This is a genomic window from Corallococcus sicarius, from assembly GCF_003611735.1.
GTDB classification, from domain to species: domain Bacteria; phylum Myxococcota; class Myxococcia; order Myxococcales; family Myxococcaceae; genus Corallococcus; species Corallococcus sicarius.
Window position 1 is genome coordinate 1 of the sequence record NZ_RAWG01000037.1, and the last position, 46,616, is coordinate 46,616.

The following is a 46,616-nucleotide window of genomic DNA, read 5'->3' on the forward strand; positions in this document are numbered from 1 at the left end:
GGGGGAAGCTTGCCGGGGACGAGGCGGGTCCTCACTCCTCTAGACACAAGGAGGCGTGAAGATGGCGGACAAGAGGCTCTGGATCCTGGTGGCCAACGCGAGTCGCGCCCGGCTCTTTGCCACGGATGCGGCGAAGGCGGAGAAGTGGGACCTCATCGAACAGTTCCAACATGACGAGAGCCGGACCAAGTCGACTGAGCTCTACAATCAGCCGGACAACCCGAATGCGGGCACGCTGCACGGCCCCGTGACGGAGAACGACCCCAACGCCCGCAAGGAGCTGGAGCACGAGCGCTTCGCCCGGGAGCTGTGCGCCCACCTGGACAAGGGCGTGGACACGCACGCCTTCGACCAACTGGTCATCGCCGCGCCGCCACAGTTCCTGGGCATGCTGCGCGGCCAGCTGAGCACGCGCGTGAAGCAGCGGGTGCGTCTGGACCTGGACGCGGACTACTCGAACCTGCCGGCGCGGGAGCTGCCTGACCGGGTGCCCCTGCTATAGGCAGACGGCGGACCGAGGGGTATGTCGCCTGGGTTCTGGTATAGGACCTGGGTTACCTCCCTTCTCGCCCGACGTGCCATGCCTTCTCCCTTCTTGCGGTCCCTGACGCTGCGTGGCCGGCTGCTGCTCTACATGACGCTGGTGTCGTGCGTGCCGCTGCTGGCCCTCACCGGGTTGCAGGACTCGCTGATGCGCCGTCAGACGGAGGCGCAGATCGACTCCTCGCTGCGCATGGAGGCCGAGGGGTTCAAGGACCTGCTCGAGTCCACGCTGGCGGAGCGCGAGGCGAGCGCGAACAGCTGGGCGGAGGACCCGGTGCTGCGGGGCGCGCTGCGCACGAAGGACCTGGCCGCCAGCGACGCGATGCTGGCGCTGCTGCAGCGGCGCTACCTCACGCTCAACGGCATCGTGCTCTTCACCGACGACGGCGTGGCGATCTCCGCGAGCACGCCCGCGCTGCGCGATGCGTACGCGGGAAGCGCAGCCCAGGTGCGCGCGTCAGCGTGGTTCCGCGAGGCCCAGGCCGGCCGCACCACGGCGGAGGGCGTGGACGTGGAGGACCCCATCTTCAGCGTGCACGTGCTGCCGCTGGCGGTGCCGGTGCTGGACGAGGGCGGCAAGCGCCTGGGCGTGCTGCTGGCCGCGTTCGACTGGGGACAGCTGGAGGAATTGGTGAAGCCCGCGCTCACCCGGGCCCAGCAGCGCGGCCACGCCAGCTTCTCCCTGGAGCTGCTGGGCGCGGATGGCAAGACGCTGTTCGACACGCGCAAGGGCGCGCACGACGACACCGGCCGGGTCGCGGTGGCGGCGGTGAACGGCACCGACGTGCGCGACGTGGGCGACGGGTGGAAGGTGCTGGCCCAGGTGGATCCCGCGGAGGCGTACGCGCCCCTGAACCAGATGCGCCGGCTGGTGCTGGGGCTCGCGGCCCTCTTCGTGGCGGCGGTGGGGCTGGGGTCGTGGGTGCTCGCGCGCGGCATCACCCGCCCCCTGCGCGCGCTGAGCGAGGTGGTCCGCCGCGTCGTGAAGGAGGGCGACCTCACCCAGGTGATGCAGGTGCAGGTGGGCCGGGACGAGGTGGGCGAGCTGACGGAGGCCTTCGCGCAGATGATGAAGAACCTGCACGAGACGGCCACCAGCCTGCACCAGGGCACGCGCGTGCTCAGTGAGACGGTGGCGGAGCTCAACCTCGCCTCCGAGGTGCAGGAGCGCAACGTGGCCCGGCAGGCCGCGGCGCTCCAGGAGACGCAGGTCACCGCGCAGGAGATCAAACAGACGTCGCTCCTGGCCGCGGAGAAGGCGGACACGGTGATGAGCGTGGCCGCCCGGGCCGAAGAGGTGGGCCGCGCGGGCGAGGGCGCCATCCGCGACAGCCTGGACGGCTTCCAGGGCCTGCATGAACAGTCCGGTGAGATGGCCATGCGCATCGTGCAGCTCAACGAGCGCACGCAGCAGATTGGCGGCATCACCCAGACGGTGAAGGACCTGGCGGACCAGTCCAACATGCTCGCGCTCAACGCGGCCATCGAAGCGGTGCGCTCCGGCGAGCACGGCAAGGGCTTCAGCGTGGTGGCGCGGGAGATCCGCAACCTGGCGGACCAGTCCATCCAGGCCACGGAGAAGGTGCGCGACGTCCTGGGGGACCTGGGCCACGCCATCATCTCCACCGCGAAGATGACCGAGCAGAGCCACGCGAGCGTCGCCGAAGGGTTGGATCAGGTGCGCACGAGCGGTGAGCACCTGCGGGAGCTGGCCACCATCGTCCAGGACAACGCCGCGGCGGCGCGGCAGATCGCCGGCGCGGTGAGCCAGCAGAACGCGGGCATCGCCCAGATTTTCAGCGCGGTGACGGACCTGTCCTCGATGATGACCGAGACGCAGGCCAGCCTGAAGTCCACCACCGGCGCCGCGCGGCGGCTGCAGGAAGTGGCGGGCCGGATGGAAGGCGTCGCGCGGGCGTACCGCATCTAGTCCCTGTCCGCTGCCGTTGAGGAGAGTCCGCCATGGCCGCTGTCCCCGCCGTGAAGGCCCTGCTGTTGGACCTGGGCAATGTGTTGGTGTTCCACGACAACGCGCGGCTCTTCGCGCGGCTCGCGGCCCGGGCGGGGCTTGCCCCCGAGGAGGCCTCCCGGCGGCTCACCGGCGCCGGGTGGACCGCGGCGAACCGCGGGCTGCTGGACGCGGAGGGCATCCGCCGGGACGTGTGCGGCGCGCTGGGCGTGGACCTGCCGATGGAGGAGTTCGCGCCCCTGTGGAGCAGCCACTTCACGGTGCACGACGCCGTGCTGCCGCGCGTGGAGGGGCTCGTCGGCCGGGTGAAGCTGGTGCTGGTGTCCAACACCAACGCGCTGCACGTGGCGTACTTGAAGCCCCTGCTGCCGCTGCTCCAGCGCTTCGACGCGCTGGTGCTCAGCTGCGAGGTGGGCGCGGTGAAGCCGGAGCCGGCCATCTACCGGCTCGCGCTGGAGCAGGCGGGCTGCGCGCCGGACGAGGCCGCCTTCTTCGACGACCTGCCCGAGTTCGTGGACGCGGCGCGCGCCCTGGGCCTGCGCGGGTTCGTCTTCACGGACGCGCCCGCGTTCGACGCGCGGCTGAAGTCGCTAGGGCTTTGAGGCCTGGCGGTAGCGGGCCAGGGGCGGCTCGCCCGCGGCGGCCTCGGTCCACTTGAGCATCGCGGGCAGCCCGAGCACCGCGTCGCGGTACGCGGTGAGTTCCGGGCGGAACGGGACGCCGTAGGTGACGAAGCGCGTGATGACCGGCGCGTAGAACGCGTCCGCGATGCTGAAGGCGCCGAAGAGGAACGGGCCCTCCTTGCCATAGCGCTCGCGGCAGCCGGCCCACAGCGCCTGGATGCGCGCGACGTCCGCGTGCACGCCCGGCGCGTCCACGCCCGGCACCGTCTTGCGCGCGGAGATGTCCATGGGCAGGTGGGTGCGCAGCGCCTGGAAGCCCGAGTGCATCTCCGACGTCACCGAGCGCGCCATCGCGCGCGTCGCGCTGTCCCGGGGCCACAGCCGCGCGTCGGGGAAGGTCTCCGCCAGGTACTCGCAGATGGACAGCGAGTCCCACACCACCGTGTCACCGTGCTTGAGCACCGGCACCCGGCCGCTGGGCGAGTGCATGGCGATGAGGGCCGCCGTCTCCGGCGTATCCAGCGGAACGAGCACCTCGCGGAACGACTGGCCGGTGTGGGCCAGGGCCAGGTAGGGGCGCAGCGACCACGAGGAGAAGTTCTTCGAACCAACGACCAGGGTGATGTCGGACATATGGCGCGGCACCTTACCGCCGCGCGCCCGTCCGTCAGGCCTCAACCGCCCGCGGGGACCCGCCGACGGCCCAGGAGTGAACGCACGCGCGACATGAGCGCGCCCTCCGCCCGGGGCTCCACCGGCGCGTCGATGCGGAACACCGCCACCGGCAGCCGGATGTTCTTCAGCTCGTTGCGGCCCAGCCGCACCGGGGGCGCCTGGAGGCAGCCTGCCACCTGCGCGGCCAGTGTCTCGCTGACGTACACGGTGCCCGGACGCGCCAGCGACTCGATGCGGGCCGCCAGGTTGACGCCCTCGCCGAACACGTCGCCGTCGCGGTGCACCACGAAGCCCAGGTGCGCGCCGGCACGGACGGACATCCTCCGGTCCAGGGGCGCCACGCGGTTGCGCGCATCCACGGCGGCGCGCCACTCCAGCGCGAACGACACCGCGGGCAGCCCCGCCTGGAACTCCAGCAGGAACCCGCCCTCCTCCAGCTGCTTCACCTCGCGCCCACCATGGCGCGGCAGCAGCTCCCGCACGAGCCTGCCATGCTCCTCGTGCAGGTCTTGTTGTAGTGACTCATCCCGCCAGCGTTGACCTGCGGGGGCCTCCATGTCCGTGAACATGATGGCCGACATCGTCCGGGGCTCCGGGGCCTCCACCACCATCGTGCATCCTCCCTCCCCCCGGTGCAGACGAGCGCGATGCTACTGCACGACGGGCCCTGGCTCCCAACCGGCGCGGGAACCTGCCCGGACGGAAGACGCCCCGGGGGACGCAACCGTGCGAAGTCAGAGGCGGACACCCTGTCCGCACCCCCAACATAGTGAGGCCCTGACGCAATGCACCAAGCACCCGGGAGGTCCTGGGCCGTCGTTGTCGGGCATCCGACGCGTCGCGGTGGGAGACGTCTGCTGGAAGTCAGGAGCCCCAGCGATCCGCGCAGGACGCGGAATCGCTGAGGCTCGATACCGACTTACTGGACGGCGCGGAGCGCCGGCTGCTGCGAGTCCTCTCCGGAGGCGTCGCTCAGCTCCGTCAGGAGCCGATCCCCCTCGGTCTCGTCGATGGGGACGAAGCGGCCGAGGTCAGGGCGGTAGGCGTGGACCTGGGCCGCCCCGATGTCGAACCACCAGCCGTGCAGCCGCAGCGTTCCCGCCGCGAGCCGGTCCCGCACGATGGGGTAGGTCTTCAGGTGCTCCAGCTGCTCGAGGACGTTGAGCTGGGAGAGGCGATCCGCGTCGGGCAGCCCCGCGCCCACCTGGGTGTTCTCCCGCAGCGCCTTGAGCGAGGGCGTTCCGTGCGCGAGCCACTGCTCGAGGTTCGGTGCGCCGTCCACGACGCCGCCGGCCAGGATGGCCTTCATCGCGCCGCAGCTCGAGTGTCCGCAGACCACGACGTCCTCGATGGGCAGGAAGCCCAGGGAGAACTCGATGGCCGCCGCCTCCGAGCGATCCGCCGTGGACTGCCCGTTGCGCACGGCGGGCGGAACGAGGTTGCCCACGTTGCGCACGGTGAAGAGGTCACCGGGGTCCGTGGAGACGAGCAGGTTCGGCACCACGCGGCTGTCCGAGCAGCTGATGAAGAGGCAATCAGGAGACTGCCCCTTGGCGAGCCTCGCGAAGGTCGCCCGGTACGAGGGCAGGGTGTGACGCTGGAAATCGAGCAGGCCTCTGATGAGCTTCTTCACTGTGCACCTCCGGAAGCGAGAGTCGAAACGTGATGAACAGGGGACGAAGGGGCGAGAGCCGCGGCAGGCTCCGCGGCGGGGGCCGCGCGCGCTTCACGCCGCTTCCAGACGTCCTCGAGCGGCTCCATGACCACGGTGCCGCCCGTCTTGCGGTGCGTGTCCGCCCAGCTCTCCAGCGCCTCGAAGCCGGAGTGGTCGAGCGTGTTCACCGCCACGTCCACCTCCACCTTGGAGCCGGAGGGAATCTGCGCGAGCGCCGTCGACAGCTTGGGCACCCCGACGAACGTCAGCGCGCCGCTGATGCAGACCTGGTGAACGTCATTGGAGACCTGACGCTCCACGCGCACCTGGCCGAGCTGCCACAGGAGCCGGAGGATGGCCGCGCCGAGTCCGAGCCCGATGCCCGCGAGCAGGTTGATGCCCACGACGCCGGCCACGGTGATGAGGTAGACGGGCAGCTCGCCCCGGTGCCGCAGCTCCCGGATGTGGGCGAGGTTCACGAGCTTCAGGCCCACGTGCACGAGCAGACCGGCGAGCACCGTCAGGGGCACGTAGGACGCGAGCCCTCCCAGCAGGGTGATGAAGGCGAGCATCCACACCGCGTGGAGCACCGCCGACCAGCGCGTCTTCGCGCCGGCGTTGATGTTCGCCGCGCTGCGCACGATGACGCCGGTGATGGGCAGACCGCCGACCAGACCGGAGAGGGTGTTCGCCACGCCCTGCGCGAGCAGCTCGCGATCCAGGTTCGCCCGCGCGCCCGTGTGGAGCTTGTCCGTCGCCACCGCGCTCAAGAGCGATTCGGCGCTCGCCACGAGGGCGAGGGACAGCACCGCCACGGCGAAGGCGCCCCACGCCGCCCCTTCAGGAAGCGAAGGCAGCTTGATGGCCGACAGCGCATCCGCCGCCAGCTGCACGCGTGCCACGTCCGCGTTCAACAGCGCCGCGATCGCGGTTCCGCCCACGACCGCCACCAGCGGCCCCGGGACCTTCTTCAACCGCCCGTTCGGCAGGAACTGCCACGCGATGAGGATTCCCAGCGTGAGCAGACCCAGCAGCGTGGCCGGACCATGAAGGTCCATCACCTGCCCGGGCAGCTCCCGCAGGTTGTTCCAGGCATTGCTCTGCGGAGAGCCGCCCAGAACGATGTGGACCTGCCCCAGCACGATGAGGATGCCGATGCCCGCGAGCATGCCGTGGATCACGGCCGGCGAGATGGCAAGCGCCGAACGCGCCACCTTCAGCGCGCCGAGCGCCACCTGCACGAGCCCCGCCACGGCCACCGCCGCGCACGTCACGGCGAAGCCCAGCTCCTGGATGAAGCCAAAGACCATCACCGCGAGGCCCGCCGCGGGGCCGCTCACGAGAAGCGGCACGCCACCCATCAGGCCCACCACGATGCCGCCCACGACGCCCGCGATGAGTCCCGCCATGATGGGCGCTCCGGAGGCGAGCGCGATGCCCATGCACAGGGGCAGGGCCACCAGGAACACCACCAGCGAAGCCGGCAGATCCGAGGCGAGGATCTCCTTGAACGAGGGCTTCGCCTCCGCAGCTTTTCCAACCGAATTCATTGCTTGAGCTCCCCTGTCACCTGCCGAGCCCGTACAGGGGCTCAACGTGACAGCAGGGGCTAGGCAATCGTCGTGCCAGCCGATCCGGGGCCTTTCCGGGCGAGGGCGTGACGCATTCGGACCAAGGGATGAAAGAAACTTGAAGCCCGCGGCTCAGCCGATGAAAGACTTTTTAAGTCCTTCACTCAGAGGGTGGGTTCTCCTCCAGGCGGCGGAGAAAGGTCGGATAGGACAGGCCCAGTGCGCGGGCCGCCTCCATGCGCCTGCCGCCGAGCTGCTCGAGCACGTGCCGGACATAGAGCCGATCCACTTCATCGAGCGGCCGAGGTGGGCCTGACACGGAGAAGGCGTTGGGGTCGCTCGGGGCCGGCGTGCCGCCCCCCTTGGCGAGGGACGGCAGCTCGAGCGAGGGCCCGAGTTCGAGCACGAGCGCCCGCTCGAGCACGTTGCGCAGCTCCCGCACATTGCCGGGGAAGGGATAGCTCAGCAGGCGCTCCTCCGCGGCGGCGGAGAAGGGGACCGGGCGCCGACCGAGCTCCGAGCAGAGCTCCAGCACGAGCGTCCGTGCGAGTGGCAGCACATCCTCTCGACGCTCGCGCAAGGGGGGCACTTCCACCCGGAACACGCTGAGCCGGAAGAGGAGGTCCTCGCGAAAGCGCCCGGCGGTGACCTCCGCTTCGAGGTCCTTGTTGGTGGCCGCCACGATGCGGGCGGTGCTCGTGAGCTCCGTCGTGCCACCGAGTCGTCGGAAGGCCCCCTTGTCGAGGAACGTGAGCAGCTTGGCCTGGAGCGCGAGCGGCAGCTCCCCCACCTCGTCGAGAAAGAGGAGCCCATCGCTCGCGAGCTCCACGAGCCCGCGCCTCGCCGTCTTCGCATCCGTGAAGGCGCCGCGCTCGTGTCCGAAGAGCTCGCTCTCCATCATCGTGTCCGGGAGCGCGGCGCAGTTGATCTGCACGAAGGCGCCCTGCTTCTGGCGCAGGGCGTGGAGGTGGCGGGCGAGCACCGCCTTGCCGGTCCCCGTCTCCCCGAGCAGCAGGACGGGACTGCGCGGAGTGGTGGCGATCCGCTCCAGCATCTCCAGGGTTCGCTGCATCGTCGGCGAGCGGGACTCCGCCATCCGATGCCGTCCTTCGAGGACGCTCTCGGCCTGGCGCAGCCGCTCCTGGAGCTGGAGGTCGCTTGCCGCGCGGCGTGCGCGCATCACCAGGTCGTCAATCTCGACCGGCTTGCTCAGGTAGTCGCGAGCCCCCGCCCGGATGGCCTCGACAGCGCTCTCGATGTCGCCGTGCGCGGTCACCATCAGCACGACGGTGGCCGGAAGCTGGGCCCGCAGCTCGGGGAGGAAGACGAGCCCATCTCCGTCCGGCAGCCGTCGATCCAGCACGACCAGGTCAGGCGCCTCGGCAGCGAGCGCGGCGCGGGTCTCATGCAGTGAGCGAGCAACCCGGACGCGAAAACCTTCCTGGCTCAGCATGGATGCCGCGAGCGAGGAGAAGGTCCTGTCGTCATCGACGAGCAGCAGGGAGGTGCTCATGACGCCATCTTCTCGAGCGGAAGGCGGACCGTGAAGCGGCTGCCTCCAGGCACGCGGGTGTAGGAAACACTTCCTCCATCATGCGCACGGATGGCCGTGCGCACCATCGGCAGCCCGAGCCCGATGCCCTTCGACCGCCCCACCGCGAAGGGCTCCCAGAGCCGCGGCTCGAAGGCCGGGGGCACTCCGCCCGCGTTGTCCTCCACGACGAGCACCACCTCTCCGGCTTCGCGAAGGAGCCGGACCTCGACGCGAGGCGTGGTCTGCTGACCTATATCATGGGCCACGGCACCGGCTTCGACGGCGTTGCGCATGAGGTTGTCGACCGCGGAGACCAGCAGCGTCGGGTCCCCCTTCACGAAGAGCCCCTCCTGCAGCGTGGTCTCGATGGCGACATCCGCTGCTTCCGGCAGGAGCCTCACGGCTTGAAGCGCGTCCTGGACGAGCAGGTGCATCTCACAGCTGCGCCGCTGCGTGGACTGCGGGGAAGCAAAGCTCAGCAAGGAGCGGGCAAGGTGGCCGAGCCGGTCCGCCTGGGAACGCAGCGCCTGGACGGGCAGGGTCGTCTCCCCTCCCTTCGCGCGAATCATGCTGAGCGCGGCCTGCATGCTGTTGAGCGCGTTCTTCACCTCGTGGGCGATGAGCGAGGAGGCCGTGCCGAGCGCCGCCATCGTCTCCTGGTGCCGCAAGCGCTCTTCGGCGGCCACCAGCGAACGGTAGGAGCGACGCAGGAGCACCGTGAAGAGGAGGAGCACGCCGCCGAGCAGCGCGGAGTGAAAGCCGAGCTGGCCGAGGTAGCGGCGCTTGAGCATCTCGCGATCCCGCGCCTCGTCATCGAGCACGGCGAGCAGCATGTCGGTTCCGGGAACGAGCGCCGCCGCGCCGAGCAGCCGCGTGCCTCCGAGCGAGACAGCCCCGGGAGCGTCCACCAGCGGGCGGAGGTGGGTGGCGAGCTCCGGCTGGCGCAAGAGGGGCGGGGGCGCTGCCGGCAGGAGGAGCCGACCGCGCTCGCCGAGCAGGGCGACCATGGACTCGTCCGTCCCGCGAGGGGTCGTCGGGAGCAGCTCGTTCGCCGTCGCGAGCTCGCCCACGAGCAGGCCCACGACGCGCTCGTCGCGCACGATGGGGACCGCGACCGCGACGAGCCCTCCGCCTTCCTCGTCCAGCAGTCCGACCGAAGCGACCCGCTGTTCCACGATCCGCCGGAACCACCTGCGCGAGGCGAGCGGTGTGCGCCCGAGCGGCATGTCCGCCGGGTCGCTCCACATGCGCTCGCCGCCCGCTGACACCAGCGCGACTCCCGCCGAGAAGAGGGACGTGTGGCCGAAGGCGTTCTCGAGGAGCGCGACCTCGTTTCCCGTGGCTCCATCCTCGGGTCTGAGCGACGGGTGCTCCGCGAGCCGTTGCAGCTCCGAGCGCAGCAGTCCGAGATGGGCGCCCAGGGCCTGGGCCTGGAGGCCCGCGCGGTCCGACAGGTGGGCGAGGAGTTCGCCCTCCGCCGTCTTCACGTCCTCCTGGTAGGCCAGGAAGGGGCTCACGAAGGCGGCGCCCCAGAGGAGTATCAGCCCGACCACGGCGGACCGGCCTGCTTTTCGCTGCGTGCGAAGGAGCTCGCCCGGTGGGGGCACGAGAGAGGGCAGGGAGGGATGGGCCGCGGGCGACGACATGCGCCTATCATCAACACATTTCGACCCGCGCGGCTCCTCCCCAGCGCCTCCGCTTCAGCGTGCTGGGGCAGCGGGCGCGACCGGACGCTTCAGCTCGTTGACCACGCGCGTGGCGCCGTACACGTGCTCCAGCGCGGCGAGGATGCCGTCGCCGTGCACCGCCACCGCGCGGTTGGACTCGGGCACGTAGGCGAAGCGGCCGCCCAGCGACGGCAGGTTGCCGTCGAAGATGAGGCCCACCACGTGCCCGTCGCGGTTCACCACCGGCGAGCCGGAGTTGCCGCCGATGATGTCGTGGGTCGTCGCCATGTCGAGCGGCGTCTCCTCCGGCACCTTCCCCTTCGCCTTCACCCACGGGTCGGGCAGCTTGAAGGGCTCCTTGCCGGTGTCGCGCCCGTACGCGCCGCCGAACGTGGTCAGCGCGGGCACGGGCTTGCCGTTGTCATCCCAGCCCTTCACCTGCCCGTAGTTGAGGCGGAGCGTGAAGGTGGCATCCGGCGCGCCCGCCGTGCCGTTCACCGCGAGGTACGCCTTCGCGAGCCGCTCGCCGTTGCGCTTGAGCACCGCCTCCACCGTGTCCTCGTACTGCTTGCGCGACGCGCGCGTCTGGGCGTCCACCTTGCGCGCCAGGAGGATCATCGGATCCTTGGAGGCCTCCACCGCGGCCTTGCCTCCCTCCAGCAGCGCCTTGCGCACGTTCACGTCGCCCAGCTTCGTGCCACGCACCAGCGAGCGCGCGAGGTCCGCCGGTGCCTCCTTGCCCAGCACCAGTTTCACGAACGCGTCATCCGCGCCCAGCGTCTCGCGCAGCTTGTTGAAGCCGAACGTCATCCCCAGCGTCTCCAGCTCCGGGGGGATGGGCGCCTCGCGCAGGAGCTGCTGGCGCAGGCCGGGGAGCTGACCGTCGGTGTACTCGCGCAGGCGCTCCGCGTTGGGCTTGGGCAGCTCCTCCGCCGCGCGCACCAGCTGCTGCGCGTGGGTGAACAGCTCCGAGCGGAACGCGTCCCCCGCGCCCTTCATCCGGTAGTCGTTCAGGGTCCGGCGCCACGTGTCCAGCGCGCGGGACGTCTCCTCCCACATGCCCTGGGTGGAGGCCTTCGCCTGGGGGTTCGCGTCGATGCGCTTCTTGAGCTCCGCCTCCTCCTGGCGCTTGCGCGCGAGCAGCGCGGGGTCCGCCAGCGCCTCCTGCCGGCCCTTGAGCGACTTGAGGCCGTTCTCCACGCTGCGCAGGCGCGCGCGCGCCATCCGGTAGCGGTCCGGCGAGCCGCTGGCGTACTCGCGCAGCATCCCGCGCATCTCCGCCAGCGACAGCAGGGTCTGGGGCAGCGCCACGTCGCGCTGGAACTCCAGCTCCGCGACGGTGCTCTTGCGCTCGGTGCCGCCGGGGTGGCCGGAGACGAACACGAGGTCACCCTCCTTCACGCCCTCCTTCGCCCACGGCAGGTAGTCCGGGCTCTTGGCCGGGGCGTCGCCCTGCCACACGCGCATGAAGGCCACGTCGTAGCCGTAGCGCGGGAAGTTGAAGTTGTCCGCGTCCCCGCCGAAGGCGGCCATGGAGAACTCGGGGGCGAAGACGAGGCGCACGTCCTGGAAGCGGCGGTACTTGTAGAGCTGGTACTTGCCGCCGTTGTAGAGCGTCACCACGTCGCATCTCACGTCGGTGCCGGTGGCGCACGCGGCCTCCACGGCGGCCGTCTCCTTCTTGAGCGCGGTGTTGAAGGCGGCGCCGGTGAGGCCCTTCGTCGCGGTGTTCATCCGCGCGGTGACGTCCGTCATCTCCACCAGCTGGTTGGCTTCAATCTTGGGACAGCGCCGCTCCTCCTTCGCGGACTTCGCCAGGAAGCCCTTGGCGAGCAGGTCGTCCTTCGCGGTGGTCAGGTCCTCGATGCAGCCGCGCACGCAGTGGTGGTTCGTCATCACCAGGCCGTCCGGCGACACGAAGCTGGCCGAGCAGCCGCCCGCGAGCCGCACCGAGCCCAGGCGCACCTTGTCCAGCCAGGCCTGGTCGGGCGCGAAGCCGTAGGCCTTCTTCACCGCGTCGGCGGGAAAGGCGTCATAGGTCCACATGCCCTCCTCCGCGGCGGCGGGGAGGGACAACAGCAGGCCGAGCGCGAGCAGTCTGCGGTGCACGGGGAGTCTTCCTTGGGCAAGAGGGAAAAGGCGTCCGGTTCTGTCAATGCGGACGGGCGCGCGTCAACCAGGCAGGCCGCCGGGTATTCCGAGCCGGTGCGCGGGGGGTCGGGTATGCTGGGTCGCAATGTCCGCGAAGCACCACGTGTACCTCGTCCCCGGTTTTTTCGGCTTCACCAACCTGGGCGAGCTCCTCTACTTCGGCCACACGTACGAGTTCCTGAAGAACGACCTGGCCCGCCGGGGGTTGAACGCGGAGGTGGTGACGGTCGTCTCGCACCCCACGGCGTCCATCCGTCAGCGCACCGCGGACCTGCTCAAGGCCGTGAACGAGACGGCGTCCGGCGACGACGGCCCCATCCACCTGGTGGGCCACTCCACGGGCGGGCTGGACGCCCGGCTGTTCGTCAGCCCCGGGGCGCAGCTGACGGAGGGGCTGGAGTTGGAGCCCTTCGCGCGCCGGGTGCGCACGGTGGTGACGCTGTCCGCGCCGCACGCGGGCACGCCGCTGGCCACGTTCTTCCTGGGGCTGTTCGGCCAGCAGCTCCTGAAGCTGTTGTCGCTGTTCACCATGTACGTGCTGCGCTTCGGCCGGCTGCCCCTGAGCGTGGTGTTCCGCTTCGGGCACCTGATGGCGCGCGCGGACAACCAGTTGGGGTGGAAGGCCACGCTGCTGGATCAGATCTTCGACCAGCTCCTGGGGGACTTCTCCAGCGAGCGGCGCGACGCGGTGGCGAAGTTCCTGGGGGACGTGGGGCGCGACACGTCGCTGATTCCGCAGCTCACGCCGGAAGGCATCGACCTGTTCAATGCCTCCACGCATGACCGGCCCGGCGTGCGGTACGGCTCCGTGGTGACGCAGTCCCGGCCGCCGTCCTTCCGCACGCGGCTGGCGGCGGGCATGGATCCGTACGCGCAGCTCACGCACACCATCTACGCGTTCGTGTACGGGCAGACGCAGCGAATGCCGCTGACGCAACTGCCCCTGCACACGCCCGCGCAGACGGCGGCGCTGGTGCAGGCCTACGGCGCGATGCCGGGCCCCACGGCGTGTGACGGCATCGTGCCCACGCGCTCGCAGGTGTACGGGCGCGTGCTGGCGGCGGTGCGCGCGGACCACCTGGATGCCATTGGCCACTTCGACCAGCCGGCGCACCAGCCCCCGCACGTGGACTGGCTCATCTCCGGCTCGGGCTTCCGCCGGCCCCAGTTCGAGGCCATGTGGAAGGCCGTGGGCGACTTCCTGGTGGAGGAAGAGCCGCAGCGCTAGCCGCGCTTGAACACCGCCAGGAAGCGCGCCTCCGCGACGCGCTGGCCGTCCGCGCCCAACAACTGCACGGGGATCCACGCCTCCGCCTTGTCGCCCTTCGCTTGCAGCGACGAGGCGAGCCCCGCCAGCACGTCCTCCGGGGGTTCGCACACCGCGCTCACCGCGCTCTTCGCCTTCGCGTGGAACGCCACCTCCATGCGGTTGACGAGCATCTTGTACTGACTCGGCGGGAAGCGGCGGAAGAGCATCACGCCCATCGTCAGCTCCATCACCGTCACCTGGGCGCCCAGGTACACGCTGCCCACGTGGTTCTTCGTCTTGCGGTTGAGCGGCACCGTCGCCCTCACGCGCGCGTCCGTCACCTCGTCCACCCGGTAGCCCATCGCCGCCGCCAGCGGGACGATGTTCTTCACCGCGAGCGTCGTCAGCGCGTTCGCCGCGCCCGGTGACACCTGCCGCACCTTCTCCACCATTTCCAACGCGAACATCCGGTCCTCCACCCTTCCCGACGAACGACTCCCACGCGCATCCTAGCCACCCGCCGCTTCCGGCATAGAGTCCGCCGCCCTATGGACACCCGCGTGGACGTGGTCGTCATCGGCGCGGGCCTCGCGGGCCTCACCGCCGCCCGGGACATCTCCCGCACCGGCGCCACCGTGGCCGTGCTGGAGGCGCGCGACCGCGTGGGCGGCCGCACCCTCACCCGCGACGTGGGCGGCGGGCTCGTGGACCTGGGCGGCCAGTGGGTGGGCCCCCGCCAGCGCCACATCCTGCGGCTCGCGGATGGCCTGGGCCTTGCCCGCTTCGCCCAGCACCACCAGGGCACCAAGGTGCTGGAGGTGCGCGGCGAGCGTCGCACCTACCAGGGCAAGGTGCCGTCCCTGCCCCTCCTGTCACTCCTGGACCTGCAACGCACGGTGTGGAAGCTGGAGGGCCTGGCCAGACGCGTCCCCCGGGAGCGCCCCTCCGCCGCGCCCCGCGCTGCTGAATGGGACGCCCTCACCGTGGAGCAATGGAAGCAGCGCCATGTGCCCACGTGGGGCGCTCGCGCCGCGTTGGACATCGCCACCCGCGCGGTGTTCGCCGCGGAGCCTTCAGAGCTGTCGTTCCTGCACTTCCTCTCCTACGTGCACTCCAACGGCGGCCTCATGCCCCTCACCGAAATCGAGGGCGGCGCCCAGGCGGAGCGCTTCGTGGACGGCGCGCAATCCCTCTCACAGCGGCTCGCGGAGAAGCTTCCTCCGGGCCGCGTCATCCTCTCCGCCCCCGTGCGCGCCGTCCTCCAGGATGCTCGCGGCGTCAGCGTCACCACCGAGGACGGCCGGACCTTTCGCGCGCGCTACGCCGTGGTGGCCACACCGCCCGCGCTCGCCGAGCGCATCGACTTCGGCGCGGACCTCCCCACCGCCCGCCGCCGCGTCCACGCGGACCTGCCCATGGGCAGCGTCATCAAGGTCGTGGCCACCTACGCCACCCCCTTCTGGCGCGAAGCCGGGCTGTCCGGTGAGGCCGTCAGCGACGTGGGCCCCGTGCGGCTGTGCTTCGACGACTGCGGCTCCGGCGGACACCACCCCGCGCTCGTGGGCTTCTTCCTGGGCGACACCGCGCGCACGTGGACCGGCCGCCCTGCCCAAGACATCCACCGGGCCGCGCTGGAGGGCTTCGCGCGCTTCTTCGGCGCCCAGGCGCTCACGCCGCTCGCGGTGGCGGAGCTGGACTGGAAGGCGGAGGCGTTCAGCACCGGCTGCTACGTGGGCCTGCCCCGCCCCGGCACCCTCACCGCCGTGGGCGACGCCCTGCGGGCCCCGTTCGGCCGGGTACACTGGGCAGGCACGGAGACGGCCATCGAGGGCTGTGGCTACCTGGATGGCGCCGTGGAGTCCGGCGAGCGCGCCGCCACGGAACTGGCCGCCCGCCTGACTGCTCCCAGCTCCACCTGAGAGCACATGCCGTCTGGTCGCCTGGTCATCAAGCCGGCCGTGCGACCAGGCGGGGCCCACACCGCCGTGGCGTCCCAGGGAGGCCGTCCCCACCCTTCCGGAAGCGCCGCGACGCCTTGCCGCGCGCAACCCACATAACGAGGGATACGGACCATGTACTCCACCAGCCACGTGAACCTTCCTCAGGATGCGCGCGAAGAGCTCATCGACATGCTCAACACAGTGCTCGCCAACGCCGTCGACCTGCACTGGCAGGTGAAGCAGGCGCACTGGAACATCCGCGGCACGCACTTCTACAGCCGGCACCTGCTCTTCGACGAGGTGGCCAAGCACGCGCGCAAGCACGCGGACGCCTACGCCGAGCGCGCGGGCGCGCTGGGGGGCTACGCCCAGGGCACCATCCGCCTGGCCAGCAACAACAGCCAGCTGCCCGAGTACGACCTGCAGGCCGTGGACGGCGAGTCGCACATCCGCGCGCTGGTCGAGCGCGTCGGCCGCTACGCCGCCAGCGTCCGCGACGGCATCACCAAGTCGGACGAGGTGAACGACCCGGTCACCGCGGACATCCTCACCCAGACGCTCGGGGAGACGGAGGAGGACCTCTGGTTCCTGGAGAGCCACCTCAACGGCGATGCCCGCGTGGGCGTCACCGTCCCGCCCCGGGGCAGCCCCCGCCGCGGCCGCGTCGCCGAGGACATCACCCAGGCCACCACCTGACGCCTGTCAGACTCCCGCGCAGGTTCTCCTGCGCGGGCAGGTCCCCATCCGTATAGAACGCGTCCCCGGATTCCAGGAGGGCGCGTCCCATGGCGGCACAGGCTCAGGACAACCGGTTGGATGGCAAGGTGTGCCTCATCACCGGGGCCACCGGCGGCATTGGCCAGGAGACGGCGAAGGCGCTGGCCCGACAGGGGGCCACGCTGGTGCTGTCCGGCCGTGACGCGGCGCGTACAGCCGCCACCGTCGCCGCCGTGCGCGAAGCCGTTCCCCAGGCCCGCGTGGAGTCGCTGCTCGCGGACCTGTCGTCGCTTGCGTCCGTGCGAGCGCTGGCCGAGGCGTTCCGCGCCCGCCATCCGCGCCTGGACGTGCTCGTCAACAACGCGGGCCTCATCATCGACCGGCGGCAGGTGACGGTGGATGGTTACGAGGCCACGTTCGCCACGAACCACCTGTCCCACTTCCTCCTCACGCACCTGCTGCGCGACCTGCTGGTGGCAAGCCCCCAGGGGCGCATCATCAACGTGTCGTCGGAAGGGCACCGCTTCGCGAACCCCCGCTTCCTGGAGGATCCGCAGACGGAAAGCCAGCGCTACGACGGCATCCGCGTCTATGGCAACGCCAAGCTCTCCAACATCCTGTTCGCCAAGGGCCTCGCGAAGCGCCTCCAGGGCACGCGCGTCACCGCGAACGCGCTGCACCCGGGGCTGGTGCGCACGGGCTTCGGCCACAACAGCCAGGGCTTCTTCCGCTACGTTGTGCAGCTGGGCGCGCCGTTCATGATCTCCGCGGAGAAGGGCGCGCGCACGTCGGTGTACCTGGCGTCCTCGCCCGAGGTCGCGGACGTCAGCGGGGAGTACTTCAACAAATGCCGCAAGGCGAAGCCTTCATCCGCCGCAAGGGACGAAGCGCTCGCGGAGCGGCTCTGGCAGGTGAGCGAACAGCTCACGGGAGTGAAGACATGATCGACCTGTACACGTTCAAGACGCCCAACGGCCGCAAGATCTCCGTCGCCCTGGAAGAGCTGGGCATCCCCTACAACGTCAAGGTGGTGGACATCACCAAGGGCGACCAGTTCAAGCCCGAGTTCCTGGCCATCAACCCCAACAACAAGATTCCGGCCATCGTGGACCACGCGGCGCCGGGGGGCCGTCCGCTGGCGCTCTTCGAGTCTGGCGCCATCCTGCTGTACCTCGCGGAGAAGACGGGCGCGCTGATGCCCTCGGACCCGCGCGGCAAGGCGGAGGTGACGCAGTGGCTGATGTTCCAGATGGGCGGCGTGGGCCCCATGCTGGGCCAGCTCACCCACTTCCGGAACTACGCCCCCACGAAGGTTCCCTACGGCATCGAACGCTTCCTCTCGGAGTCCAAGCGCATCCTGGGCGTCCTCGACCGGCAACTGGCTTCGCGCGACTACCTGGCCACCACGTACTCCATCGCGGACATCGCCACGTACCCCTGGCTGAAGGGCGCGCGCGACATGCACCCCGACCTCTTCGAGGGCCTGCACAGCCTCCCCCAGTACCTGCACCGCGTGGGCAGCCGTCCCGCCGTGCAGCGGGGCATGCAGGTCCCCTGACGTCCGCGTGCCGCGAAGGCCATGGCCCCGCTCGAACAGCTCGTCTTCGACAACACCTACGCCCGCCTGCCGCCCGGGTTCGCCGCCCGGGTGGCCCCCGCGCCCTTCCCGGACGCGCACGTGGTGAGCGTGAACCCGGCGGCGCTGCGGCTGCTGGGCCTGGACGCGGACGCGGCGACGCGCCCGGAGTTCGCGCAGGTGTTCGGCGGGGCGCGGTTGCTGCCCGGCATGGAGCCCCTGGCCATGGTGTACGCGGGGCACCAGTTCGGCGGGTACGTGCCACGCCTGGGAGACGGCCGCGCGCTGCTCCTGGGCGAGGTGCGCGCCCCCGACGGCGCGAAGTGGGACCTGCACCTGAAGGGAGGTGGCCCCACGCCCTTCTCTCGTGGAGGCGACGGGCGCGCGGTGCTGCGCTCCACCCTGCGCGAGTACCTGGCCGGAGAGGCCCTGCACGCCCTGGGCATCCCGAGCACGCGGGCGCTGTGCGTGCTGGGCAGCCGCACGCCGGTGTACCGCGAGGACGTGGAGACCGGGGCGATGCTGGTGCGGCTGGCGCCGTCGCACGTGCGCTTCGGCACCTTCGAGTTCTTCCACCACACCGGGCAGCCCGGCCACGTGGCCACGCTCGCGGACCACGTCCTCACGCACCACTTCCCGCACCTGTTGGAGCCGGGGCCGGAGGGGCGCCATGCGCGCTTCTTCGCGGAGGTGGTGGAGCGCACCGCGCGGCTCGTGGCGGGGTGGCAGGCGGTGGGCTTCGCGCACGGCGTGATGAACACCGACAACATGTCCATCCTGGGGCTCACGCTGGACTACGGGCCCTACGGCTTCCTGGACGACTTCGACCCCGGCTTCATCTGCAACCACTCCGACCCCCAGGGCCGCTACGCGTTCAACCAGCAACCGCGCATCGCGCTGTGGAACCTGGCCTGTCTGGGCGAAGCGCTGCTGACGCTCATCACCGAGGACGAAGCGCGCGCCGCGCTGGGCGCCTTCCAGCCCTCGTTCGCCGCGCACTTCCTCGCGCGCATGCGCGAGAAGCTGGGGCTCACGGAGGCCCGTGACGGGGATCGCGCGCTCGTGGAGGACCTGTTCGCGGTGATGGCGCGCTCGCACGTGGATTACACGCGCTTCTTCCGCGCGCTGAACCGGTTCGACTCGCAGCCTGACGCTCGCAACGCGCCGCTGCGCGACCACTTCCTGCCGCCGGAGGACTTCGATGCGTGGGCCGCGCGCTACCGGGCGCGGCTGGCCTCCGAAGGCAGCGAGGACGCTGTCCGCTCCGCGCGCATGGACCGCGTCAATCCGAAGTACGTCCTGCGCAACTGGGTGGCGCAGCAGACCATCGCCCGTGCGCAGGAGGGAGACTTCGCGGAGGTGGACCGGGTGCTCGCGCTCGTGTCCGCGCCCTTCGACGAACACCCGGGCTCGGAGGCCTACGCGGCAGCCCCTCCGTCCTGGGGACGACACCTCGTGGTGAGCTGCAGCTCCTGACGCGCGCTGGCACCGGATGCCCAGCAGGCAGGCGGGCGCATCCTGGGCGGAAGCCGGGCAGCGGGGTGCCTAGCTTGGAGGGCATGATTGAACCTCCTGTCCCTCCCCGCCTCGTGTTCCGCGCCCTCGGTCCGGGCCTTGTCGGTGCCACCGCGCTTACGCTGGTGCACGAGGGCGCACGCCGCGTCTTGAAGCACCCGCCGCGCATGGATGTGTTGGGCATGCGCGCCCTGGCGAAGGGCGTCCGCTTCTTCGGCTTCGAGCCCGCGAAGGGCCGGCAGCTGCACCGACAGACCCTGGCGGGCGACATCCTGTCCAATGGCCTCTTCTTCTCGCTCGTCGCCGTGGGCCGGCCGAAGCGGCCCTACCTGCGCGGCGCGGTGCTGGGGTTGCTTGCCGGCCTGGGCGCGGTGGTGCTGCCGCCGCACCTGGGGCTGGGAAAGGCGCCGTCGCGCGCACGCCCGTCCACCGCCTGGCTCACCGTGGCCTGGTACACGCTGGGGGGACTCGCCGCAGCGCGGGCGACGAAGCGGCTGCTCGCGCGGCGTGAAGCGGCGCTGCCCCTGGGCCGCGCGCCGCAGGGTTGACGAGTGAATCCCGCCCTGCCCTGGCACTTGCCGTCGGGCACGGGCGACGCAAGCCTTGAAGGCCCATGGCCACCGACTTCACCCGTCTGCCGCTGCGCGGCTTCCAGGATGCGTTGCATGTCGTCGTCGAGTCGCCTCGCGGTTCGACGGTGAAGCTCAAATACGAGCCGAAGCTCCAGGCCTTCACGCTGTCGCGTCCGCTGACGCGCGGCTTCCGCTACCCGTTTGACTGGGGCTTCATCCCCAGCACCCAGGGCCCGGACGGAGATCCGCTGGACGCGCTGGTGTTCTGGGACGTGCCCACGTGGCCCGGCGTCGTGCTGCCCTGCCGGCCGCTGGGCGTGCTGATGGTGGACCAGAAGAAGCGCGATGCTCAGAAAGGCGAGCGCGAGCGCAACGACCGCATCCTGCTCGTCCCGGTGAACGCCGCGCGCGCGGACGGCCTGACCTCCTACCAGAACCTGTCCCAGCGCGAGCGGGAGGAGCTGGAGCACTTCTTCCTCGCGGTGGTGCACTTCGCGGACAAGGACGCGCACATCCTCGGGTGGGAAGGCCCGGAGGCAGCCGAGCGCCTGGTGCAGCAGTACGCCCTGAAGGAGGACTGACGCGCCATGCCCCCTCCGACCCCCATCCGCGGCCTGGGCCCCGACAGCGAGCTGGGCGACGCCGCCCGCCGCATCCTCGCCGGACGCCTGGCCGACGCGCGCCACCCGGAGGACCAGCTTGGAGCCGAGCTGGACGAGGACGGCGTGCACGACATGCGCGTGGCCACCCGCCGCCTGCGCGCCGCGCTCCAGGTGTTCCAGGCCACCGGGAAGCTCGCCCGCGTGGAGGCGGACGTGAAGCGCCTCCAGGACGCGCTGGGCGCCGTGCGCGACCTGCACGTCCAGGACGCATGGATGGGCACCGCCGCGAAGGGGAAGAAGGACGCGGTGAAGGCCCTGGCCGGCCTGCGCAAGACGCACCTGTCCAGCCTGGGCGAGAAGGAGAAGACGCTGCGCGCGGAGCTGGAGCGCTGGACGGAGCGCACCGTGCCGCGCCTGTTGAAGCGCCTGGACACGCTGGAGGACCGCCACCGCTTCGCCGGCAAGCAGGTGCGAGGCCACCTGCGCCAGCGCCTGCGCCGCGTGGAGAAGCGCCTGGAGCGCTACGCGGACGCTCCCGACGCCACGTCCGCGCACGCCCTGCGCAAGGACTTGAAGAAGCTGCGCTACGAGCTGGAGATCTTCCAGCCCGCCTTCCGCCGCACCGTGGGCGCGCTGCTGGAGGTGCTCGTGCCCCTCCAGGACGGACTGGGCGAATTGCACGACGCGGACGTGCGGCTGGAGCTGTTCGAGCGCGCCGCCGCCGAGGCCCCGCCCGTGCAGCGCAAGGCCGCGCACAAGCTGCTGCCCCGCATCCGCGAGGAGCGCGCGGCGCGCTCCGCTGAAATCGCCCGCGAGGTGCAGCGCTGGCACGCGGAGGCCATCCCCAAGCGGCTGCGCAAGGCATTGACCTGACGCGCCGGGCCCGCCCGCTCCTTCAGTGGTGAGGGGAAGGACTGGAGCCGGAGGAGCTCTCGCGACGCGACCGCTCCTCCTGCTGACGCCGGGACTCCTCCGTGTTGGCGTTCGCGAGGGCGCGGATGAGGGCTCCGCCCGCCGCCGTCGCGCCACCGGACACCGCCGCCCCCGTGCCCTCCGCCGGCTTCGGCTCACACACGCAGCCGGCGGAGTTCATGATGATGACCACCGCGCCCAGCTTCATGTCGATCTGCTCGCAGAGCTGCCGGCACTCCGTCGCGCGCTCCATGGGCAGCGCGAACGCCGTGGCCCGCGTCGTCGTGCAGGCCGCGAGGGGGAACATCAGGGACAGGGACAAGGCCACCACCAGCGCTGCTCGGTTGGTTCTCATGGGGGCGGGCTCGTAGCACGCGCCTTTTCCGGACAGTCGGCCTCCTGCACCCCTGGTGTGGGCCCATGGGCGTCCCTATCTCCTCCCCACATCCTCAAGGGATGTGATCCCGGCGGCGTGCAGGTCGGAGGGCAGACAACCCTCCCTTCAGGGCACCCGGAAGAAGGTTCGGATCAGGGCTCTGTAAAAACTGCCGGTTTCCGCCCTAAGCATCGAAGCCTTTTCGCGCAACTCACCAGAATCATTGAGGTTGGCCGTCCGCTGGCATTGGCACCTGCATTGCTAAAGGTCTCCCCGTCGCAGCAAACGCGCGGAACACATCCCGCCCTCTTCCCCGAGAGACCCCCCATGCAGGCTTCCAACTCCTTCTCTTCTGCTGACTCGCTCTCCACGTACCTCTCGGAGATCAACCAGTACCCGCTGCTGAGCCCGCAGGAGGAGCAGGCGCTCTCCCGCAGCTTCCGCGCCGGCGACCTGTCCGCGGGCCACCACCTGGTGACGAGCAACCTGCGCTTCGTGGTGAAGGTGGCGTACGAGTACCGCTCCTACGGCCTGAAGATGTCCGACCTCATCCAGGAGGCGAACATCGGCCTGATGAAGGCCGTGCAGAAGTTCGACCCGGAGAAGGGCATCCGCCTCATCTCCTACGCGGTGTGGTGGATCCGCGCGTACATCCAGAACTACGTGCTGCGCAACTGGAGCCTGGTGAAGCTGGGCACGACGCAGGCGCAGCGCCGGCTGTTCTTCAGCCTGGCCCGCACCCGCCGCGAGCTGGAGAAGCTGGGCGCCGGCGACGGCCACATCGTCAACGCGGAGGAGATCGCCCGCAAGCTGAACGTGAAGCCCACCGAAGTGCGCGAGATGGAGCAGCGCATGGGCGGCAGGGATTTGTCCCTGGACGCGCCGGTCGGTGAGGACGGCGACGCCACGCACCTGGACTTCGTCGAGTCCGACGTCGCCTCCCACGGTGACGAGGTCGCGGACCGGCAGCAGGCGGGCATCACCCGCACGCTGGTGCAGCGCGCCCTGACGCGGCTGGACCCGCGCGAGCGCTTCATCATCGAGCAGCGCGTGATGAGCGACTCGGAGATGACCCTGAGCGAGCTGGGCGAGCACTTCGGCTTCTCCCGCGAGCGCGCCCGTCAGCTGGAGATCCGCGCCAAGGACAAGCTGAAGGCGGAGCTGGCGAACCTGATGGCCGAGGCCGGCCTGGACCAGGCGGAGCTCGCGGCGTAACGCGCGAGGCGTAGCACCTGCGACACGGCACGGCCCCGGACCCTCGCGTGGGAAGCGCGAAGGCACGGGGCCGTGGCATGTCCGGGCCCTGATTACCGCGCCTGGGGCTGCGGGGCCGCGCCGGGCGAGGACTCGCCGCTCTCCGGGGCGGCGGGCGCCGCGGGCTGGGCCTGAGACTGGGCCTCGATGCGCAGCGCCTGCGGCTCACCGCTGTTCGCGTCCGTGCGGTAGGAGGCTCGCACCTGCGCGCCCTCCTGGATGTCCGCCGCGCTCGCGTTGCGGCCGTCCACCTGCACCTGCGTGGAGGGGCTGATCTTCAGCCGCAGCTGCGGCTCACCGCGCTGGCTGAGCAGCACCTCCTGGTCGCTCGCACTCAGCACCTGCCCGGAGATCTGCTGCTCCGGCGCGGCCTGCGGCGACGCGACGGCCAGCGGCTGCTGCGGGGTACCGGCCGGCGGCTGGACGGGGGCGTTCTGGCCCACGACCTCGCGCTGCGGGGTGGTCAGGTTCTGCTGGACGCGGCGCTGGGCCTCCAGCGCGCTGGCCTGCGCCTGCTGGGCGACCGACTGGGCCTGCTGGGTGCTCGCCTGGGCCTGCTGCTGGGTGGCCTGCGCCTCCTGGGCCTCCTTCTGGGCCCGGGCCTGGGCCTCCTGGAGTTCCTGCTGCTTCCGCTGGAGGTCCTCCTGGGCGTTGGCGGCCTCGCGCTGCTGGGTGGACGCCTCCTTCTGGGCATCCCGAGCGCTGTCGAAGGCCTTCTCCGAGCGCTCCTGGGCCTGTTCCACTTCCTGGTTCGCCGAGACCCGGGTCGAGGTGGTGGAGGTCTCCTGGCGGGACTTGTCACCGTCCTGGCAGGCGGTGCCCACCACCAGTGCCGCGACTCCCGCTGTCAGCCATCCTGCGCGCGATTTCATGGGTTCTCCTGTCGAAGGGAAGACGCAGCAAAGATGGCGAGCGCCCGTGGGGAACCAAGCCAGGGAGACGTGAGCGGCTGGTGAGCGGCCTTCCGTACGGCAGGCCCTCACTTTGGGGCTACCGCGTCCGGAGGAATGGCGATAAGGGGCGCCCCCCCATGCGCGCCTGCGGACTCGACTTCGGAACCAGCAACACGGCCCTGGCCCTGCCGGATGGCACCGTGCTGCCCCTGCAGCCCCACACGCCGGAGCCGCGGCTGTTCCGCTCCGTGCTCTTCTTCGCGGAGGACGAAAAGGAGATCTTCGCGGGTGCGGATGCCATCAACAAATACCTGGAGGACAACAACGGGCGGTTCATCCAGTCCGTGAAGTCCTTCCTGCACAGCTCGTCCTTCCGGGCGACGCAGGTGAAGGGGCGCACGTTCACCATCGAGGACCTGGTCGCCATCCTGCTGCGCCGCGTGCGCGAGTCGGCCGGGGCGCACCTGGGCGAGCCGCCGGACGCGGTGGTGCTGGGCCGGCCCGCGGTGTTCACCCCGGATCCGGATGCGGACGCACTGGCGGAGAAGCGGCTGCGCAAGGCGGCGGAGCTGGCGGGCTTCACGCACGTGCAGTTCCTCATCGAGCCCATCGCGGCGGCGCTCGCGTACGAGGCGCGGCTGACGCGGGACGAGCTGGTGCTGGTGGCGGACTTCGGCGCCGGTACGACGGACCTGACGCTGATGAAGCTGGGGCCGTCACGCCGGGGGAACCTGGACCGCAGGCCGGACGTGGTGGGGTCCACGGGCGTGCGCATCGGAGGTGACCGGTTCGACGCGGAGATCATGCGGCACAAGCTGCTGCCGCGCTTCGGGGCGGGGTCCACCTACAAGGTGAAGGGCTTCAGCCACAAGCGGCTGCCCATTCCGCAGCACGTGCTGGCGAAGCTCTTGAACTGGCACGAGATGTCGTTCATCCGGGAGAAGTCCACGCAGGAGCTGCTGGAGGTGATGCTCGACACGAGCGACCGTCCGGCGGAGATTCAAGCGCTCTACGACCTGGTGATGGACAACCTGGGCTACCGGCTGTTCCGGTCCATTGAAGCGGCGAAGGTGCGCCTGTCGAGCCAGGACGTGGCGACCATCGACTTCGAGGAGGGGCGCATCCAACTGCACGAGCCCATCACGCGCGCGGAGTTCGACACGGCGAGCCGCACGTTGCTGGATGAACTGTCGCAGTGCACCGAGGGGCTGTTGGCGAAGCACCCGGAGGCCAGGGACATTGATGCCGTGTTCCTCACGGGTGGTTCTTCGCAGATTCCCGCCGTACGGGAGCTGTACGTGAAGCGCTTCGGTGAGGAGCGCGTGCGCACCGCGGATGCCTTCACCTCCGTGGCGGAGGGTCTGGGACGCGCGTCCGCGTGGCTTGCGGGGTGAGGCATGGGTGGGCCGACAGCTCGGCGCTGGCTCGCGGCGGGCGCAGCGCTGACACTGTCGAATCAGAGGGCTCGCACGATGCCCCCAAGCACAGAGCAACTGCTGGCCATTGCCCGTCGATATTGGCCTGCCTCGATGACAGCAGCGCTGGACAAAGCCAATCCCGAGTTCGTGCGCCGGTCCAAGCGCTGGGACGAGGCACTCCAGTACATCCCGCAGTGGCATGGGTTTCTTGCGGAGCTGGACTCATTGCTTCCAGGCTTCACCGTGGGAGATGGCACCGTGCCGTCAGAAGCATCCTTCCGCTGCGTCGCCTATCCCGCGAAGGGCGTTCCCATGCCGCCCATTCCCTGGGCCGTCGTGGGCTGCATGAGCATCCTGGCGCCCGTCTTCACCGTGTACGGCATCTCGTTCGAGTACGAGGGGCGCAAGCGGCGTGCAGCCCGGCTGCACCTGGACCCATTGCCTGAAGCCATGAGCGGGACGGCGCGACTCATTGCCCGGGAACTGGGAGCCCGCTTCGACGTCCAAGAGCTTCCCCAGGAAGTGGCGGCGGTCCCTGTACCGGTCACCGTGCAGTGGACGCAGCCGCCCCAGACCACCCTGTTCGATGCGCTCTTCGACAGCGAGCCCACCAGCGTCCCTTGAAGGGACACCGGGCCTCAGGGCCCCACGTCCACCGTGCGGATGGCCCAGTCCACGCCGCCTCGGCCGTCACGGGCCACCACCCAGAGGGTGATTCGCTCGGGGGCCTTGGACGTCTGGTAGGTCGTCGTCGGGTCGCCGGGCTTGCCGTCCACCGGCTCCAGCGAACGGAACGAGTTCACCTCGCCCTCCCCCGTCGCGAACCAGCTGTAGAAGACCTGCTCCGTATTCGTGCCGTCCGCCGTCGTGAAGGTCTCCGCGCTGCCCTCCGCGAGCACCGGCTTGAACGTCACCTCCGTGTCCAGCGGCAGCGGCCCCACCAGCGGCGCGTCGTTCCACAGCACGTCCTGCATCACCGGGTTCAGGTTGGGCGTCTGCGTGGAGCGCAACGTGATGCGCCTCACGCCCCGCTCCACCCCCTCCGGCGTCCCGCTGCCGTCCGTGGCCTCATACCCGACGAACAGCTGCAGCCCCGCCTCCAGCGCCGCTTGCACCGCCGGGTCGTTCAAGTCGAACCCGCCGCCCGTGCTGCCCGTCGCCACCTGGAACGACTCGATGAGCAACGCCTGCACCGCCGGGTCACTCAGGGACAGCACCCCGTCCGGCAGCGCCACGCCGCTCGGCCCCGGACAGCCCGTGTCCCCATAGGGGTTCACGTCCGGACGGCACAGCGCGTACGTCACCGTCACCGGCCGCGCGTCCGGCGTCACCGTCAGCGCGTTGAACGTCACCGGCGGCGGCAACGTGGACGCGTTGGGGTCCAACGCCAGCTCCGCGGGCTCCGCCTTGATGGCCAGCACGCGCACGCGGCGGATCTCACTCTGCAACTCGAAGTCGGGGCCACACGCGCTCAACACCAGCAGGGCGGCGGTCAGCAGGACGGGGGTGCGCATGGCGTCAGAAGCTCCCCTTGGCGCCGAGGATGGGCAGGATGGGCAGGCCCTTGAAGAACTCGCGCTGAGAGTAATTGTAGTTGTAGGCCACGCCTTCGACAGACTGGTTGTTGTAGGCGTTCGTCAGGTCCAGGTAGACGTTCAGGTTCCACGTGTCGAAGATGAAGTTCTTGTCCACGCGGATGTCCAGCTGGTTGAACGACGGCAGCCGCTGCGAATTGATGAGGCCGTAGTACGGGATGAACACGTCCGTCGCATCGTCGCGCTTCGCCCCCTGCACCGGCGTCGTCGGGTTGCCGGACGCGAAGCGGAACCGCGCGCCCACCTCCCAGCCCTTCGGCAGCTTGTAGCTGGCGATGGTCGTCAGCACGTGCGTCTGGTCGTTGTCGAACAGGCGCCAGCGCGCGTCCGGCGCGTCCTGACGCTCGCTGCGGCTGAGCGTGTACGACACCCAGCCGAACAGCCGGTCCGTCAGCGCCCTGCGCACCAACAATTCGAAGCCGTAGATGCGCCCCACGCCGCCGTTCTTCAGCACCTCCGGCACCGACTCGCCGTCGCGCTCGATGCGCGCGTTGGAGCGCACGATGAGGTCGCTGAGGTCGTTGTAGAAGACCTCGGTGCCCACGAACCACTCGGGCCGCGCCTGCCACTCCGCGCCCACGCTGTACTGGAGCGACCGCTTCGCCCCCAGGTCCGGGTTGCCGAACCCCGGGGACGGCTCATCCTGCACCGGCGGGCTGTGGTAGACGCCCGCGCCGCCCTTCAACGTCAGCGTCTCCGTGAGCGAGTAGCGCACCGCCAGCCGAGGGTTCACCGTGCGCTTCACCTCCTGCTGCTCGGTGAAGATGTAGCTCTCCGTGCGGAGACCCGGCACCACCAGCAGGTCCTTCACCGGCCGCCACCGCACCTCCGCCCAGGCGGACGGGTAGTACTGCGTGAAGGCCCCGTCGATGTTGATGAGGTCCTCGGCGACGAGCGGCGTGGGCGGCTCGCCCTCGCGCGGCGGCTGCTGGATGCTCGCGCGCACCTTCGCCAGGTTCGCCACCACGTCCAGGCCGCCCGCCACCGACACCGCGTCGTTGAACGCGTACTCAATCGTCGGCCGCAGGAAGAGGTCCGTGGACGCGATGCGCAGGCCGCGCTCGCCAATGGCGAAGTCCAACAGCGTGTTGCCGATGAGCGCGTGCGTGTCCAACGTCAGCTTGTCCGCGCGGTACTGGTGGCGCAGGCGCAGCTGGTTGAAGCCCGTCGTCACGTCCAGGCCGCCGTTGACGGACGGGTCGTTGTCCGCGGGCTGGTCCAACAGCAGCGCCAGCCGGTCGCGCGACGTGATGCCCTGCAGTGTGAAGGTGTGGCGCTTGTTCGGCTTCCACACCAGCTTCGCCTGCGCGTCGTAGTAGCGCGGCGCCACCTGGAGGCTGTCATCGTCGATGGGCGCCGCCCGGAGCACCACGTCGATGTACGAGCGCCGGCCGCCAATCGCGAAGCTCAGCGTGTCCGTGATGGGGCCCTCCACCACCGCGTTGGACTCCACCAGGTTGATGCCCACCGTGGCGTGCAGGCGGTCCGTGCGCGGCTCACGGCTGCGCACGTTGATGACGCCGCCGGTGATGTCGCCGTAGTACGCGGAGAAGTTGCCGGGCAGGTAGTCCACCGCCTCCAGCAGCTCCGAGTTGTACACGGAGGTGAGCCCGCCAAAGTGATACAGGATGGGGATGCGCAGGCCGTCCAGGAAGACGCCGGACTCCTGCGGACTGGTGCCACGGATGACCAGCGCGCCGCCGTTGAACGCGGGCCGCGCCACGCCCGGCAGGTTCTGCACCACCTTGAGCGTGTCACCCTGCGTGCCCGGGATGCGCTGCACCTCCGCCACCTGGATGGTGGTGCGCGTCACCTCCTTGCGCTCGCGGTCGCTGCGAACCACCGTCTCGTAGGCGCTGAAGATGCGCCGCTGCACATAGTACGTGGCCTGCGTCTCCTGCCCCTCCGCGATGGTCTCCTGCGTGCGGAAGCGGTCGTAACTGCCCATCACCACCACGACGGGGTGCGTGCCCACCGGGACGCCCCGGAAGGAGAAGCGGCCCTCGCCGTCCGTCACGGTGGAGCGGTCCAGCTCCGTCAGCACCACCTCCGCGCCCACGAGCGGCTTGCGCGTGCCGCGCTCCAGCGCCTTGCCGCTGAAGTTCACCGGGCCCTGCGGCTCGGCGACGCCGCCGTCGGTGGTGGCTTCGGGGGGCGCTTCCGGCGCGCGGAAGACGAACTGGTAGGCGTACTGGATGCGCACCGGCGCGGGGACGTTGTCCACCTCCGCGGGCTCGAACTGGAACTGCTTCACGGCGGCCACCGCGGCCTCGTCGAAGCCATTGCCGGCGGGCTGGGTGACCTCGACATTCGTGACGGCGCCCGTCTCCGAGATGTCGATGAACATCACCACCGTGCCCTCGATCTGCTGGGCGGCGGCGTCCGGCGGGTAGGCCGCTTCGACCTGGCGCAGGAGGGCGGGCGGCTTCGTCAGCACGCCCGTGGGGGTGCCGGCATCGCCAGCGGGTAGACCTGCGTCCGGGGCTTGAGCGGCAGCCCCGGTCGCAAGCAGTAGACAGACGACGCAAGCGAGCGTTTTCATGAAGGGTGCGCGGGTCTCCCGCGCAACCTCCTAGCGCCCTCCGAGTCCCGGCGCGAGCACGATTTCAATGCGCCGGTTCTGGCTCTTGTGCTCCGGGGTGTCGTTGGCGACGATGGGCTGATACTGCCCGTAGCCCGCCGCCGACAGCGACGTCGGATCCACGCCGGAATCCTGCAGCGAGCGCACCACCGCCATCGCGCGCGCCAGGCTCAGCTCCCAGTTGGTGGGGAACTGCCCGCCACCGGTGGGCACGTCGTCGGTGTGGCCCTCCACCCGGATGATGCGGCCGCGCACCGTCTTGAGCGCGTCCGCGATCTTCACGAGCGCCTCCTGGCCTTCCTTGCCCACGCGCGCGGAGCCGGACGCGAAGAGGATCTTGTCCTTCAGCTGCACGGTCATCCGGCCCTTCATCTCCGACAGCTCGATCTTCCCGTCGGAGATCTCCTGCTTGAGGCTCTGGGCCAGGCTCTCGTACTCGGCGCTCTTCTTCTCCAGCTCCTCCTTCGCCTGCGCGAGCTTCTTGGAGTTGCGCGCCAGCTCGTCGTTGAGCGCGGTCAGCTGCGCGTTCTTCTCCTCCAGGGCGCGGCGCTCCGCGGCGGCGCCGGTGAGGCGGCTCTCGGACGCGTTGAGGCGCGTCTCCAGCGCGGCCTTCTCCTGGTTCAGCGCCGCCTGCTGCTCCTCCAGCGCCTGGATCTTCGCCTCGGCGGCCGCACGGGCCGCCTTCTCGTCCGTGAGGTTCTTCGTCAGCCCTTCCGCCTCCAGGGCCTTCTCGTTGAACTTGCCCTGCGAGACGCAACCCGTGGACAGGGCAACCAGGGCAGCCAGAACCAGACGTGTCCGCATATGTACGCTTCCTCCTGACAAGATGTTGGCGGGTCCGAGCCTACCGCTCCCGCGCCATCATCCTAGGGGAAACGCGCATCTGTTTTGAGGCCCAACTTCCCAGCTGGGAGTGCTAGCGGGGGAAGATGGGGTGGGTGTTCAGCCAGGAGCTGAAGAGGGCATCCGCGAAAGGCTTGCCGGGGATGTGGACACCGCCGGTGGCGCCGCCGGAGACGTGGAGGCCCGAGTCCGGCAGGTAGGTGAGGACGAGGTCGTCCCCCTTGCGCACGTCCTGGAGCGACGAGAGGAGCTTCTCCAGTGACTGGTTGAGGGCGTCCTCGCGCATGGCCGGGTTCTGGCGCAGGCCTTCCCGGAAGCTGCCCACGAGCTGATCCCTGCTGATGGTGCGCAGGAAGCGGAAGTGCAGTCGTTTCAGGCTGTTGGACGACACGGCCTGCTGGAAGCAGGTGGGCTCCTCCTCCATGTAGAGGCTCCACACGTAGACATTGAAGAAGAGCTTCTTCTTCAGCTCCATGTGGGTGAGCGCGAGTGTGCGCCCCTCCACCTGGAGGGAATCCGGCATGTTGACCCCGCCCGCCTGTCCCGCGTGGGCGACACCGCCCACCAGCAGGAGCATCCCCAGCGCGAACCCTCGCGCCCCCTTTTTCCATGCCGTCCCCATCATCGCCTTCCCCTTCACCCTCTTCCGAGCCGCTGATCCCAACGGTGTGCACTGTCCTGGAAACGGCCACCGGGCGCGATCATTGGTTTGTGCACCATCTGACGGCAATCCGCGCTCTCTGGCAAGGCTGTTGGAGGTTCAAATGACTCCCCTGCTGGGGGAGCCGGGGCGGTGTGGCACGGAGCGTCAGAAAACGCGAGAGATGCGCTCACCCCGTTCGAGAGAACGGAACCGCACTCCGGGACGATTCGTCCGCGAGATGAGCGGACCGGAATCGGGGCTTCCAGCGTGGCAGGCCTGTGGATCGAGTTCCCTACCACGTCAGGGGTATGTCCTGGCTGATCTCCGTCATTGACACTGGCAGCCACCAACAAGCCGACGCGCTGCGGAGTCATGGTTGCAGCCCTCGGTTCGCGAGGCAGCAAGGAGAGCGTATGCCGAAGAAGAGTGGCGATGTGCACACCGTCCCGAATCCCGATGGAAGTGGATGGGTGAACAAGCAGAACGGAGAGACGGTCAGCAAGCACCGCACCAAGGAAGCCGCCGTCGACAAGGGGGCTGACATCGCCAAGTCCCAGCAGGGCGAGCATGCCATTCACAAGAAGAATGGTCAGATCGGGGAGAAGAACAGCTACGGCAACGATCCTCACCCGCCGAAGGACAAGCGCTAGTCCCCTGTCGGATGCAGGTGGCGCGAGCAGTGGAAATGAGCGCTACCTGCACCAGGAGTCTGCTCAGGGAGTCGAGCCCGAAGAGGACTCATCCAAGGTCCTGCCATCAGCCCGGAAGGTCACCTGGAACTCCAAGCCGGTCCCGGATCTCGACGTCAGCCGATAGGCCCTGTCCGGTGCATCCAGCCGCTCGATGCCCACGTAGGCGTCATAGGCAATGAATCTGGCGATGCGCCAGACTTCCGAAATGAAGTCAGGACTGTCGGGCCCCACGACAAGGATGGAGCCGTTCTCAATCCTCCGGCTCCAGCCTTCCCGGAGGACGTGCTCAAGCTCGGCGCAGACTCCCTGAACGGAGCCACCGTCCGAATCCCGAACCGTGCGCTTCACCGTCGCGGTGCGTGCCACCACGAAGCCACGCAGGCCCACGGACGGGTCCAGTTCGTACAGCGTGAGCTCACCCGCGAGGACCCTCTTCGTCCAGGAGGGGTCCAGCTCCATGTCGGCGCAATACTTCGCCGTCCCATTCATCCCCGCGCGCCATTCGCGGATGTCGAACAGCACGTTCTGCGTGACGAGGGGCGAGAGCCACCACTCCTCGGTGCCGTGGAACTCCACCCAGACGGTCTCCAGGGTGTGGAGGACCAGCTCCAACTGGAGGAGCTCCTTCTCCCGGTTCATCCGCACACCGGTGACTTCAGCGTCATGGACGGACACACCCAAGAACCCCATCGCATCCCCCATGCCTACGCGGCGGCAGCTGCAATGAGCAGGTCGATGTCCACCGGCTTGCGCAGGTAGGAGCGGGCCGCCAGCACTTCGCGGCGGCTGTCGAGCTGCGGGTCGGCGCTCATCACCACCACCGGGATGTGGGCGAAGCGCGCGTCGGCGCGCTGCTCGGCGCGGAACTGGAGGCCGTCCTTCACCGGCATCATCAGGTCCAGGAGGATGACGTCGGGGTAGGTCTTCATCGCCTCCAGCGCGGCGAGCGCCTGCGCCCCGTGCTCCGCGCACACCACCGTGTGGCCTTCCTCCTCGAGCACCTCGCGGATGGACTCACGGATGTAGAAGTCGTCTTCCACCACCAGGATGCAACGCTTCATGCCCGGCCCTCCAGCGCAGTGGCCTTGAGATGCGGCTGGGCATCCGAGGCGTCACGGGGCAGCACTACCACGAAGCTCGCGCCCCCTTGCGGCCCCTCCTCCACCGAAATCCTTCCGCCGTGTCCCACGACGATCTGCTTGGAGATGAAGAGCCCCAGGCCCAACCCTCCGGTGTTGCGTGAAGCAATGCCGCGATCAAAGCGGTCGAAGATGGTCTCGCGTTGCGCCTCGGGCACTCCGGGCCCGCGGTCGCACACCTCCAGGCGGACGAAGTCACCCTCCTCCGCCAGACGCACCTCGAGCGCGCTGCCCGGCGCGTACTTGAGCGCGTTGCAGACGAGGTTCGTCAGCACCTGCTCCAGCCGCTGCCCATCCCAGACCCCCACGAGCACGAACGGAACGTCCAGCCGCACCCGACAGCCCGCGTGCGCAATCTGTCCGGAGAGGCGCTCCACGATGTCCGAGGTGAGCTGGACGAAGTCCACCTCCTGGAAGGAGAGGTCGAGCGTGCCCGTCCGGATGCGCGCCACGTCGAGCAGGTCGTCGACGAGGCTGGTCAGCCGGTCCACCTGGATCAATGACACGCGCAGCGTCTTCGCCAGCCGCTCCGGGCTCGGGGCGCGGTTCTCCTCGGGCTTCACGCCCCGCTCCGCCAGCTGCAATTGCATCCGCAGGGACGTGATGGGGGTCTTCAGCTCGTGCGAGGCGATGGAGAGGAACTCGTCGCGCGAACCCAGCAGCATCTTCAACTCCTGCTCCGCCTGCTTGAGCCGCGAGATGTCCCGGAGCGTGAGGATGGTCCGCGACGGCTGCTGCCCGACGGCCGGCACGACGTCGGAGTCCATCACGAGGTGGAGGCGCCCGGCGGGCGAATGCCCCACCGCCTCCAGGTCGCGCACCGGCACGTCCAACGCGCGCTCCAGGTCGAGCGGGCTTCCGGCGTCATCGGTGAGGCGGAACGCCTGACCGTGCTCCGTGGCGTCGAGGGTGGAGGGGAACTGGCCGTCCGCGAGCTGATGCGCGGCGTGGTTCGCGAAGGTGAACTGGCGCGAGTCCGGGTCGACGAGCAGCGTGGGCGTCGGCAGGCGGTTGAGCACCGCCTCCAGCCACCGCTGCTGCTGCGACAGGTGCTTCGCGTGCTCCTCCTGCTCCGCCGCCCGCAGCCGCATGGCCGCCATGGTGAGCTGCGCCTGCACGCGGGCCATCAGCTCCCGGGCCGCGAACGGCTTCGTCAGGTAGTCGTCCGCGCCCAGCTCCAGCCCGCTCGCCGTGGCCTCTTCCCCCGCGCGCGCGGACAGCAGGATGACCGGCAGCGTGCGCAGGGACTCGTCCGCGCGCAGCCGCTGCAGCAGCTCGATGCCGTCCATCACCGGCATCATCACGTCCGACAGCACCAGGTCTGGCCGCGACTCCCGCGCCGACCGGAGCGCCTCCGCCCCATTGGGCACCGCCGTCACCCGGTAGCGCCGCTCGAGGAGCCGGCGGACGTAGTCGCGCATGTCGGCGTTGTCGTCGGCGAGCAGGATTCGCGGACGCGTCCCCTGCTCCGTCTCCGCCGCGGACGGCACAGGCACGGGCGCGGGCGACGCGCTGCTTCCGGGGTCCTCCTGCACGGGCCCGGGCGACACCAGCCAGCGGAGCGCCTCCTCGACGAACGCCTCCACACGGACCGGATGGGCCACGAGGCGCGGCGCTCCGCCAGGAACCGGCGCCTCCATCCAGTAGGCCTTTCCGAGCGGAACGCGGACGAAGAAGGTGGAGCCCTCGTCGACGACGCTGCGCACCTCCACCGAACCGCCGTGCAGCTTCGCGAGGTCGTGCACGAGCGCCAGGCCAATGCCGCTGCCCTCGTGGGTGCGCCCCTTCGCCTCCTGCACGCGGTGGAAGCGCTGGAACACGCGGCCGAGCTCTTCCTCCGGGATGCCGATGCCGGTGTCCCGCACCGACAGCACCGCGAAGCCGTCCTCGCGCTTCAGCGTGACGCGGATCTCCCCGGCGTGCGTGAACTTGAACGCGTTCGACACGAGGTTGAGGACGATCTTCTCCCACATCTCGCGGTCGACGAGCACCGGCTCCCCGAGCGGCTCCGCGTCCACCACGAGCCGCATGCCCGCGCGCTCCACGGCGGAGCGGAAGGCGCTCGCGACATCGCGGGTGAGCGCGGACAGGTCGGTGGGCTCCACCGTGGCCTGCGCGCGGCCGGCCTCGATGCGGGAGAAGTCGAGCAGCGCGTTCACCAGCTTGAGCAGCCGCAGCGCATTGCGGTGCACGACCTCCAGCTCGCCGCGCGCCGCTTGCGACAGCTCTCCGCGCAGGCCCGACAGCAGGTCCTCCACCGGCCCGAGCATCAGCGTGAGCGGCGTGCGGAACTCGTGGCTCACGTTGCTGAAGAAGGCCGTCTTCGCCTGGTCGATCTCCGAGAGCGCCTCGGCCCGGCGCCGCTCCGCTTCATACGCGCGCGCGTTGCCGAGCGCCGCGCTCACCGCCGCGCCCAGCATCTCCACGAAGGCCCGGTAGGAGTCGTCGAGCGGGAGCCGCTGGCTCGCTCCGATGACGAGGAACCCGAGCGGCGCGTCCACGCCCGCCGCGCGGACCGGCAGCACGAACGACGCTCCCAGGGGCTCCGGGTACGGGCCCGCGGACACCTGCCCGAAGCGGGCCGCCAGGTCCATCACGGGCTCCGCGCGTCCGCTGCGCACCGCGCGCGCGAGCGGCCAGGTCCCGGCTTCCGCGTCGGCCGTGAGGGGGAGGCAGCGGGGCGCGAGCGGCCCTCCCGCCGGGGTCCCGCACGTCCCCCGCAGCCGCGCCTCGGTCCCGCCGGGCGTCGTCACGTAGAGCAGCGCGAACGGCAAGTCGAAGTTGTACTGCTCCAGCGTCGCGAGGAGCAGGTCGCAGGCCTCGTCGAACACGAGCGTCTGCCCCGCGCGGTCGGCGATGTCTCGCAGCGCCCGCGTCCGCCGTTGGGAGAGCATCGTGGCGGTGGTCTCCGTCACGGGGTGGAAGAGCCCCACCACCTTGCCGGACTCATTGCGGATGGGGCTCAGGGAGAAGGTGAAGAACGTCTCCTCCGGGTAGCCGTTGCGCTCGAGGAACATCCGTTGGTTCTCGAGGTAGGACGTCTCGCCCGCGAGTGCGCGCTCGAAGGGCTCGCCGATGACGGGCCAGGCGGACGCCCAGGTGATGCGGTAGCTCTCCCCCATCGCGCGGGGGTGCACGGCGCCACACACCACGCGGTAGCCGGCGTTGTAGATCTGGTTGTGGCCGTCCCCCCAGATGATGTTGATGGGGAAGTTGGACGCGAGGCAGAGGCTGACGGTGGTGCGCAGGCTCTGCGGCCAGGATTCGATGGGGCCCAGCGGGGAGCCGGACCAGTCCAGCGACGCGATGAGCGTCGCCATCTCGCCCCCGCCCGCAAGCCATTCGAGCCTTCCCGGAAGCGTCCCCATCGCGGAGATATACGTACCCGGGTGCAGGTGAACAAGGCAGCCGAAGACGTCATGCGGACTTGAAGCGTCGAGCAGGAAACGGTCCCACTGGACCTGCATCCAGGGGGGCGAGCAGGCAGGCGGCGCAAGGCCCTTCCTCAAGCCGGTATCAGGGTCGCGCGATACCCAAGCGATCCGCGGCCTCATTCAGAACGGCGGAGAGACTCCTCGCCGCGGACTGAAGGTCCCGTGCGAATGCCTCCAGGTCGTCGATCCGGGCGCTACGGTTCCGATATTCGATGCGTACACCAGCACCCTCCCTGACGAGTCCGACTTCGTAGGGCTCGACTACGACATCCATCAACACCCGCGACTCATGTCGCAGCCGCTCCAGCCCTTCCTCAGCGTCGGAGCGCCTGATCAAACCAGGCCAGATTGAGAGGTACGCGTTCGGGCGCAAGGCCTTCCTTCGCATGCTCCGCCGGACTCGACTCCCCACACATCCATCTGGCCTCCACGTAGGCCTGATGACTCGCTCGTCTTGAACGCTTCTCGTCGGAGGCCACCCGTCTCAGAGCGGACAACGCTTCGGCGCGCGACTCCGGCGACTCCCGACCCATCCGCGCGACGGCGGAGACTGCTGCATCCAGGACCTCTTCGTCTTGCTCCGTCGCAAGGAGCCCAAGCAACCCGCGAAGAGCAGGAACGTAACCCCAGTGAATGGCCACGGAAAAGACGGCCTGGCGGCGTACGTCAGGATCTGGATGAGCGAACAAGGTGCTCGCCTTCTCCAGCAGTTCTCCCGCAGGCGCATCACCTGTCCTGCCACCCAGGGAGAACAAGGCGGAGAGGATGACGTCGGAATCGCCCGATTCCAACATCCGTACCCACTCCTGATCAGTCACGCTCCACCTCCCGAAGAGCATCAACACGGGGGCTGAGCAGCCAAAGCCTGGCCGAGTGAGGGACCTCAACGAGGATCCCCTCCCGCGCCAACTCCCGCAGGCAAAGCTCAAGCTCGCCCTCATCCTGCGCCGAGAAGGTCCTCCCACCGTAGTGGACTGTGGCGATTCCGATGGCCTCACAGAACTGACTCAACCTCCAAGCATCCACGGCCGAAGGACTTCGGAGCAGACCTACATGCGCATCGACGACACGTCCCGTCCTCTCACCAATGAACTGGACGCCTGCACCATGACGACCGTAACGCCAGCCCTCATCACCGACCACAAGGCGTCCGCGTTTCGGCACATCCGTCAGGAACTCCCAGTCTTGGACGTGTCGAAGGTTTGATCTCAAGGACGCAACGAGACTCGCCTGAAGGTCGGAGTATTGCCGAATGATTTCCTGCGCGTTCATGTGAGTCACTCCTACAGCCTATTCATACGCTCAAGTGCAGCGGCGTAGAACCCGACTGCCTCTCGGACAAGCTCGGCCAAGGTGGTCCCGTCCTTCCGGAAGTACGCTTCCCCCAGACGCCCTCCTGACAACACAACCGTGTATACGGAATCACCGGGACGGGCACCGTCGACCTTGATGACGACGCTGATGCCATCTCGCCCGATTGCCTCAAGCGCCGCCAGCAGCGGCGACAATCGGCTCCACTGCGAAACCGTTGCAGCAGACGGCTGAGCACTCTCCGGTAGAGACCGGACCAACGACTCATCATCCACGACCCACCTCCTTACCTGCCGCGTGCCGTGATGTCGCGGCTCGCAGTTGCAGTGCGTTCACCCCGTCCGTGGTTCCTGTCAACTCCCTATCGTCCCATCTTCGCTCCTACCGTGTTCGCGGAGCCCGGCCGTCGTAGGCTCCCTGCCCATGAGCGCTTCCGCCCCGTCCCAGGTCCACTTCCGCACCTGCAACCTCTGTGAAGCGATGTGCGGCGTTCGCATTGAAGTGGCGGACGGGCGCATCACGTCCATCAAGGGCGACGACGCGGATCCGTTCAGCCGGGGCCACATCTGCCCCAAGGCCGTGGCCCTTCGCGACCTCCATGAGGACCCGGACCGCCTGCGCCACCCCATGAAGCGCACCGCCTCCGGCTGGGAGCGCGTGTCGTGGGAGGACGCCTTCGACGACATCACCCGGCGCCTCCATGCGCTCCAGCAGGAGCACGGCCCCCACTCCGTGGGCGCCTTCCTGGGCAATCCCAACGTCCACAACATGGGCGCGATGATGTTCGGCGCGGGGCTGCTTCGCACGCTGCGCTCGCGCAACCTGTTCTCCGCCACCTCCGTCGACCAGCTCCCCCATCAGCTCGTGGCCCACCTCATGTTCGGCCACCAGCTCCTCATCCCCATCCCGGACATCGACCGCACCCGGTACATGCTCATCCTGGGCGCCAATCCGCTCGCGTCCAATGGCAGCCTGATGACCTCCCCGGATGTCCGCGCCCGCCTCCGCGCCATCCAGGAGCGCGGCGGCAAGGTCGTCGTCATCGACCCGCGCCGCACCGAGACCGCCCACATCGCCAACCAGCACGTCTTCGTGCGCCCCGGCACCGACGCGCTCGCCCTGCTCTCCCTGCTGCACGTCGTCCTCCAAGAAGACACCGGCGAAGACACCGGCGCCCAGCGCCTGGGCCGGCTCGCGGCGTTCGTGGACGGCCTGGACTCCGTCGTGTCACTCGTCCGCGACTTCCCTCCAGAGCGCACGGCGCCTCACACCGGCATCGCCCCGGAGGTGCTGCGCGGCATCGCCCGGGACTACCTCGCCGCGGAAGGCGCCGTCTGCTACGGCCGCGTCGGCGTGTCCACGCACCCCTTTGGCTCGCTCTGCCAATGGCTCATCAACACCCTCAACATCGTCACCGGCAACCTGGACCGCGAAGGTGGCGCCCTCTTCACCCAGCCCGCGTTCGACATCATCGGCGGGCCCCGCGCGCTGGGCGTCAGCCGTGGCAGCCACGGCCGCTGGAAGAGCCGCGTGCGCGGCCTCCCCGAGTTCTCCGGCGAGCTCCCCGTCGCCGCGCTCGCGGAGGAGATCCTCACCCCCGGTGACGGCCGCATCCGCGCCCTGCTCACCGTGGCCGGCAACCCCGTGCTGTCCACGCCCAATGGCACCCAGCTGGACACCGCCCTGGGCCAGCTGGACCTCATGGTCAGCGTGGATCCCTACCTCAACGAGACCACCCGGCACGCCCACTACATCCTGCCCCCGGCCTCCGTGCTGGAGCGCGGGCACTACGACCTCGTCTTCCACGTGCTCGCCGTGCGCAACACGGCCAAGTACTCACCGCCCGTGTTCACCGCCGGCCCGGAGTCGCGCCAGGATTGGGAGATCCTCCTGGAGCTCCAACACCGCCTGGAGACCCTGCGCGATGGCCGCACGGCCCGCGCCACCCTCCAGTACCAGGCCCTCAAGCGCCTGGGGCCGGAGCGCCTGCTCGACGTGGGCCTGCGCATGGGGCCGTATGGCTCGCGCTTCCACCCGCTCAAGAAGGACGGCCTGTCGCTCGCGAAGCTGCGCGCCGCGCCCCACGGCATCGACCTGGGCCCCCTGAAGCCCAGCCTGCCCGGCCGCCTGGGCAGCCGCTCCAAGCGCATCCAGCTGGCGCCGGAGCTGCTCGTCGCGGATGTGGCCCGGCTGCGCGCGGCGTTCCCCGACGACGCGGCGCCTCGCGACGGGGAGCTGCTGCTCATTGGCCGGCGGCACCTTCGCGACAACAACTCGTGGATGCACAACGTGCCGGGGCTCGTGAAGGGCCGCCCCCGCTGCACCCTCCTGATGCACCCGGAGGACGCCTCCCGCCTGGGCCTCACCGAAGGCAGCGACGCCTGCGTCCGCTCGCGCGTGGGCGAAATCACCGTGCCCGTGGCCATCACCGACGACGTGATGCCCGGCGTCGTCAGCCTTCCCCACGGCTACGGCCATCAGCGCCCGGGCATCCGCCTCCGGGTGGCCGGCGCGCACGCGGGCGCCAGCATCAACGACCTCACCGACGAACAGGCCCTGGACACCGTCAGCGGCAACGCCGCCTTCAGTGGCACACCGGTACGGGTACGGGCGGCGGCACCACCTGCGCCACCGTCACCTTCCGGGCCCGCCACACCAGCGGCGTGAGCGCCCCCACCAGCACGAACACCGCCTGCACCGCGTGGGCGAGCAGCGCGATGGACATCGCCTTCGCGGCGGACGTCCCCATCGCCCCCGCGGCCAGCGAGAACATCCCGTCCGTCACGCCCACCTGCCCCGGCACGAGCGACCCCATCGCGAGCGCCACCAGGTAGAGCCCTTGCGTGAAGAGCGCCTGCACCACCGTCGCGTCGATGCCCACCGCGTGCGCGAGCACCGCGTACTGCATCACCTGCAACACGCGGCTGACCAGGAACGCCAGCATCGGCCGCCAGGGACACAGCCCTCCGGCACACACCGACGCCTGGAACACCTCCGCGTGCGCGCCCCACTTCGCGCACCGGCGCTGCATCCACGCGCCCAGCCGCTTCGCGCGCAGCCCCGCCCGCATGCCCAGCGACGCCAGCAGCAGCACGAAGCCGTGCACCAGCATCCCCACCGTGAACGCGGACCAGCCCGTCATGAGATAGGACGCCACCGCGCACGGAAAGGAGATGAGCCCTCCTGCGCCGAGCGACGCCGCCTGGGACGTGGCCGCCGCCGCCGTCGCCGACGCGCCTCCCGTGTAGGGCGTGAGCAGCGTCGCCTTCGTCGCCTCCGCGGCGGTGCGGCCCGCGGGCGCCATGCTCGACACCGCCGTGCCGATGAGCTGCGCCCGCACCAGCACCCCCAGGGGCACCTGCCCCGCGCGGGCGCCATAGGACAGCCGCGTCGCCGTCGCGTCGCAGGTCTGCCGTCCCATCTCGAGGAGCACCACCCAGGGCAACAGGGGCAGCGCGGTCAGGAGCGTGGCCTTCAGCTCACCGGCGCCCGCCTTGTGCACCATCGCCGTCAGCATGCCCAGGCCGCCCAGTGCGAAGACGGGCTTGAGCACCGTGAGCAGCCTGCGCCTCCAGACGCCCGGTTCGGTTGTCTGCCCTCCGGATACGCCGGCCATCGGCCCGGCCAGGGCCGCCTCGTGGTGCACGTTGCTCACACCCGCCCTCCTCGCCCATCCCACGCGCCCCACCCGAGGGGTCCATTCCTCAAGCTGTGCAGCCCCCTGCGTCGTGGCGAGGGCCGACTGTCGACGACCGCCAGCCTCCTTGGACTCACGTTCGCGTGTGGACAGACGTGCCCGCCATCCGGGCCAGGAGGAGGGCCGGGGCGGATCATCCGCGCACCGCCCGTGAGCCTGTTCTGCACGCTCGGCAGCAGGACCGAAGGCGGTTAGGGTGGCGCCGCCTTCGGGCACGCCTTCACGCGGGAGCATGCAATGAAAGCAGTGCGCTTCTCGGCCTTCGGTCCTCCCTCGGATGTGGTCCAGGTGGTGGAGGACACTCCGGCGCCGCTCCAGCCCGGCGAGGCCCGCCTCGCGGTGCTCGCCACGCCCATCAACCCCTCCGACCTGCTCACCCTCTCCGGCGAGTACGGCGTGCTGCCCAAGCTGCCCGCCACCCCGGGCAACGAGGGCGTGGGCCGCGTGGTGGAAGTTTCCGGCTCCGACGCAGTGGCCCCCGGCGACCTCGTGTTCCTGCCGCTGGGCGCGGGCACCTGGCGCACCCACCTCGCCGCGCCGGCCGCGCAGCTGTTGCCCGTGCCGCCGGGGTTGGACCTGCTCCAGGCGAGCATGCTGATGGTCAACCCGCCCACCGCGTACCTGATGCTGCGTCAGTTCGTGACGCTCCAGCCCGGGGAGTGGGTGATGCAGAACGCGGCCAACTCCGCCGTGGGCCGCTACCTCATCACCCTGGCGCAGGTGATGGGCCTGAAGACAATCAACGTGGTGCGCCGCCAGGAATTGGCGGACGAGCTCAAGGCCCAGGGCGCGGACGTGGTGCTGCTGGACACCGACGAGTTGCCCAAGCAGGTGCGCGAGGCGACGGGCGGCGCGAAGGTGCGGCTGGGCATCGACGCGGTGGGTGGGGATTCGTCACGGCGGCTGGGGGACTGTCTGGCCACCGGCGGCGTGCTCGTGAACTACGGCGCGATGAGCGGCAAGGGCCCCAAGCTGTCCGCCGCGGCCTCCATCTTCAAGGACGTCACCCTGCGCGGCTTCTGGCTGATGCGCTGGATGCGCCACGCCCCGCGCGAGGAGCAGAACGCCACCTTCGCGAGGCTCGCGGAGCTGATGTCCGTGGGCACGCTCCAGGCGCCCGTGGACGGCACCTTCCCGCTGGAGCGCATCCATGACGCCGTCGCGCGCGCCCAGGAGCCGGGCCGCAACGGGAAGATCATCCTCACGCCCAACCCCGTGGCCTGACGCACCCCACGGCCCACATCCCCACGGTTCAAGGAGCAACGACCATGAAGCGAGTCGAAGGCAAGGTGGCACTGGTGACCGGCGGCGCGGGCGGCCTGGGCGCCGCGTCCGCGCGGATGCTCGCGCGCGAGGGCGCGAAGGTGGTGGTGACCGACCGGCGCGAGGCGGAAGGACGCGCGGTGGCACAGGAGCTGGGAGACGCGGGGCTGTTCGTCGCGCTGGACGTCACCCAGGAGGCGCAGTGGGAGAACGCGATGGCGCGCACCCTGGAGAAGTTCGGGCGGCTGGACGTGCTCGTGAACAACGCGGGCATGGGCATCGTGAAGGACGTGGAGGAGATGAGCCTGGACGAGTGGAAGCTCGTGCACGCGGTCAACCTGGACGGCGTCTTCCTGGGCTGCAAGCACGGCATCCGCGCCATGAAGCAGTCCGGCGCGAAGGGCTCCATCATCAACATCTCCTCCATCGCCGGCATCGTGGGCGTGGGGCAGTTCCCCGCGTACAGCTCCAGCAAGGGCGGCGTGCGCCTGTTGTCCAAGTCCGTGGCGCTGCACTGCGCGGCCAAGGGCTACGGCATCCGGTGCAACTCCGTGCACCCGGGCTACGTGGAGACCGCCATGGTGGAGGCGCTGACCCAGGCCGGAGGCCAGGCGGAGAAGACGCGCGCGCGCATGCTCAAGGGCATCCCCATGGGCCAGTTCGGTGAGCCGGACGACGTGGCGAACGCGGTGGTCTACCTCGCGTCGGATGAGTCCAAGCTGATGACCGGCGCCGAGATGATCCTCGACGGCGGCGCCACCGCGCAGTAGCTCACGCCCAGCGCGCGCCCAGCAGCTCCGCGAAGCGCATGGCCAGCTCCATCCGGCCCACCATCGCCTGCCCCCACGCATTCGCCTGCGTGGCCCATGTGGCGGGCGTCAGTCCCAGGGCCTGGAAGAGCTGGAGCACGTCCGCGCCCCCCTGCATCGCCTTGAGCAGGCGGGCATAGTCCAGGAGCGTGGGCAACGCTGTTCCAGGGAAGAGCACCTCGCGGTCCACGGGACGCGAGGGCACCTGGGGCAGCACGTCCGTCAGCAGGCGCAAGGCCTCCACCCGGGCTCGGACGTCCTGCTGTTCGCGCTCGAGGGCCTGGGCGGCCTGGAGCGCTTCGGCGGCACGGCGGGCGTCCTCGGCCTGGCGCTCCTGGTCGCGGCGGCGGGACTCGGCCACGCGGCGTTCAATCTCACGCTCGCGCGCGTGCTCCGCGTCCGCCTGGAGCCGGGCCCTTCGCTCGCGCATCATCCGCAGCGCGTCGTGCGTGTCGTCCAGGAAGTCGCGGTGGATGTTGGACTCCTCCGGCGGGGACGGCGTGGTGCGCACGCGCTGTTCGAACGAGGGAAGGCGCGACTCGAAGTGCTCCAGCTCCGCGAGGAAGCGCGGGTCCCCGGACTCCACCGCATTGAGCAGCGCCCAGGCCCCCTTCGACACGGAGAGGGACGCGGTGCGCGGGCGCGTGCCCACGGCCTCTTCCGCTGCGTCCCAGAGGGCTCGCAGCCTCCGGGGCAGGACGTCCAGCGGTGCGTCCGCCAGCAGGTGCTGGGCCTGCGGGTAGAGCCCTTGCGGATCCACGCGCCACCACGTCTGGAAGCACACGAGCGCGTCGGGCTCCGCCTCGCGTTGCTTCTCCCACAGGGCGTCGCGCCAGGGCGCGAAGGCGGTGAGCAGGGCGCCTCGCTCGGAGGGATGGGATTGGAAGCGCTGCCAGACGGCGTCGCGCAAGGTTTCGCGGCCGGAGTACGGGCCCCACTGGCGCGCCACCCGGGACAGCGGCGCCACCAGGAGGTGCTGCGCCGGTCCCTCCCAGACCGCCATCAGCAGCCGGGCCGCGTGGCCGGAGTCGGAGCCGACAAGCCCCGCCTGCTCCCGCCGCGCGGGGAACATCAACAGCGCTTCCAGCAGGGCCTCGCCGCTGTCCGGCGCGCGAGCCCAGGCGTTCAACAGTTGCTGTTCGTCCACGCCCGCGTGGTGGAGGAAGCGCACGAACGCGAAGTCCCTGAAGCACGCGATGCGGTCCTTCGCCGCCGCCCGTTCGAGCGCATGCACCGTCTCCTCCAGGAAGCACCACATCGCCTCCGTGTCCTCCTCTTCCGGCTCGACGCCCTCGGTGGGGGTGGCGGCCCAGGCGAAGAAGTCCAGCGCGGTCTCCGCGGGCAGGTCGCGCAGCACCGCGCGTGCCCAGCGGGCCCAGCGCTGGCGGTCCTCATGTCCCCACGCGAGGAAGGGGTGCCGCTTCGCGAAGGGCAGGAGCTGATCCGCGAGCGCACCCGGCGTGTGCACGGACACGGTGAGCAGCGCTTCCAGGGCGCCTTCGGGCGGGGGCGAGGGAAGGTCGCGCAGCACCTCCTTCACGAAGCGCGCGTCCCCGTCCTTCTTCAGCCGGTCGAAGAGGCGGCGTGAGCCCCAGCCGCTCAGCGTGCGCCGGGCGAAGGTGACGGTGCGCGCGTCGGGTGAGTCCAACGCCTGCGCCACCTCCACCGCGTCTTCCAGGCACAGCGCGCACTCGAAGCGCACGTCCGCGTCAATGCCATACAGGCCCCGGTGCAGCGCGGCCGATATCGCCTCGGTGGGCTTTTGCCCCGTCACCCGCGCCCAGGCCACCGCGGCGCGCGAGCCCACTTCGGGCACATCCAGCACACCCAGGGCCAGCACGCGGATCCGCTCGCGCTCCTCCGGGCTCAGCCGGAGGGAGGACACGGTGTGCCAGCGCGTCAGGGCCAGCATCGCCTCCACCGCCATGCGTCCGTCCTCGTGCAGCAGGGAGCGCACCGTGAAGCGGGCCTCGTTCGACGCCGTGCCTTCGTGGACCCACGCGAGCGCCGCCAACCGTCGCAGGTCCAGGTCCGGCGCCTTGTTCGCCAGGTACTCCAGGGAGTCGGGCAGGGGGCTGAAGGGCGCGAGCCGCGCGGCCAGGAAGTCCTCGTCTCCGGGCAGCAGCGCCGCCCAGGTGTCTTCCAGGTCGCGTGCGAACCCGCGCTGCAACAGCCGCGATTCAACGCGCCGCGCGTCCTCGATGAGGCGCAGCGCCGTGCCCCATTGGCTTGCGTAGCGCGACACGAGGACCTCCACCTGGGCGGGCTCCAGCGCGGCGGTGCGGGCCGCCAGGGCGAAGCGGTCCACCCCGGACTTCAGCAGCGCCCTCGCGGCGCCGTACCTCTCCGGCGCGATGGCGCCACAGAGGCAGTGCGGACAGGCGACGTCGGACGGGATGAAGCGGGTACACGCGGGGCAGCGCACCTCCGCGCCCCGGCGCACGCCGCTGTCGAGCGGAGCGGACATGTGCCTGTGTCTACTCCGGCTGGCGCCTCCGTGCATCGGAGGCGTCCCCGGAGTGGATGCCGAGCATCGCCCTGTTCCGTGCCCGTCGCGGACAAGCTCGGAAGCGGCGCTGGAAGTCTGGATCCATCGCCGTGGAGAACGCCGGGCTCAGCACCTTGAGCGCCACCATCCGCTCCAGCGGGCACCTGGACGCAAACCGTCGCATGCACCCGTCACGGCGGGGTGCCGGCGGCGTCACACCCGAGCCAACCTGACGCAACACCTGCCACGCCCGCGCTCCACCCCGCGCCCGTCACCCGTCCGTCAACCACTCCTCACCAGAAGGTGACCGCCGTCCCACGCGGGGCATGGACAATCCAGACATCCATCTTTCCTGGAGGAGCCTGGATGCGTCTGGACCGCCGTCACTTCCTTCGTCTCTCCGCGCTGGGCGGTGGAGCGCTCGCCCTGGGGCCCGGCTTCTGGCGCGACGCCTACGCCGCCCCCGCGCAGCCCGGCCCCAGCCCTTACGGAGCCATGTCGGGCACGGCGGACGCCAACGGGGTGCGGCTGCCCGCGGGCTTCGCGTCCCGCATCATCGCGCGCTCGGGCAACAGGGTGGCGTCCACGGGCTACACGTGGCACGCGGCGCCGGACGGCGGGGCCTGCTTCACCACCGGCGAAGGCGGCTGGGTGTACGTGTCCAACAGCGAGCTGGCCTCGGGAGGGGGGGCGAGCGCGCTGCGCTTCGA

The 46,616-nt window shown here is 70.1% G+C and carries 41 protein-coding genes; 20 read left to right on the forward strand and 21 right to left on the reverse strand.

Features of this window, described 5'->3' with window-relative positions; translation table 11 throughout:
* Positions 1 to 61 precede the first annotated feature (61 nt).
* From D7X12_RS08135 to D7X12_RS08145, 3 genes are all read left to right on the forward strand, one after another.
* Positions 62 to 502 carry a host attachment protein gene (locus tag D7X12_RS08135; RefSeq protein WP_120624694.1) on the forward strand — a complete coding sequence of 147 codons (441 nt, stop codon included), beginning with the start codon at positions 62 to 64 and terminating at the stop codon, positions 500 to 502.
* A gap of 78 nt (positions 503 to 580) precedes the next feature.
* A complete protein-coding gene (locus D7X12_RS08140; RefSeq protein ID WP_120624695.1) occupies positions 581 to 2,473 on the forward strand; it encodes a methyl-accepting chemotaxis protein in 1,893 nt (630 codons plus the stop codon).
* Positions 2,474 to 2,505: 32 nt separating this feature from the next.
* A complete protein-coding gene (locus tag D7X12_RS08145; protein ID WP_120624696.1) occupies positions 2,506 to 3,114 on the forward strand; it encodes an HAD family hydrolase in 609 nt (202 codons plus the stop codon).
* Here the strand turns inward: D7X12_RS08145 and D7X12_RS08150 are convergent.
* The 7 genes from D7X12_RS08150 to D7X12_RS08180 form a co-directional block, all read right to left on the reverse strand.
* On the reverse strand, positions 3,103 to 3,768 hold the full coding sequence (locus D7X12_RS08150; protein ID WP_120624697.1) for a glutathione S-transferase family protein: 666 nt from the start codon (positions 3,766 to 3,768) through the stop codon (positions 3,103 to 3,105). The two genes, D7X12_RS08145 and D7X12_RS08150, sit on opposite strands and share 12 nt — an antisense overlap.
* A 41-nt stretch (positions 3,769 to 3,809) precedes the next feature.
* On the reverse strand, positions 3,810 to 4,421 hold the full coding sequence (locus tag D7X12_RS08155; RefSeq protein ID WP_120624698.1) for an adenylate/guanylate cyclase domain-containing protein: 612 nt from the start codon (positions 4,419 to 4,421) through the stop codon (positions 3,810 to 3,812).
* A gap of 308 nt (positions 4,422 to 4,729) precedes the next feature.
* Positions 4,730 to 5,443, reverse strand: a complete 714-nt coding sequence (locus D7X12_RS08160; RefSeq protein WP_120624699.1) for a carbonic anhydrase — start codon at positions 5,441 to 5,443, stop codon at positions 4,730 to 4,732.
* Positions 5,440 to 7,014, reverse strand: coding sequence for a SulP family inorganic anion transporter (locus D7X12_RS08165; protein ID WP_120624700.1), 1,575 nt, complete (start codon positions 7,012 to 7,014; stop codon positions 5,440 to 5,442). The genes D7X12_RS08160 and D7X12_RS08165 overlap by 4 nt, the downstream gene beginning before the upstream one ends.
* A gap of 181 nt (positions 7,015 to 7,195) precedes the next feature.
* Positions 7,196 to 8,548: a sigma-54-dependent transcriptional regulator gene (locus tag D7X12_RS08170; RefSeq protein ID WP_120624701.1), complete on the reverse strand. Its 1,353-nt coding sequence runs from the start codon at positions 8,546 to 8,548 to the stop codon at positions 7,196 to 7,198.
* A complete protein-coding gene (locus tag D7X12_RS08175; protein ID WP_341868207.1) occupies positions 8,545 to 10,122 on the reverse strand; it encodes a sensor histidine kinase in 1,578 nt (525 codons plus the stop codon). Before D7X12_RS08175 ends, D7X12_RS08170 begins: the two co-directional genes overlap by 4 nt.
* Positions 10,123 to 10,269: 147 nt before the next feature.
* Positions 10,270 to 12,345: a S46 family peptidase gene (locus D7X12_RS08180; protein WP_120624703.1), complete on the reverse strand. Its 2,076-nt coding sequence runs from the start codon at positions 12,343 to 12,345 to the stop codon at positions 10,270 to 10,272.
* Between the two features lie 127 nt (positions 12,346 to 12,472).
* Between D7X12_RS08180 and D7X12_RS08185 the strand changes: the two genes are divergently transcribed.
* Positions 12,473 to 13,615, forward strand: a complete 1,143-nt coding sequence (locus tag D7X12_RS08185) for an esterase/lipase family protein (RefSeq protein ID WP_120624704.1) — start codon at positions 12,473 to 12,475, stop codon at positions 13,613 to 13,615.
* On the opposite strand, the gene D7X12_RS08190 is transcribed toward D7X12_RS08185, so the two are convergent.
* Positions 13,612 to 14,103 (reverse strand): DUF4442 domain-containing protein, encoded by a 492-nt coding sequence (locus D7X12_RS08190; protein ID WP_120624705.1) that lies wholly within the window; start codon positions 14,101 to 14,103, stop codon positions 13,612 to 13,614. The two genes, D7X12_RS08185 and D7X12_RS08190, sit on opposite strands and share 4 nt — an antisense overlap.
* An 81-nt stretch (positions 14,104 to 14,184) precedes the next feature.
* Between D7X12_RS08190 and D7X12_RS08195 the strand changes: the two genes are divergently transcribed.
* The 8 genes from D7X12_RS08195 to D7X12_RS08230 all read left to right on the forward strand — a co-directional run bounded on the left by D7X12_RS08195 (position 14,185) and on the right by D7X12_RS08230 (position 21,431).
* Entirely contained in the window at positions 14,185 to 15,555 is a 1,371-nt protein-coding gene (locus D7X12_RS08195; RefSeq protein WP_120624706.1) for a flavin monoamine oxidase family protein, read from the forward strand.
* Positions 15,556 to 15,708: 153 nt separating this feature from the next.
* Positions 15,709 to 16,272 (forward strand): DNA starvation/stationary phase protection protein Dps, encoded by a 564-nt coding sequence (dps, locus tag D7X12_RS08200; RefSeq protein ID WP_120624707.1) that lies wholly within the window; start codon positions 15,709 to 15,711, stop codon positions 16,270 to 16,272.
* Positions 16,273 to 16,361: 89 nt separating this feature from the next.
* Positions 16,362 to 17,237 (forward strand): SDR family oxidoreductase, encoded by an 876-nt coding sequence (locus tag D7X12_RS08205; RefSeq protein WP_208718887.1) that lies wholly within the window; start codon positions 16,362 to 16,364, stop codon positions 17,235 to 17,237.
* Positions 17,234 to 17,851 carry a glutathione S-transferase N-terminal domain-containing protein gene (locus D7X12_RS08210; protein ID WP_120624708.1) on the forward strand — a complete coding sequence of 206 codons (618 nt, stop codon included), beginning with the start codon at positions 17,234 to 17,236 and terminating at the stop codon, positions 17,849 to 17,851. The genes D7X12_RS08205 and D7X12_RS08210 overlap by 4 nt, the downstream gene beginning before the upstream one ends.
* Positions 17,852 to 17,872: 21 nt before the next feature.
* A complete protein-coding gene (locus D7X12_RS08215) occupies positions 17,873 to 19,345 on the forward strand; it encodes a protein adenylyltransferase SelO (protein ID WP_120624709.1) in 1,473 nt (490 codons plus the stop codon).
* Positions 19,346 to 19,428: 83 nt separating this feature from the next.
* Positions 19,429 to 19,932, forward strand: a complete 504-nt coding sequence (locus D7X12_RS08220) for a hypothetical protein (protein WP_120624710.1) — start codon at positions 19,429 to 19,431, stop codon at positions 19,930 to 19,932.
* 65 nt (positions 19,933 to 19,997) lie between these two features.
* On the forward strand, positions 19,998 to 20,537 hold the full coding sequence (locus tag D7X12_RS08225; RefSeq protein ID WP_120624711.1) for an inorganic diphosphatase: 540 nt from the start codon (positions 19,998 to 20,000) through the stop codon (positions 20,535 to 20,537).
* 6 nt (positions 20,538 to 20,543) lie between these two features.
* Complete coding sequence (locus D7X12_RS08230) at positions 20,544 to 21,431, forward strand: CHAD domain-containing protein (RefSeq protein WP_120624712.1); 888 nt, start codon at positions 20,544 to 20,546, stop codon at positions 21,429 to 21,431.
* A gap of 22 nt (positions 21,432 to 21,453) precedes the next feature.
* Here D7X12_RS08230 and D7X12_RS08235 read toward each other — a convergent pair whose 3' ends face one another.
* Positions 21,454 to 21,825: a hypothetical protein gene (locus D7X12_RS08235; RefSeq protein WP_147443577.1), complete on the reverse strand. Its 372-nt coding sequence runs from the start codon at positions 21,823 to 21,825 to the stop codon at positions 21,454 to 21,456.
* Positions 21,826 to 22,173: 348 nt separating this feature from the next.
* Between D7X12_RS08235 and D7X12_RS08240 the strand changes: the two genes are divergently transcribed.
* Complete coding sequence (locus tag D7X12_RS08240; RefSeq protein ID WP_120609161.1) at positions 22,174 to 23,061, forward strand: RNA polymerase factor sigma-32; 888 nt, start codon at positions 22,174 to 22,176, stop codon at positions 23,059 to 23,061.
* Between the two features lie 92 nt (positions 23,062 to 23,153).
* Here the strand turns inward: D7X12_RS08240 and D7X12_RS08245 are convergent, their stop codons facing one another.
* Entirely contained in the window at positions 23,154 to 23,972 is an 819-nt protein-coding gene (locus D7X12_RS08245) for a hypothetical protein (protein WP_120624714.1), read from the reverse strand.
* A 158-nt stretch (positions 23,973 to 24,130) separates the two neighbouring features.
* Between D7X12_RS08245 and D7X12_RS08250 the strand changes: the two genes are divergently transcribed.
* Together D7X12_RS08250 and D7X12_RS08255 are read left to right on the forward strand one after the other, a co-directional pair.
* Positions 24,131 to 25,387 carry an Hsp70 family protein gene (locus tag D7X12_RS08250; RefSeq protein ID WP_120624715.1) on the forward strand — a complete coding sequence of 419 codons (1,257 nt, stop codon included), beginning with the start codon at positions 24,131 to 24,133 and terminating at the stop codon, positions 25,385 to 25,387.
* 78 nt (positions 25,388 to 25,465) lie between these two features.
* Positions 25,466 to 26,035 (forward strand): hypothetical protein, encoded by a 570-nt coding sequence (locus tag D7X12_RS08255; RefSeq protein ID WP_120624716.1) that lies wholly within the window; start codon positions 25,466 to 25,468, stop codon positions 26,033 to 26,035.
* A gap of 14 nt (positions 26,036 to 26,049) precedes the next feature.
* On the opposite strand, the gene D7X12_RS08260 is transcribed toward D7X12_RS08255, so the two are convergent.
* The 4 genes from D7X12_RS08260 to D7X12_RS08275 all read right to left on the reverse strand — a co-directional run bounded on the left by D7X12_RS08260 (position 26,050) and on the right by D7X12_RS08275 (position 31,055).
* Entirely contained in the window at positions 26,050 to 26,925 is an 876-nt protein-coding gene (locus tag D7X12_RS08260; RefSeq protein ID WP_120624717.1) for a hypothetical protein, read from the reverse strand.
* A 4-nt stretch (positions 26,926 to 26,929) separates the two neighbouring features.
* A complete protein-coding gene (locus tag D7X12_RS08265) occupies positions 26,930 to 29,548 on the reverse strand; it encodes a TonB-dependent receptor domain-containing protein (RefSeq protein WP_120624718.1) in 2,619 nt (872 codons plus the stop codon).
* Between the two features lie 30 nt (positions 29,549 to 29,578).
* A complete protein-coding gene (locus D7X12_RS08270; protein ID WP_120624719.1) occupies positions 29,579 to 30,391 on the reverse strand; it encodes an OmpA/MotB family protein in 813 nt (270 codons plus the stop codon).
* A gap of 112 nt (positions 30,392 to 30,503) precedes the next feature.
* On the reverse strand, positions 30,504 to 31,055 hold the full coding sequence (locus tag D7X12_RS08275; RefSeq protein ID WP_120624720.1) for a chalcone isomerase family protein: 552 nt from the start codon (positions 31,053 to 31,055) through the stop codon (positions 30,504 to 30,506).
* Between the two features lie 431 nt (positions 31,056 to 31,486).
* On the opposite strand from D7X12_RS08275, the gene D7X12_RS08280 reads away from it, so the two are divergent.
* Positions 31,487 to 31,723, forward strand: a complete 237-nt coding sequence (locus D7X12_RS08280; RefSeq protein WP_120624721.1) for a DUF2188 domain-containing protein — start codon at positions 31,487 to 31,489, stop codon at positions 31,721 to 31,723.
* A 63-nt stretch (positions 31,724 to 31,786) separates the two neighbouring features.
* Here D7X12_RS08280 and D7X12_RS08285 read toward each other — a convergent pair whose 3' ends face one another.
* The 5 genes from D7X12_RS08285 to D7X12_RS42860 form a co-directional block, all read right to left on the reverse strand.
* Positions 31,787 to 32,455, reverse strand: coding sequence for a hypothetical protein (locus tag D7X12_RS08285; RefSeq protein WP_147443578.1), 669 nt, complete (start codon positions 32,453 to 32,455; stop codon positions 31,787 to 31,789).
* 14 nt (positions 32,456 to 32,469) lie between these two features.
* On the reverse strand, positions 32,470 to 32,826 hold the full coding sequence (locus tag D7X12_RS08290) for a response regulator (RefSeq protein ID WP_120624723.1): 357 nt from the start codon (positions 32,824 to 32,826) through the stop codon (positions 32,470 to 32,472).
* On the reverse strand, positions 32,823 to 36,224 hold the full coding sequence (locus D7X12_RS08295) for an ATP-binding protein (protein WP_158620002.1): 3,402 nt from the start codon (positions 36,222 to 36,224) through the stop codon (positions 32,823 to 32,825). Before D7X12_RS08295 ends, D7X12_RS08290 begins: the two co-directional genes overlap by 4 nt.
* 428 nt (positions 36,225 to 36,652) lie before the next feature.
* Complete coding sequence (locus D7X12_RS08300) at positions 36,653 to 37,132, reverse strand: HEAT repeat domain-containing protein (RefSeq protein ID WP_158620003.1); 480 nt, start codon at positions 37,130 to 37,132, stop codon at positions 36,653 to 36,655.
* 16 nt (positions 37,133 to 37,148) lie between these two features.
* Positions 37,149 to 37,610: a DUF6896 domain-containing protein gene (locus D7X12_RS42860; RefSeq protein ID WP_158620004.1), complete on the reverse strand. Its 462-nt coding sequence runs from the start codon at positions 37,608 to 37,610 to the stop codon at positions 37,149 to 37,151.
* A 462-nt stretch (positions 37,611 to 38,072) separates the two neighbouring features.
* Between D7X12_RS42860 and D7X12_RS08310 the strand changes: the two genes are divergently transcribed.
* On the forward strand, positions 38,073 to 40,316 hold the full coding sequence (locus D7X12_RS08310) for a molybdopterin-dependent oxidoreductase (protein WP_120624727.1): 2,244 nt from the start codon (positions 38,073 to 38,075) through the stop codon (positions 40,314 to 40,316).
* On the opposite strand, the gene D7X12_RS08315 is transcribed toward D7X12_RS08310, so the two are convergent.
* Entirely contained in the window at positions 40,234 to 41,304 is a 1,071-nt protein-coding gene (locus tag D7X12_RS08315) for a lysylphosphatidylglycerol synthase domain-containing protein (protein ID WP_244224432.1), read from the reverse strand. The genes D7X12_RS08310 and D7X12_RS08315 overlap by 83 nt on opposite strands.
* 279 nt (positions 41,305 to 41,583) lie before the next feature.
* Between D7X12_RS08315 and D7X12_RS08320 the strand changes: the two genes are divergently transcribed.
* A complete protein-coding gene (locus D7X12_RS08320) occupies positions 41,584 to 42,570 on the forward strand; it encodes a zinc-dependent alcohol dehydrogenase family protein (protein ID WP_120624728.1) in 987 nt (328 codons plus the stop codon).
* Between the two features lie 44 nt (positions 42,571 to 42,614).
* Positions 42,615 to 43,379 carry a glucose 1-dehydrogenase gene (locus D7X12_RS08325; protein WP_120624729.1) on the forward strand — a complete coding sequence of 255 codons (765 nt, stop codon included), beginning with the start codon at positions 42,615 to 42,617 and terminating at the stop codon, positions 43,377 to 43,379.
* Between the two features lies 1 nt (position 43,380).
* Here the strand turns inward: D7X12_RS08325 and D7X12_RS08330 are convergent, their stop codons facing one another.
* Positions 43,381 to 45,885: a hypothetical protein gene (locus tag D7X12_RS08330; protein ID WP_120624730.1), complete on the reverse strand. Its 2,505-nt coding sequence runs from the start codon at positions 45,883 to 45,885 to the stop codon at positions 43,381 to 43,383.
* Positions 45,886 to 46,272: 387 nt separating this feature from the next.
* On the opposite strand from D7X12_RS08330, the gene D7X12_RS08335 reads away from it, so the two are divergent.
* On the forward strand, positions 46,273 to 46,616 hold a 344-nt coding region (locus D7X12_RS08335), incomplete at its 3' end, for a twin-arginine translocation signal domain-containing protein (protein WP_120624731.1).

What these genes read in the sequence shown, in the direction of transcription:
- D7X12_RS08135 (WP_120624694.1), top strand. Translation starts at nt 62, where the DNA reads ATGGCGGACAAGAGGCTCTGGATCCTGGTGGCCAACGCGAGTCGCGCC.
- D7X12_RS08140 (WP_120624695.1), top strand. Translation starts at nt 581, where the DNA reads ATGCCTTCTCCCTTCTTGCGGTCCCTGACGCTGCGTGGCCGGCTGCTG.
- D7X12_RS08145 (WP_120624696.1), top strand. Translation starts at nt 2,506, where the DNA reads ATGGCCGCTGTCCCCGCCGTGAAGGCCCTGCTGTTGGACCTGGGCAAT.
- D7X12_RS08150 (WP_120624697.1), bottom strand. Translation starts at nt 3,768, where the DNA reads ATGTCCGACATCACCCTGGTCGTTGGTTCGAAGAACTTCTCCTCGTGG.
- D7X12_RS08155 (WP_120624698.1), bottom strand. Translation starts at nt 4,421, where the DNA reads ATGGTGGTGGAGGCCCCGGAGCCCCGGACGATGTCGGCCATCATGTTC.
- D7X12_RS08165 (WP_120624700.1), bottom strand. Translation starts at nt 7,014, where the DNA reads ATGAATTCGGTTGGAAAAGCTGCGGAGGCGAAGCCCTCGTTCAAGGAG.
- D7X12_RS08170 (WP_120624701.1), bottom strand. Translation starts at nt 8,548, where the DNA reads ATGAGCACCTCCCTGCTGCTCGTCGATGACGACAGGACCTTCTCCTCG.
- D7X12_RS08185 (WP_120624704.1), top strand. Translation starts at nt 12,473, where the DNA reads ATGTCCGCGAAGCACCACGTGTACCTCGTCCCCGGTTTTTTCGGCTTC.
- D7X12_RS08190 (WP_120624705.1), bottom strand. Translation starts at nt 14,103, where the DNA reads ATGTTCGCGTTGGAAATGGTGGAGAAGGTGCGGCAGGTGTCACCGGGC.
- D7X12_RS08195 (WP_120624706.1), top strand. Translation starts at nt 14,185, where the DNA reads ATGGACACCCGCGTGGACGTGGTCGTCATCGGCGCGGGCCTCGCGGGC.
- dps (WP_120624707.1), top strand. Translation starts at nt 15,709, where the DNA reads ATGTACTCCACCAGCCACGTGAACCTTCCTCAGGATGCGCGCGAAGAG.
- D7X12_RS08205 (WP_208718887.1), top strand. Translation starts at nt 16,362, where the DNA reads ATGGCGGCACAGGCTCAGGACAACCGGTTGGATGGCAAGGTGTGCCTC.
- D7X12_RS08210 (WP_120624708.1), top strand. Translation starts at nt 17,234, where the DNA reads ATGATCGACCTGTACACGTTCAAGACGCCCAACGGCCGCAAGATCTCC.
- D7X12_RS08215 (WP_120624709.1), top strand. Translation starts at nt 17,873, where the DNA reads ATGGCCCCGCTCGAACAGCTCGTCTTCGACAACACCTACGCCCGCCTG.
- D7X12_RS08220 (WP_120624710.1), top strand. Translation starts at nt 19,429, where the DNA reads ATGATTGAACCTCCTGTCCCTCCCCGCCTCGTGTTCCGCGCCCTCGGT.
- D7X12_RS08225 (WP_120624711.1), top strand. Translation starts at nt 19,998, where the DNA reads ATGGCCACCGACTTCACCCGTCTGCCGCTGCGCGGCTTCCAGGATGCG.
- D7X12_RS08230 (WP_120624712.1), top strand. Translation starts at nt 20,544, where the DNA reads ATGCCCCCTCCGACCCCCATCCGCGGCCTGGGCCCCGACAGCGAGCTG.
- D7X12_RS08235 (WP_147443577.1), bottom strand. Translation starts at nt 21,825, where the DNA reads ATGAGAACCAACCGAGCAGCGCTGGTGGTGGCCTTGTCCCTGTCCCTG.
- D7X12_RS08240 (WP_120609161.1), top strand. Translation starts at nt 22,174, where the DNA reads ATGCAGGCTTCCAACTCCTTCTCTTCTGCTGACTCGCTCTCCACGTAC.
- D7X12_RS08245 (WP_120624714.1), bottom strand. Translation starts at nt 23,972, where the DNA reads ATGAAATCGCGCGCAGGATGGCTGACAGCGGGAGTCGCGGCACTGGTG.
- D7X12_RS08250 (WP_120624715.1), top strand. Translation starts at nt 24,131, where the DNA reads ATGCGCGCCTGCGGACTCGACTTCGGAACCAGCAACACGGCCCTGGCC.
- D7X12_RS08255 (WP_120624716.1), top strand. Translation starts at nt 25,466, where the DNA reads ATGCCCCCAAGCACAGAGCAACTGCTGGCCATTGCCCGTCGATATTGG.
- D7X12_RS08260 (WP_120624717.1), bottom strand. Translation starts at nt 26,925, where the DNA reads ATGCGCACCCCCGTCCTGCTGACCGCCGCCCTGCTGGTGTTGAGCGCG.
- D7X12_RS08265 (WP_120624718.1), bottom strand. Translation starts at nt 29,548, where the DNA reads ATGAAAACGCTCGCTTGCGTCGTCTGTCTACTGCTTGCGACCGGGGCT.
- D7X12_RS08270 (WP_120624719.1), bottom strand. Translation starts at nt 30,391, where the DNA reads ATGCGGACACGTCTGGTTCTGGCTGCCCTGGTTGCCCTGTCCACGGGT.
- D7X12_RS08275 (WP_120624720.1), bottom strand. Translation starts at nt 31,055, where the DNA reads ATGATGGGGACGGCATGGAAAAAGGGGGCGCGAGGGTTCGCGCTGGGG.
- D7X12_RS08280 (WP_120624721.1), top strand. Translation starts at nt 31,487, where the DNA reads ATGCCGAAGAAGAGTGGCGATGTGCACACCGTCCCGAATCCCGATGGA.
- D7X12_RS08285 (WP_147443578.1), bottom strand. Translation starts at nt 32,455, where the DNA reads ATGGGGTTCTTGGGTGTGTCCGTCCATGACGCTGAAGTCACCGGTGTG.
- D7X12_RS08290 (WP_120624723.1), bottom strand. Translation starts at nt 32,826, where the DNA reads ATGAAGCGTTGCATCCTGGTGGTGGAAGACGACTTCTACATCCGTGAG.
- D7X12_RS08295 (WP_158620002.1), bottom strand. Translation starts at nt 36,224, where the DNA reads ATGGCGACGCTCATCGCGTCGCTGGACTGGTCCGGCTCCCCGCTGGGC.
- D7X12_RS08300 (WP_158620003.1), bottom strand. Translation starts at nt 37,132, where the DNA reads ATGTTGGAATCGGGCGATTCCGACGTCATCCTCTCCGCCTTGTTCTCC.
- D7X12_RS42860 (WP_158620004.1), bottom strand. Translation starts at nt 37,610, where the DNA reads ATGAACGCGCAGGAAATCATTCGGCAATACTCCGACCTTCAGGCGAGT.
- D7X12_RS08310 (WP_120624727.1), top strand. Translation starts at nt 38,073, where the DNA reads ATGAGCGCTTCCGCCCCGTCCCAGGTCCACTTCCGCACCTGCAACCTC.
- D7X12_RS08320 (WP_120624728.1), top strand. Translation starts at nt 41,584, where the DNA reads ATGAAAGCAGTGCGCTTCTCGGCCTTCGGTCCTCCCTCGGATGTGGTC.
- D7X12_RS08325 (WP_120624729.1), top strand. Translation starts at nt 42,615, where the DNA reads ATGAAGCGAGTCGAAGGCAAGGTGGCACTGGTGACCGGCGGCGCGGGC.
- D7X12_RS08330 (WP_120624730.1), bottom strand. Translation starts at nt 45,885, where the DNA reads ATGTCCGCTCCGCTCGACAGCGGCGTGCGCCGGGGCGCGGAGGTGCGC.